Genomic DNA, 55,885 nt, shown 5'->3' with positions numbered 1-55,885 from the left:
AGAAACCAAGAGCCGAGTTGCAAGTCTAAAGGTCGAAACTGGCGAAAACGGGGGCGTGGTCGCTTGGTTTTTCCCACCCGCGCGCATCGCGCAGGACACGGCTGGAATGCCCCGCGTTCGAGATATCCGGCGTGGCCCAAACGTGATCCAGTCGCCGGCCCTTGTCAGCTGCGTCCCAATCGCGCGCCCGGTAGGACCACCAACTATAAAGCTGCCCTTCAGGGATGTCCTGCCGGGTGATATCGATCCAACCGCCCGCATCTTGTGTTTCAGCCAATGCCTCAACCTCAATCGGCGTGTGCGAGACGACCTTGAGCAGTTGTTTGTGCGACCACACATCGTCCTTGCGCGGGGCGATGTTCAGATCACCAACCAGAATGGATTTTTCAGGCTTTTCCGCATGGAACCAGTCGCGCATATCGGTTAGGTAGTCGAGCTTTTGCCCGAACTTCTCGTTCACCTCTCGATCCGGCACATCCCCGCCTGCAGGGACATAGAAGTTTTGGATGGTGACGCCATTTTCCAAGCGGGCCGCGATGTGACGAGCATGGCCAAGACCGGCGAAATCTTTGTCGCCGACCTCTTCCATCGGGATGCGCGACAGAATGGCGACACCGTTGTATCCCTTCTGCCCACGGGCCACCATGTGAGTATAACCCAGCTCAGCAAACCCTTCGGTCGGAATCTTTTCAACCGGAGACTTGCATTCCTGCAAACACAGCACATCCGGAGCCTCTTCCTGCAGCAATTTCAGCACGATAGGCTCGCGCAGGCGGACCGAGTTGATGTTCCAGGTGGCAAGGGTGAAGGGCATAATAGGGGAATCCTTTGTCGAAGCCGGGCTTGGCGTGGCACGGCGTTGGGCGCCACGAGAACAGGCCATAAACGGCTAGGGTTCGTCAATGACTGCTATGCGGACTGAGCTTTTGATGCGCTCAGTCCGCGTCGCCGAAATAGACGAAACTCATTTTGTTGCCATCAAGGTCTCGGACGTAAGCTCCATAGAAGTCAGGGCCATATTGCGGGCGTGGTCCCGGCTCCCCTTCGTTGGTTCCGCCAGCAGAGAGAGCCGCCGCATGGGCTGCCTGCACTTCTTCTTCGCTTTCGCACAGCAAACCGACCATATTCCCATTGCCTGGCGTTGCTGCTTCCTTGTTGTACGGCGGAGCGACCCAAATCCGCCCACCACCGCGCAGACCATAGCAAAACCCATGGGGCATGAATTCCATAACCACCGTTCCACCAATCAGGGGCAAGACGGCATCGAAGTAATCCCTCGCCTTTGCTACATCGTTTGAACCGATCATCACGTAATTTAGGGACATAGTATACCTCGCGAAATATATGGAACATATCGGGAACAAATGACATTCCGTCGACCGTAGTGCAACCCCTGAATTGCGGAGGTCGCAAAAGGACCCATACCTCAGACACTGGTTCAACTGACGCATCTTGCCGATTGAACAAACATTTTCTGAGCGGGTAGTGATAGGCAGCCCAACGCCGGGGCATGAGCGATTGTGGACACGCTCAACGAAAAAAAGCCGGGCCATCTGGCCCGGCAGTCCAACAGGGAGGTACATGTCATTACCCGGACATGCACGGGTTGGGAGTAACCTAATTATGACTTCAGCGTATCACTTTGATCCAAATCAATCCACCTCGGATCAAGATACCAGTCGATATCCACCTGACTCTGTGACCAAAAGGCGAGCATTTGACGGATCAGGCTCGATTTTCTGACGCAGGCGGTAGATATGCGTCTCGAGCGTGTGGGTCGTCACACCCGCGTTATAGCCCCAGACCTCATGTAGCAGGACGTCGCGCGCCACCACACCATCGGTCGAGCGGTAGAGGAACTTGAGGATGTTGGTTTCCTTCTCGGTCAGACGGATTTTCCGGTCTTCCTCGGTGATCAGCATCTTCATTGCAGGCTTGAACGTGTAGGGGCCAAGTACGAATACGGCATCTTCGGACTGTTCATGCTGACGCAACTGCGCGCGGATGCGGGCCAGCAAAACCGGGAATTTGAAGGGCTTGGGGACATAGTCATTGGCACCGGCATCCAGACCCAGGATCGTGTCCGCGTCACTGTCATGGCCGGTCAGCATCAGGATCGGGCTTTTGACACCCTGCTTACGCATCAGGCGGCACAGCTCTCGACCGTCCGTGTCGGGAAGACCCACATCCAGAATCACGAGGTCATAGATCGCTTCACGCGCACGCTCCATTGCGGACGCTCCGTCAGAGGCTTCGAACACGTCGAAATCCTCGGTCATCACGAGTTGCTCGCTGAGCGCCTCGCGCAGGTCCTCGTCATCATCCACCAACAGGATTTTCTTGAGCTGAGCCATTCTTGGGTCCTCCAAAGCCTTTCCCATCACTTGCGTGTGGAATATGCAATCAACAAGATTTACTGCAACCGTCTCACGCCTTCGTGTCAGACGCAGCGGAAATGTTTCACAATTCCAGCCGAAAGCGCTAGGAAAAGGGTCGAACGTTATAGGGTAACATAGATGAGTCTCATCCCCGATATCACCGAATTGCTGGCGCGCGCGCGGGCTGACCTGCGGATGGGCGTGCCAATCGCGCTGGTGGATGACAATGGCGGCAGCGTTCTGGCCATCTCGGCCGAAACCATCACGCCCCAGAGACTGGCCGATCTGCGCAGTTTGGGTGGGGCACCTGTTGTGGCCATCACCGGGCGACGGGCGGAAACGCTGAAAGCGCGCGCTTACGATGGCGATCTGGCGCGGGTGTTGATCCCTGCAGATGCAGACATGGCATGGGTTCAGGCCGTGGCGGACCCATCGGACGATCTGAATGCGCCGATGAAAGGCCCCCTGATGACCGAGAGGCAAGGCAATGCCAATCTGCACCGCATTGCTATCGCGCTGGCCAAATCCGCCCGATTGCTGCCTGCCGCCGTGGTGCTGCCGGTCGAAGACGGTCGTAATTTCGTGGCAACCCACGGTTTGACTTGCATAGATCACTCCCGGGCCGCGCCGCATCTGGCAGATCGCAGCGCCCTGCACCCGGTTGTCGCCGCGCGCTTGCCGATGGAGGTGTCCGAGGCCGGTCGGTTGCACGTTTTCCGCCCTGAAGACGGCGGGGAAGAGCACTACGCGGTCGAGGTCGGGCGACCGGATCGCAGCAAGCCCGTCTTGGCTCGGCTTCATTCGGCGTGTTTTACAGGCGACATCATGGGCAGTCTGAAATGCGACTGCGGCCCTCAGCTGCGCGGCGCGCTAGCTCAGATGGGTGCCGAGGGAGCCGGAGTGTTGCTCTATCTGAACCAGGAAGGGCGCGGAATCGGGCTGGCCAACAAGATGCGCGCTTATTTCCTGCAAGATCAGGGCTTTGACACGGTCGAAGCCAACCACCGCCTTGGGTTTGAAGACGATGAGCGCGATTTCCGCCTCGGGTCGGATATTCTGAAATCGCTGGGCTTCAGCTCGGTCCGGTTGCTGACCAACAATCCCGCGAAGATCGCCATGATGGAGCGCACGGGGATCGCCGTCGCCGAGCGGGTTCCGCTGAAAGTCGGGGAAACCGCCCATAACCGCGGATATCTTGAGACCAAGGCTGCGAAATCCGGGCATTTGCTGTGACACCCGCAGATTTGGTGCTGACCCCCCGGGGTATTCGGTTCCGGGGGCGGTCCTTTCCCTGCTCAATCGGGAAAGGTGGGCGGAGCACCGCCAAACGCGAAGGCGATGGCGCCACGCCGGTCGGCGTCCATCGCATTGTCGGCATGCTCTACCGCGCGGATCGGATCTCGGCGCCTGCGTCATGGGCCATTCCGATCGGCCCGCAAGACCTGTGGTCGGACGATTCGAAAGACAGTCGTTACAACCAACTGGTCACTGCCCCCTATCCGTTCAGCCACGAACGGTTGCGCCGCGCGGACCCTCTCTATGATCTGGTGCTGCTGACCGATTGGAATTGGCCGAATGCGGTGCCGGGCAAAGGCTCTGCCATCTTCCTGCACCAATGGCGGAGACCGGGTTATCCGACCGAGGGCTGTGTCGCCTTCCGTCGCGACCACCTGCGCTGGATAGCCGAGCGGATCACGCCCGGCACCCGCCTGATCATTCCTGAGGTCTGACCCGTTCGCCAAAGATGGCCGAGCCGACGCGCACATGGGTGGCCCCCAGCGCTATCGCCTGTTCGAAATCGCCGCTCATACCCATCGAAAGACCCTCGAGGTCATTGCGGGCAGCAATCTTCGCCAGCAAGGCAAAATGCAGCGCGGGTTCTTCCTCGACCGGCGGGATGCACATCAGACCGCGTATGGGCAGGTCCAGCGCCCGGCATTCTGCAATGAACCCATCCGCAACTGCAGGAAGGATACCGGCCTTCTGTTCCTCTTCCCCCGTATTGACCTGAATGAAGAGGTCCGGACAGGACCCAAGCTCCTGCGCCAACCGTGCCAGAGTTTTCGCCAACTTCGGGCGATCGACCGAGTGGATAGCGTCGCAAAGCTCCATCGCCTGACGGGCTTTGTTGGTTTGCAGCGGGCCGATGAGGTGAAGATCAACGCCTTCGAATTGCTCCTTGAACGCGGGCCATTTGCCGGCCGCTTCCTGCACGCGGTTCTCTCCAAAGCACCGGTGGCCTTGCTCCAGCACATCCTGCACACGCTCATTTGGCTGCACTTTGGATACGGCAATCAGCTTCACCGACCCAGCAGCCCGCCCGGCCTTGGCTTCGGCTTTAGCGATACGGGCGGAAATCTCTGACAGCGACATGGTGATCCTCAAATCTGATTTGCAGCGAGACAAACACCAAGTCGGCGCAAAAGAAAAGGGCGGGTCCGAAGACCCGCCCTAGAACCGTGTGGTTCAGATCAACTTAGAAGTTGAACTGGGCACCAAAGTCGGCGCGGACAAAGCTGTCTGCTTCGCCTTCTTTGATTTGGCCGATACCACCGCGCAGCGATACACCGCCACCCAGGTCGTAGTGAGCGCCGATACCAACGTTGCGGGTATCGCCATCAGCCGAACCGTCACCGTAGACGAACTGGATGGTGGTCGCAGCGCCAACGTTGTAGGCAACCGACAGACCGTATGCAGTGCCGTCGGTGGCATCTACTTCGGTGTTATCGTCTGCAACAAACAGAGTACCTGCGAAGTCGCCGAACTCAGCACCCAAGGTGAAAACGAGCAGGCTTGGGTCGTCACCCGAGCCACCGTCGGTCTGACCGTAGGCCAGAGCGGCAGTGATGTTGTCGAAGGTGTAGGTTGCGCTGATGTCCCAACGGTCTCCATCTTCTTCAACCAGGTCAAGTGTACCGACAGTTGCTGGCGCAACCGGAGCAGTCGGGTTGCTTGCAGTGATGGTTGCAGCTTGGTCGTACGACGCGCCGAATGCGAAGTCACCAACAGCGTACTGGAAGAATACGCCGTTTACGCCTGCGCCCGACGAGCTGTAGGTTGCGAAGCTATAGTCAACACCCGAGTACTGACCCAGGAATGTTTCCAGACCAACTTCGTAGCCGTAGTAGTTTGCAAGGTTGTCGAACGAACCGGCGATGTTGCCGGCGTCAACACGCAGACCACCGAAGATAACCGAGTAACGTGCGCCGTTCAGCTGAGCTGTACCAGCTTCGCCTTGGCCATCGTCGTCAGCCTGTACACGAATACGACCTTCGAAGCGAACACCGCCATCGGTTTCTGCGATGCCGTCAATGTTCAGACGGAAACGCGAAACCAGGATCACGTCGTCAGATTCAGTCGTACCTGCATAGGAGACGTCATCGGAAGTACCCGGCACGCCGTCGGCGCCAGCATCGGTAAGGGTGGTGGTTCGCGTACGGTCTTCCTGGTAACCCAGACCGAACCGGCCGTAACCGCTGAAGTTAACTTCAGCTGCTGCAACGCCTGCGGTCGCTACCAGCGCCGTCGTTGCGAAGAGAACTTTTTTCATCTTGTTTCCCTCGGTTTCAAAAAGTTTATCTACTCGACACATGCAAAGCATATGTCTCAGCACGGACATCGTTTCGCTCTTTTCCCCCCCTTTGTGCAAGGTTGGCCTAAATACCGGGGCCGCATTGAAGTTGGATTGGTGCAAGGATGCCACAGTCCTGATCACCGCCCTGTCACGCGGATATAGTGGGATTTGATAAGAATAGGCTTGTTGCGCAAAGGGTCCTTGGCTAGGAGTAGCTTCCAATGACCGCAAATATAGCGAAACAGGACCGACCGACGATGCGCTTGCCAACGACTTTGGGTTTGATCTTTCTGACTGCCACTCTTGCAGCATGCGGACAGAATCGCAGCGCCGTCACCAACCCGGACCTGCTTACCTCGAACAGCACTCGCACAGATGAGCGCGAGCTGAATGATCCAGAACGCACGTCGATCTGGGATATCTTCGGCCCCAACAATGCCGAGCAGACTACCAACGTGAACCGCTACCTATGGGCGGCGTCGCTGGATGTTCTGAATTTCCTGCCCGTGCAAGAGGTTGATCCCTTTACCGGTGTAATCGTAACGGGTTACGGCACCCCTCCGGGCGGCGGGCGGCAGTATCGCGCCACCGTGCATATTAGCGACCCGGCGCTTGCCGCACGTTCCCTTTCGGTTGCGCTGCAGTCCAGCGGGGGCTCTCCGGTCAGCGCCGCAACCACCCGCGCGGTCGAGGATGCAATCCTCTCGCGCGCAAGACAGCTACGGATTGCAGACAACAAGTTCTAGCAACCCGATCAAAATCGCTCTAAAGACCACGCCGGGTTCCTACCCGGCGTTTTCAGTTACGAAGGACCGCATGATGTCGCGCTACTCGGCCAGTGAAATCGAAGCAAAATGGCAAGAGGCCTGGGACAAGGCCGGAATCTTCACCGCCGACCACAAGGCGGACAAGCCGAAATACTACGTGCTTGAGATGTTCCCCTACCCGTCTGGCCGAATCCATATGGGTCACGTGCGCAACTACACGATGGGCGACGTGATCGCGCGGCACAAGCTGGCGACCGGCCACAACGTCTTGCACCCGATGGGATGGGACGCGTTCGGGATGCCGGCAGAAAACGCTGCGATGGCGATTGGCGGCCACCCAAAAGACTGGACCTATGGCAACATCGCCGACATGCGCGGGCAGATGAAGCCTTTGGGTCTGTCGATCGACTGGTCGCGCGAATTCGCCACCTGTGACCCGGAATATTATGGCCAGCAACAAGCACTGTTCCTCGATATGCTCGAAGCCGGTCTGGTCTACCGCAAGAACGCCGTCGTGAACTGGGACCCGGTCGATATGACCGTTCTGGCCAACGAGCAGGTCGAAAACGGACGCGGCTGGCGCTCGGGCGCTTTGGTGGAAAGGCGCGAGCTGACGCAATGGTTCTTCAAGATCTCGGACTATTCCGAGGAGCTGCTGGACGCCCTGGACACGCTTGAGAACTGGCCCGCCAAAGTCCGACTGATGCAGGAGAACTGGATCGGCAAGTCGCGTGGCCTGCAATTTGGCTTTGAACGCATCGATGGAGGTGAGCCGATCACCGTATACACGACTCGCCCCGACACCCTGCTAGGCGCGTCTTTTGTCGGCATCTCGCCAGATCACCCGATTGCCAAACAGCTTGAGGCTGAAAACCCAGAAGTCGCTGAATTCGTTTCTGAATGCCGCAAAGGTGGCACCACAGAAGAAGCGATCGAGACTGCCGAGAAGCTGGGCTATGACACTGGCATCAAGGTCAAGCACCCTCTGGACCCGAACTGGGAACTGCCGGTCTGGATCGCAAACTTCATCCTGATGGATTACGGCACCGGCGCGATTTTCGCCTGCCCGGCCCATGACCAGCGCGATCTGGATTTCTGCCGCAAATACGGCCTGCCCGTGGTCGATACGTTCTTTGCGCTGGACGATGAGTCTCCGGTCGACAAGCTCGCATTCGTTCCGCCAAAAACCGAGAAAGTCCGCTGGGTCAACCATTTTGCGGGCCTGACTGAGGCAACCGGCGAAGAGGCCATCAACGCCACCGTCGATTTTGCCGAAAAGGCCGGTTGGGGCGAAGGTGTCACCAAATTCCGCCTGCGCGACTGGGGTCTTAGCCGCCAGCGCTACTGGGGCTGCCCGATTCCCGTGGTTCACTGCGAAAAATGCGGCACGGTCCCCGAGAAGAAAGAGAACCTGCCGATCGAGCTGCCCTATGATGACGGCAACGGCAAAGCCATCGACTTCTCGATCCCCGGCAATCCGCTGGACCGTCACCCCAGCTGGAGGGATACGCCCTGCCCATCCTGTGGCGCACCGGCCAAGCGTGAAACAGACACGATGGACACGTTCGTCGATTCGTCCTGGTACTACGCCCGCTTCACCGCTCCGCGCGCGGAAACCCCGACCGATCTGGCTGAGGCCGAGTACTGGATGAATGTGGACCAGTATATCGGCGGTATTGAGCATGCGATTCTGCACCTGCTCTATTCCCGGTTTTTCGCCCGCGCCATGCAGATCACCGGCCATCTTCCGAAAAAGGCCATCGAGCCGTTCAATGCACTGTTTACCCAGGGCATGGTCACGCATGAGATCTACCAGACGCGCGACGCCAATGGCCGCCCTGTCTATCACCTGCCCGAGGACGTGACCGACGGCAAATTGGCCGATGGCACCAAGGTTGAAATCATCCCTTCGGCGAAAATGTCGAAATCCAAGAAAAACGTCGTGGACCCGGTCAGCATCATCTCGGCCTTCGGCGCAGATACTGCCCGTTGGTTCGTCCTGTCCGATTCGCCGCCCGAGCGGGACGTGGAATGGACAGCCTCCGGTGCCGAGGCTGCATTCAAGCACCTCAGCCGAGTACATCGCATCGCCTCCGAGATCGCCGAGTCGGACGTTCCGGGCAATGGAGAAGACGAAACCCTGCTGCGCGAGATGCACAAAGCGATCCATGATGTGTCGGGGGGTGTCGAATCCTTTGGCTTCAACGCCTCGATTGCCAAGCTTTATGCCTTTACCAATACTCTGGCGAAGTCGAAAGCAGGGACCGTGGCCAAGCGCGAAGCCGCTCAGACGTTGGCACAGTTGATGTCGCCGATGACGCCGCACCTGTCCGAGGAACTCTGGCAGCTGCTGGGTGGTGAGGGTCTTGTGGCAACCGCTGTTTGGCCGGTAGCGGATGAGGCGATGCTGGTCGATGACACCATCACCCTGCCGATCCAGATCAACGGCAAACGCCGCGCGGAAATCAGCGTTCCCAAGGATATGCCCAAGGATGAGGTTGAAAAAATCGCGCTCAGCACCGAAGCTGTGCAAAAGGCGTTGGAGGGAGCCGCGCCGAAGAAGGTGATTGTTGTCCCGGGCCGGATCGTGAATGTCGTCGTTTAACCGCAGAAGTTTTTTGTTTGCCCCGCTGGCTGCCTGTTTTCTTGGGGCCGCCTGCGGGTTTGAGCCGATCTATGCGCCCGGAGGGGCGGGCTCAGAACTGTTTGGCAAGGTAGAGGTATCGGCCCCGAACACGGTCGAGAGTTACCTGCTGGTTCAGAACCTCGAACAAAAGCTCGGGCGCAGCGCGACCTCAGGCAATGCCTACCGTCTGGATGTCCGTGTTGAGACCGCCGTCCAGGCTGCTGCGATCACGTCCACCAACGAAATCAACCGTTTGTCCATCGACGGGCGCGCCGAATACACGCTGAAATCGAATGAAACCGGGCAGATTCTGGCCTCGGGCGCAGTGACGGATTTCGTAGGCTATTCGGCGGCAGGTTCCAGCGTTTCGACCCTTGCGGATGAGCGCGACGCCCGAGAGCGCCTGATGATGATTCTGTCCGACCAGATCGTCAATCGCCTCTATGCGACGCCGGGCCTGACCTCATGAAGTTGAGCCCGCGCGAGGCTGACGGGTATTTTGCCAGACCGGACGCGGACAAAACCGGGCTTCTGATCTACGGCGCCGACACCATGCGCGTGGCTTTGAAGCGCCAGCAGGTGCTGACCGCGCTGCTTGGGGCAAATGCCGAAGAAGAGATGCGTCTGACCCGAATGCCAGGCAGCGATCTGCGCGGCGACCCGGCGCTATTGCTGGATGCGGTCAAAGCGGTTGGATTTTTCCCGGGCCCGCGCGCGGTGTTCGTGGAAGAGGCAACCGATACCGCCGCGCCCGCGATCCTTGCTGCGCTTGAGGATTGGACGCCCGGAGATGCTCAGATCATCGTGACTGCGGGGCAATTGAAAGCCAGCTCGAAAATCCGCAAGGCCTTCGAATCGCATCCGGCAGCTTATGCGGTGGGCATCTATGACGATCCGCCCTCTCGGGCCGAGGTCGAACGGATTCTGACTCAGGCCGGACTACAAAACATCCCGCGCGACGCGATGTCGGCGCTGGGAGAGTTGGCGGTCAGCCTCAGCCCCGGTGATTTTACCCAAACGGTCGAGAAGCTGTCGCTTTATAAACGCGGCGACGAGAGCGAACTCAGCCTTGAAGACATCGAAGCCTGCGCGCCCCGCTCGACCGAGGCCGCGCTGGATGATGTATTGAACGTGGTCGCCGAAGGCCGCGCCGGAGAAATAGGCCCGCTGATCCGTCGCCTGCAGGCGCAGGGCACCAACGGGGTGACGCTGTGCATCGGCGCGACCAGGCATTTCCGCACGCTTTACGCCTGTGCCTCCGACCCCGGTGGGGCGGCGCAAGGGATCGGCAAATTGCGCCCGCCCGTCTATGGCAAAAGACGCGACCGTATTTTGCGGCAGGCTCAAGGGTGGGGTGCGCCCAAGCTGCAGACAGCGCTGACAGTGCTGACAGATACCGACCTGTCGCTGCGCTCGGCGGGGCAAACGGCTCCTGCGATGGCCTTGGTCGAACGCGCGATGATCCGGCTGGCGATGCTGGCCCGGTCGCGTTAGCGGTTCAACCAGTCCGCCGCAACCCGTCCAGCCCAGCGCCCGGTCGCCAGACAGGCCGTGAGAAGGTAGCCGCCAGTGGGTGCCTCCCAATCCAACATCTCACCGGCACAGAACACTCCGGGCATCGCGCTCAGCATCAATCCGTCGGTCATGGCAGCGCGTGTGATCCCTCCAGCGGTTGAGATCGCCTCATCCATCGGGCGCAATCCTGCGTGGCGTACCGGCAGGGCTTTGATCAGTGCGGCGACGTCGTCGGGTGCGTTTGGAAGGGGACGGGCGAACTCCATCAGCAAGGCAGTTCGCACCGGCCCCAGTTTCAGAGCTTTGCGCAGGTGATTGGACAAGCTCGCCTTGCCGCGCGGTTTTGCCATTCGTGCCGCCACTTCTGAGACAGGCAGGTCAGGCATCAAATCGATCGACAGGGGCGCACCCTCTCGCACGGGCTTGCAGATAGAGTAGATACCCCCGCCTTCCAAGCCGCGGGCCGATACCACTGCCTCGCCGCGTGTGCGCTGGGTTCCGGCTTGTAGCGCGACACCTTTGATGGGCGCCCCAAAATGCGCGGTCATGTGATCCGACCAGTCGACCAATAACCCAGCATTTGCCGGTGCAAAGGGCGCAAGCTGCACACCTTTATCTGCCAGCCATGGCGCCCAAGCTCCATCCGAGCCCAACCGCGCCCAGCTGGCCCCGCCCATGGCAAGCACAGTTGCGTCGGGCTGCAGCCGTTGCGGACCATCCTGGGTATCAAAAACCAGCGCTTGCCCCTCCCACCCTGTCCATCGCCAGCGGGTTCGGATCTCGACACCGCGATCAGCCAGACGCGCGAGCCATGCGCGCAGCAAGGGTGAGGCTTTCATAACGGTTGGAAAAACACGGCCTGTTGAGCCGGTGAAAAGCTCTTGCCCCAAGTCGCGCGCCCAGTCCTGTACAGCCTGCGCGTCGAACTCAGCCAGCATCGGGCGCAGCCAGCCTGCGGCTTCATCAAAAGATTGAATAAGTGTCTCAAGGGACTCATCTTTGGTTAGGTTGAGACCCGACTTGCCCGCCATGAGGAACTTGCGCGCGACCGAGGGCTTGGCCTCGGCCACCAGAACCGAGTGACCGGCAAGGGCAAGCTGCTCGGCCGCCATCAACCCGGCCGGTCCTGCCCCGATCACCACTGCCTGCGCCATTCTCGCCCTCTTGCCTTCGCCGCCCGCAGGCGCATCATTCCCAACCATGACGAACAGCGATCCGATCTGCCCGCTTTGCGACCGCCCCATTCCCGATGGCGGCGGCAGCCTGCATCATCTGATCCCAAAACTCAAAGGAGGCAAGGGCGGGCCGACCGTTCTACTGCACCAGATCTGCCACAAAGAGGTCCACGCCACCCTGTCCGAGGCCGAGCTGGCGCGCAGCTTCAACACGGTCGAGGCCCTGCGCGCCCATCCAAGGCTTGAGAAATTCCTGAACTGGGTGCGCAAGCGTCCGCCCGGTTTCCGGTCGAAAGTTCCGGGCAAACGGCGCGGGCGCTGATCAGATCGCTTTGCGTTTGATTTGAATCGAAATACGTTGCCTCTCTCTGCGGTCGAACGCGCATTTCGATGATCTCACCTAAAGTAAAACGCAAAACGCTTTAGCCAGGCAGAACCGGATCGCCAAACGCATCCGAAAGTGCGGCGGGCAGATCCTCGACCTCGATCCCCTGATAGTCGGGAACAGGCGCAAATTGGGCTCCTTGCGCATGCTGGAACTCAAGAGTTGTGTAGGGGCGTTTCCAGAGCCACTCGCGATTCTCGACCGCCCAAAGGTCAGGATCGGGCGGAGACTCATGCGTGAAGGCATAGAAATGCAGGTCAAACCCATGGGCCGCCACATCCTGCATCGACAGCAGTTTCATACCCTGAGCACGACAAAACGCATCCTCGGCGGCGATATCCCCTGTGCGCAAGGTGATCTGACCCACTCGCGCCCCGGCGAACGGGGCCGCAGGGTCGGCAGCATTTTCCAGCCGGTTGCCTTCAAAATCATGTTGCAAAAGCTCGATCACAAAGCCTTCGGGGTCGCTGAGATGCGCCATATACCCGATATCGAGGAACTGACGCGGCTCGCTGACTGTATAACCTTTGGCCCGCAGCGCCTCGGCGGCCAGATCGACATCGGGCAGAGTGATCCCGATCTTCCAATAGCGATGCCCCTGATCGTGGGAATACCCCGTACCCCCCGGTAGCAGCAGCAGATCAGCATCTTCGCCGGCGTATCCCACACGCCAGGATTCGCCGATTTCCTGCACCGACATACCCAAAGCATCTCGATAGAACCCGGCCAGACGAGCCGGATCAGCGACGCGCAGCCTGACTGCGGACAATCTCAGCGACACAGCTCTGCAATCCCTGCCGCGATCTCTGGTTTGGCAGCCAGACTGTCGGCCACCATCTCGCGCGCCGTCGACAAAAGATCGTCCGACGAGACGATGCGATCCACCAGACCGAACACATACGCCTCGTCAGCCGAGATCTTCTGGCCCGACATCAGAATCAGTTTGGTACGCGCCGGACCAATCAATGCGGCCATGCGCTTGGGATCGGAAGGTTGCGGTAGAAAACCAAGCTTCATCACCGGATAGAAGAACTTGGCCGAAGGCACCGCGATTCGAAGGTCGCAGGCCAAGGCCATGCCGTTCGCGCCACCCGCAAGCGTTCCGTTCAGGGCCGCAACGGTCAGGCATGGCAGTGCCGCGATTGCACCCGACAACCGCTCCCAGACGACCGAGGTGGCAAGACCCGCGCGGGCTTCGTCCAGATCAGCACCGGCGCTGAAGACCTTGCCCGCGCCGGTCAGGATCAGGGCGCGCGCCTCGGTTGCGGCCTCGGCGATTTCGGCCAGTTCGGTCAGCATCGCGCCTGTCAGTGCATTGGCCTTGCCCGGATTGTTGATCGTGACGGTCCATAACCCGTCTTCCTTGGTCAGTTCAATCACGTCAGGCCGATCCTTTGGCGAATGTCGTCCTGGCGCAGCGAAATCTCAGCCCCCAGGTATTCGTCGGCGTCCGAAGAACACATCCACAGCAATGCCCGTGCGGGCCAATCCGCCGGGATGTGAACATCCCAGTCCAGCTGGCTGACAGGGTTGATGCCGCTGGCCTTGATGACACGCTGCATGTCAGTTGCCACTGTGCCCGGTGACAGGCCCATGGCGCGGATGCCGTTATGGCCCTCTTCCAGATGCAGGCATTCCGTCAGCATTTTCGCACCTGCTTTGGAACTGCAATAATGGCTCCATGCTTCAACCGGGTTCGAGGCAGCGCCGGAGGAAACGGTCAGAACCGTCCCTCCGCCCGCCGCCCGCATCACCGGCAGAGCGGCCCGCATTCCGTAGAAAACACCTTTGAGGTTGATATCAATGGCCTGGCTCCAGGCGCTGACATCGGCGTTCGACAGGTGAAAGATCGGCTCGATTACACCGGCATTGCCGATCAGAACGTCCAAACCGCCGAAACGCGCGACGCAATCCGCCACCGCTTGTTCGACCTGCGCGAAATCGCTGACGTCGCAGGCCAGTGCCATCGCATTGTCGCCCAAAGCGGCCGCAAGCGCGTCAATCTGATCATGACTACGGGCCACCAGCGCGACATTCGCCCCTGCTGCGGCAAACACGCGCGCGGCCTCGGCACCGATTCCGCGGCTGGCCCCTGTTATGAGTACTGTTTTTCCCTGCATTTAACGCTCCTCACGTCTTGGGCTGACCTTTGGCTACAGGCGTAACGCGGAAACGGGGAAAGGGTCCAGCCCTTGCCCCCTTGACGATGCCTGCCACAACCCCGACCATGCGCGCAAATTGATCAAGAAGGGTTACCTTATGTCTGTTTTCATCCGCCGCAGCTGTGGCGCCGTTTTGGCCTATGCCGTCGCAACTCAAGGTGCATACGCCGACCTTACCGCAAATGACGTCTGGAACGACTGGCAAGAGTATTTCCGGTCCGTAGGTTACACGGTCGAGGGCGAACCCAGCGCCGCTGGCGATGTCATGACCATCAACGATATGACCCTGTCCATGGACTTCCCCGAAGAGGACGGACAGTTCCAAATGACCATGCCCGAGGTCACGTTGACCGAAAACGGCGATGGCACCGTCAACGTCGGCTTCCCCGGTAGCTTTCCGATGGTCATTTCGGGCGGCGTCGAAGATGAACAGTTCACAGCAAACCTGACCTACAGCCAGACAGATTTGGAAATGGTTGTGTCAGGTGATCCGTCCGACATGACCTATGACTACTCGGCGGCAGCCCTCGGGATTGTGTTGGATTCGATCGAAGGCGGCGACGAGCCAATTCCCGAAGATGCGCTGGAAGGTGGTATCGAGTTTACGGGTATGGAAGGCACATCGCGCATGCTGATCGGCGAAAATCGCGAGATCACGCAGACACTCGACGCCGACCAAATGGCCTATAAGTTCAGTTTCAAAGACCCCGAGACTGGGGAATCGGGGTTGATTGACGGGGTTCTGAGCGACTTGACATCCAGCGGCGACAGTGTCCTGCCCTCTGGGTTCGATCTGGCCGATCCGCAGGCATTGTATGACGCAGGCTTCGCCTTTTCCGGCATGGTCGCCTATGGCTCGGGCAAGACAGACATCAGCGGCGTCAGCGAAGGTGAGCAATTCACCATGGCAAGCTCGTCCCAAGGTGGCCGACTTGAGGCCAGCGTAGATGGCAAACGTGTGGCCTACGACCTTGAACAGAATGACGCGAAACTGGCAGTAACTACGGGCGACCTGCCCTTTCCGATCGAAATCGCAATGGCGAAGGCGGGTCTGAACCTGAACATCCCGGTGCAGGAATCGGAGGAGGCCGCACCCTTCGCCTTCGGCCTGAACCTGACCGATTTCACCATGTCAGATGTCCTCTGGAGCATTTTCGACCCGGCAGGCAACCTGCCGCGCGATCCGGCCACCATTGCGCTGGACACGACCGGCACGGCGAAAGTTCTGTTGAACATCTTCGATCCTGAGCAGGCTGCAGCCCTTGAAGAAGAAGCAGAAGTCCCAGCCGAGCTGCATTCGCTGAAAATCAACGAATTGCTGGTCTCGATGGTTGGCGCGCGCTTGACCGGGGACGGTGATTTCACGTTGGACAACGAGAACCTCGACGAATTCGGCATGCCCATTCCGACTGGCGTTGCGAACCTGCAATTGGTTGGGGCCAACGCACTGATCGACAAACTGATCGGCATGGGCCTGATGTCCGACAACGACGCCTTGGGTGCGCGTATGATGATGGGCATGATGGCTGTTCCGGGTGATGAACCCGACACGCTGAATTCGACAATCGAATTCACTGAAGACGGTCAGATTAAGGCCAATGGTCAGCGCATTAAGTAATGATATCAGAGAGGGCCGCTAGTGATCGGCCCTCCCACACAATACCGTCAGGGTCTTGCGAGAGGCGCGGTGCAAGGCTAGGTCCTTGGCAACACATCCGGAGGCCGCATGACCCGCACACCAGAAGAAATCAGCCAGCAATTGCTTGACGCCGCACGCCTCGCCGGGGCCGAGGCGGCAGATGCCATCGTGATCGACGGATCATCCGTTTCGGTCGAAGTACGTGGCGGCGCTCTGGAACATGCGGAACGCTCAGAAGGCACCGATCTGGGGCTGCGGGTGTTTCTGGGTAAGCAACAGGCCATTGTTTCAAGCTCTGACAGCCGTCCCGAAACGCTGACGGCCATGGCCGAACGGGCTGTTGCCATGGCGCGCGAAGCGCCCGAGGACCCTTTCACAGGTCTGGCGGCCAGCGAGGAATTGACCAACGGCTGGGATCTCGACGCGCTTGAGCTGTTTGATCCCTCCCCGGAACCCTCTGCCGAAGCGCTGATGCAAGATGCCCTGGCGGCCGAGGCCGCTGCTCTGGCCGTGCAAGGCGTATCGCAAGTCTCGGACGCGGCGGCGGGCTATGGCACGCACCGGGTGCATCTGGCGGCCACCAACGGGTTTTCGGGCGGGTATGCGCGCAGCAGCCGGTCAACATCCTGCGTTGCGATCTCGGGCGAAGGCACCGGGATGGAGCGGGACTATGACGGCGACAGCCGCACCTTCCAAGCCGACTTGCGGGACGCCAAGGAGATCGGGCGGAAGGCCGGGGAACGCGCGGTCGAACAGGTTGGCGCGCGCCAGCCCGCAACGGGCAGTTTTCCGGTACTGTTTGACGAGCGCATTTCATCCTCACTGATCGGGCACTTACTGGCCGCCAGTAACGGCGCAGCGATCGCGCGAGGGGCGTCGTGGCTGCAGGATTGTCTGAGCGAACAGGTATTGCCCGAGCATCTGTCGCTGATCGAAGACCCGCACCGCCCACGTATCTCAGGCTCACGCCCGTTTGACGCCGAAGGGCTGGCAACGCGCCGCCGGGCAATTGTCGAGAACGGAGTGCTGACCGGATGGACGCTGGATCTGGCCAGCGCCCGCAAGCTTGGCATGACCTCAACAGGCAATGCAGCGCGCGGTGTCTCGGGGCCGCCCTCGCCAAGCAACTGGAACCTCAGCTTGACCCAAGGCACCCAAAGCCGCGCCGACCTGCTGCGCGATATGGGAACAGGGCTGCTGGTCACCTCTATGATCGGATCGACGATCAACCCCAATACGGGGGACTACTCGCGCGGGGCCTCGGGGTTTTGGGTCGAGAATGGCGAGATCACGCATCCGGTCAATGAATGCACCATCGCGGGCAACCTGCGCGACATGCTGAAACGGATCATCCCGGCCAATGACGCGCGCACTTATCTGTCGCGCGTTGTGCCCTCGGTGCTGATCGAAGGGATGACCCTTGCCGGCAACTGACCTGCCACTGCTGATTGACGCCGCACGCAAGGCCGGAGAGATCGCGACCCGTTTCTCGGGGGCGCAGGCGCAGCGTTGGGACAAGCCCGACGGTGCCGGGCCGGTTACCGAGGCCGATCTGGCCGTGAACGAAATGCTGGAACAGATGCTGCCCGCGGCGCGGCCCGACTATGGCTGGCTCAGCGAAGAGACCGAGGATACCGAGGACCGCCTGTCGCGGGACCGCGCCTTCATTGTCGACCCGATTGACGGCACCCGCAGTTTTGCCGAAGGCTCGCGCACCTGGGCACATTCGTTGGCCGTCACTGAGCACGGAGAAGTCACCGCAGCTGTGATCTACCTGCCCCTGCGCGACCTATTCTATGCGGCGGCGAAAGGTCAGGGGGCCACTCTGAACGGTGCGCCAATCCGCGCCTCGGAGGCTTCGACGCTTGGGGCTGCCACAATTCTTGCCGCCAAGCCCAACATGAACAGCCACCATTGGCGCGGTGGCGAGGTGCCGGAGTTTGACCGTGCCTATCGCCCGTCGCTGGCCTATCGCATGGCCCTGGTCGGTGAAGGGCGTTTTGACGGCATGTTGACCCTGCGACCCAGTTGGGAATGGGATATTGCGGCGGGCGACCTGATCATTCGCGAAGCCGGAGGGGTCTGCACTGATCGCGCGGGCCAGCCCCTTCGGTTCAACAACGCGCAGCCTCGGCTAAACGGCGTTCTGGCCGCGGCGCAGGACATCCACAACCAGCTTTCGTCCCGGCTTGATCCGAACGGCCCTGGCATCGCCGCATGAGCAAACCGCGATCTCTGAGTCTTGCGGCCTACCGTGTCCTGTCCTGGGGGGGGGCACAGCAAAGCATCCGACCGGATCAACCCCGCCCAGACGGAGAGCTTGTGTGGGTTCACATCGCAACCCGCGACCGCCTGCGTGCGATCAGTGACTTTTGCCTTAGACTGCAACAGGCCCGACCCGGCCTGTCGATCCTGCTGAGCGCCCCGCCCGAGATCGACCTGAGCCGCTGGACCGGAAGCCCCTTTCCCATGGTCAACCTACCCGCCGAACAAACCGGCGCGGCGCGGGCTTTTCTGGACCATTGGCACCCCGATCTGGGTCTTTGGGTCGGAGGGGGATTGATGCCCAGCATCATTACCCGCGCGGAAGAGCGCAAAGTCCCGATGCTTCTGATCGAGGCGCAGTTGGACGTCGTCTTGTCCCGCAATGCGCGGTGGCTGCCGGATATCAGCAGATATACGTTCGATTGCTTCGAACATATCCTCACCACCACTGACGAAACGGCCCGCCAGATCCGGCGGATGGGGGTTGCCTCCTCGAAAGTGCGCAAGGCGCCCCCACTGCAGTTCAGTCCGAACCCGCACCCCTGGCCCGAGGACGAATTGATCGAGACCAACCACGCCCTCGCCGGACGTCCGGTCTGGCTGGCGGCGCGGGTTCAGGCGAAAGAGTTCATCTCGGTCCTCAGTGCCCATCGGCAAGCGCTGCGCATTCTGCCGCGATTGGCGCTGATCTTGCACGTGGCGGATCGGGCCGAGGCCGCGCCGCTGCAGCGACGGCTTGAAACCATGGACTTGCGCTGTTCCAATTGGGATGACGGCGGCCCTATCGAGGACACGACGCAGGTGATTGTCAGCTCTGAGCCCGAAGATCTTGGCCTTTGGCAGCGTGTGTCACCTGTGTCCTTCATGGCCAGCTCGCTGGAACGCGGCGCGGGCGGGCAGGACCCGCTGGATGCTGTCGCGTTGGGATCGGCGGTTATCTATGGCCCTCATGTCGATATCTATCAGACGGTTTATGCCCGCCTTGCCGAGGCCGGTGCCGCCCATCCGGTCAAAACCGCGACCGAGCTTGGAGATGCGGTCGTCGCCCTTCTGGCCCCGGATCGCGCGGCGGGGATGGCGCTGGCAGGTTGGCAGGCGATCACCGAAGGGGCACCTCAGGCCGAGCGGCTAGTCGACATGCTGCAGGACCTTTTGGACCAGCGGAGTAACCACGATGCGCGCCCCTGACTTTTGGAACTCGGACCCCGCACGCCCGGCGCTGCGTGCCCGACTACTCAGCCCATTGGGGCGGCTATATGCGGCGGCGACGGCTCGCCGGGTCAGCTCTCATCCCGGGTTGAAACCGGGTGTGCCGGTAATCTGCATCGGCAACCTGAACGCAGGCGGAACCGGCAAGACCCCCACGGTGATCTGGGTGCTGGAACAGCTGCGCAACGCCTGGCACGAGCCGCATGTTGTCACGCGCGGCCATGGCGGTTCGCTGGAAGGCCCGGTTCGGGTTGACCCCACCAAACACAGCGCCGCGCAGGTCGGGGATGAGCCGCTTCTGCTGGCCATGTTCGCCGAGGTCTGGGTCGCCAAGGACCGTGCCGCAGGTGCGCGCGCCGCGGCCGAAGCGGGCGCAAGCGTGATCGTTCTGGATGATGGCTTCCAAAATCCCGCAGTCGCCAAAGACTTCTCGATCATTGTAGTGGATGCCCAGCGCGGATTCGGCAACGGGTTGTGCCTGCCAGCCGGTCCCCTGCGCGAACCCGTAGAGGTCGGCTTGAAACGCGCCGATCTGGTACTGTCATTGGGCGATACGCAAGCGCAAGAAGTCTTCGCCGCACAATGGGACCGCAAGCTAACGGTGCCTCATGCAACGGGCGTTGTCGCGCCGTTGCAAACCGGCATGGACTGGGCTGGATCGCGGGTTCTCGCTTTTGCCGGGATCGGTCACCCCGAGAAGTTCTTCCAGACCCTGCGCCAACAAGGGGCTGAGCTTTTGCGCACTGAGGCTCTCGACGATCATCAACCCCTGACCCCTGCGCTGATGACCCGGCTTGAAAATGAGGCACGTCTGCTTGGCGCTCAGATGGTGACTACAGAAAAAGACGCAGTGCGCCTGCCGCAAACCTTCCGCAACAAGGTCGTTACCCTACCCGTCCGGCTGCAAGTGAACGACCCAGAGCAGGTCAGAGAGATGATCCTGAAGGCGGCCCCATCCCCCAAGTGACCGAATTGGTCGGCCCGAGAACAGGCCGACCAAAGAGCAATTAGCTGCCCAACTCGTCTTCGATCAGCTTCTTGAAGTCCTCATAGGACTGGTTCGAAACCTTCTTGCCGTTCACAACAAAGGACGGGGTGCCCGTCACATCATCGCGTTCAGCGTTTTCCTGATACCAGGCCACCAGAGTCTGGGCGCGTGTGCCGTCCTGCAGGCAGGCCTCAAGCTGGTCATTGTCGATACCCGCCAGACGGCCGATCTTGCGCAGCTCATCCACGATCTCTGTTGGACCACCGGCGCGGGTCCATTCGGACTGGCCCTGATAGATCAGATCGGTGATGCCAAAAAACTTCTCAGGCCCTGCGCAGCGCGCAACCATCGACGCCCACAGGCCATAGCGGTCAAAGTAGACCTCACGATAGATGAACTTGACCTTGCCGGTGTCGATGAAGTCCTTCTTCAGCTGCTTATACGCCCCCTGATGGAAGGTGGCGCAATGCGGACAGGTATAGGAGGCATATTCGATGATCTCGACCGGCGCATCCTCGGCCCCCTGCACCATCTCGATGATTGTAGAGGTGTCGAGATTGGCCTCTTGCGCGATGGCGCTGCCGACCAGAGGATTGACGGAAGACGTGTTCGAAGCTGTCATCCAATAGCCACCAGCGGCTACGGCGACAGCCGCACAGATTACGGTTGCAATACGGCTCATTCTCAGCCCTTTCTCAGCGTTTCTGTTTGGATAAAACGTTGCGGCCCAGACGTTCAAGGGCCGCACGCAAATCTTCATCATGGACATCCTGCGAGACCCTTCCCGCTTCGGCCATGATTTCAGGTTTGATCTCTGGTTTCGCTTGTTTCGGCTTATGCTCGAAACTGGCTTGCCCCTCGGCAAATCCGGTCGGAGCGGTCTGGGTGATGCGCACACGGCTGATCGCGTTGTAGCCGTAAACGGCGTTCACCTTTCCGCGCAGTTGTTCTTTCTGCATTTCCAGCATGGGGGCCTGCGGCCCGGTTGTCAGCACGGTCAGGGTGGCCCCCATCCCGTTCCGGCCATAGCCCACATTCACGGGTCTTGCGATGGCGGCAGTGTCCTGGCCCACGATCTCGGCCCAGTGGGTCAGAAGGCGCGAAACCGCAAAGCCCCGGCTTTCGCCGGCGCGCCTGATCTGATCGTTCAGCAATGTCGCGGTGCGTTTGAACCCGCGGGTCGAAGAACGTCTGCGCTGCATCTGGTTTCCAACTCCTGCACGGCTATTGTAATAGGCAGGCCAGCAGGCGCCAGCGAAACTCGACAGTGAGATAGATAAAACTTGCGTGACAGCCCCGAATTTAACCCGAGCGCTGAATTGCTCAATTGGTATGACCGCCACGCGCGCGAGATGCCATGGCGTGTTGGCCCCGCCGATCGTGCCGCAGGCATGGTGCCGGACCCTTACCGAGTCTGGTTGTCCGAGGTCATGCTGCAACAGACGACCGTCGCTGCCGTACGGGACTATTTCACCCGCTTTACAACGCGCTGGCCCACAGTGCAGGCGCTGGCCGCAGCCCCCGATGATCAGGTCATGGGGGAATGGGCGGGCCTCGGATACTACGCCCGCGCCCGCAATCTGCTTAAGTGCGCCCGTGTTGTCGCGGAGAAGCACGACGGACAGTTCCCCGACACCCATGACGCGTTGTTGGAGCTGCCGGGGATCGGCCCCTACACCGCCGCGGCGATCTCGGCCATTGCGTTTGACCGGCCCGAAACCGTCTTGGATGGCAATGTCGAGCGGGTGATGGCACGGCTTTTCGATATTCACGACCCGTTGCCCGGATCAAAACCTGTTCTGAAAGAGAAAGCAGCTGCGCTGACACCGCAGCTGCGCCCCGGAGACTACGCCCAGGCCGTGATGGATCTGGGAGCCACAATCTGCACACCCAAATCCCCAGCCTGCGGAATCTGCCCCGTGCAAACCCCCTGCCTTGCCCGCGCTGCAGGCACACAGCCAGAGCTTCCGAAGAAAACGCCCAAAAAGCCCAAACCCACGCGATTCGGCCACGTTTACATCGCGCAACACCCAAACGGAACATTCCTGCTGGAACGCCGCCCTGACAGGGGTCTGCTGGGTGGCATGTTGGGCTGGCCCGGCTCGGACTGGTCCGAGGCCCCGCCCGAGGCCCCTCCGTTTTCGGCAGAGTGGCGCGTTCTGAACGGCGAGGTGCGCCATACATTCACGCATTTCCATCTGGTGCTGCGAATCTGGACCGCACCACTGCCCGAGGGCACCGAACCCGACGGGCTGACCCTATTGCCCAAGCATGACTTCAAGCCTAGCGACCTGCCGACAGTGATGCGCAAAGCCTACGACCTGTGGCGGGGTTAATAAGCCCGCTGGGCAAGCCCGAGCCGTCCGGCTAGGGTGCATCTGCCTATTCGGAGCATTATGGATGATCGCGACTCAAACCCTTTCGCGCTGGCAAGCCGCTCTGCCCTATTGGGTGTCCTTCCTGTTGATCCCGCTGATCTGGGCAACGGCCTTTGCGGGGGGTTGGTGGGTTTTGCTGATCCCCCTCTCCACATGGTGGGCCTTTGCGGTTCTGGACCGCTTGACCGGCCTAAACCTGCAAAACGCCGACCCTGAAACCCCCGATGATGCGCTGCATTGGTACATCCTGCTGACCAAGCTCTGGGTGCCTGTCCAATTCGTCACGCTGTTTGGCCTGATCTGGTACGCAACCCATAGCGATCACTTGTCGAGCTGGTCGAAGATCGGGCTGTTCTTCGGCATGGGCGTCATCTCAGGCACGATCGGCATCAACTACAGTCACGAGCTGATGCACCAGAAATCGCGGTCCGAACGTTGGCTAAGCGATCTCCTTCTCGCGATGGTCCTCTATTCTCATTTCCGGTCCGAGCATTTGCTGGTCCATCACCGCCACGTCGGCACCCCGCGCGACCCTGTAACTGCGCGCTACAATGAAGGCTTCCACCGCTTCTACCCTCGCGTGTTGCGGCAATGCTTGATCTCGGCCTTCCAAACCGAGCGCGACAAGCTGGCCCGCAAGGATCGCCCCTGGACTGACCGCTCTAACCCGTTCTGGCGCTACTGGGCACTGCAAACCGGCATGCTGATCCTCGCCGCCCTGATCGGAGGTTGGCCCGGCCTCGCCCTGTTCCTACTGCAAGCGGGCGTCGCGATCTGGCAGTTAGAGCTGGTCAACTACGTGGAACATTACGGGCTGACCCGAAAACATTTGGGCGAGGGCAAATACGAACACGTTCTGCCCCGGCATTCATGGAACGCCTCACAAAAAGCGTCGAACTGGCTGCTGATCAACCTGCAGCGCCACTCGGACCACCACTACAAACCCAATCGTCGCTTCCCGCTGCTGCAGAACCACGCGCAAGAGGACGCGCCGCAATTGCCCTACGGCTACCCGGTGATGACCATCGCCGCGATGATCCCACCGCTGTGGCGCCGCGTCATGAACCCGCGCGTCCGCGCTTGGCGGCGGCACTACTACCCCGAGATCACGGACTGGCACCCCTATAACAAAGCACTGAACCCCGGCCCAAGGGCGTGACCGCAGCGCGTACCGCGCACTGCCCGGCCCAACTGGAGGGGCTGCATCTCTGATGCTGCCCAAACAGGCGGGAGCCGTTCACAAAACCCAGATATCCATGGGGTTTTCAACTCCGCGAACGGTCTGACCCGTGCGTTTCTGGAACCCATCCATCAGCGATCCACTATTCGGATTCTCGCGCAATGCCTGCTCTTGCAACGCATCACTGACCACGATCCGGGCGTTAAAATCACGGGTCATCGCCTCCAGCTTAGCGGAGACATTCACCGCATCTCCAATCACAGCAAATTCCAGCCGGTTAGCCCCGATATCCCCCAGAACGACCGAACCAAAATGCACACCGATCCCAACATGGATATCATGCTCTCCCGCACGAAGCCGCTCTTGGTTCCAATCGTCGATGACACCAACCATTGCTCGCGCGCAGCCCAGCGCATTGCTGGCGTCCAAAGGTGTTGCGACCGGCGTGCCAAAAGTCGCCATCAGCCCGTCACCCAGATATTTGTCCAAAGTGCCATGATGGCGAAACACCTCAGCCTCCATCCGAGCATGAAACCCGCGCAAAACCTCGATCACCTCGTAGGGGTCCCGTCCGGCTGCAAATTTCGTAAAGCCCACAATGTCGATAAACAGCACCGCGATATCCGCCTTGCGCACCTGCTTTAGCGGCTCGTCATTCTGGCTGAGTTCATCGACCACATTGGGCGAGAAGTAACGCGACAGGTTGGCCCGCTCCCGCTCCAGCCCTGCATTGCTCATCAACAAGCGATTTAGCCGTCGCATCGACACGCCAAGCGTCACCGCGACCATGACGAACACGATCACCTGCTGAATGCGCTGCGGGATATCGAAACTGTTGGGATCCAACAGTTCTGCGACGTCCGGATAGCCCTGCAGAGCCGCGGCCACCTTCTGGCTGATCCCCGGTATCGGCGTGGCCACCCACCAGGCAATGATCCAACCCGCCGTCCAGATCAGTGCTGTCCAGGAGCCGATTGCCACAACCGTGCGCCACGAATAGGCCAACGTGCCTGCGGCCAGAATAATGAAGAAATACTGAAAATTGTCGAACCGGTACTGCATGGCCAAAGGCCGCACATCATCGCTGAACGGGTTCGGCACAATCATCCCAAGCGTCATGATCAGAAGATCGACAAAGATCAGCAAAAGCTCGGTCCGCGATTGCCCAACCCGCCCTGCGCGCCGGATCAACCAGCCATTGGCGCAGATGAGAAGCAGGATGAAATGATACCAAAGAACCTCCCATTGCGGGTTCAGAAAGATCAACAAAACCCCGGTCAAAGCCATGGCGATCCACCGGGCGCGGACGGCCAGTTCCAGACCCTCCTGCTTGTGCCGTTGCATTGCGGCTTCGGTGTATTTGTTGTCCAGATCCACAACATCCGGCTGGGTAACGGCGAACCGTTCCAGTCTGGATGGGCTGGCAGTTGTCTCGCTCATGACAGGAACCTCTGAGGCAGTACTGGCGACGCGCCCATGCAATCACCTCTGACTGGAAAACAAAAGACCCCGCCGAGAACGGCGGGGCAAGGCGTAGTGCCTTGTGTCAGGCCACAGGCACCGGCGGTTTTCGTGATATCAGTTGTGCATCTCGGCCCGGATCTGCTGGCGCAGCACATCGATCGGCACCGTTTTGCCATCGCGCTTGAAGCACCAATAGGTCCAGCCGTTGCAGGAGGGGGCGTTCTCAAGATGCGCACCAACCTGATGGATCGAGCCTTTGACGTTGCCGCCTACCAGCGTGCCATCCGCGCGAACCTTCGCCTTGTGACGCTGGTTCATCGAATACAGCTCTTCGCCCGGGCGCAGCATCCCACGTTCAATCAACTGGCCGAACGGTACACGCGGCTCGGCGCGTTTGCTGGCGCTGACCTCAAGCGCCTCGCGGTCGAATTTGCGCACCTTCGATATCCGCTTCTCGGCCACTCTACGATAGCTTTCCTCGCGCTCGATGCCGATGAACTCACGGCCCAACATCTTGGCGACAGCCCCAGTCGTACCTGTGCCAAAGAACGGGTCCAAAATCACGTCACCCGGATTGGTCGAGCCAATCAGAACGCGGTGCAGCAGAGACTCGGGCTTCTGTGTCGGATGCGCCTTGTCGCCATTTTCATCCTTCAGGCGCTCATGCCCGGTGCAGATCGGCAGAACCCAGTCACTGCGCATCTGCACGCCTTCGTTCAGCGCCTTCAGAGCTTCGTAGTTGAACGTGTATTTCGCGCCTTCGCGCTTCGAGGCCCAGATCATCGTCTCATGCGCGTTGGTGAAACGCTTGCCGCGGAAATTCGGCATCGGGTTCGACTTGCGCCATACGACGTCGTTCAAAATCCAGTATCCCGCGTCCTGCAGGGCTGAGCCTACGCGGAAGATGTTGTGGTACGAGCCGATCACCCAGATCGCGCCGTTCGGCTTGAGCAACCGGTGCGCCGCTTTGAGCCAATCGCGGGTGAATTGGTCATAGGCCCCAAAGCTTGAGAATTGATCCCAGTGATCGTCAACCGCATCCACCTGGCTGTTGTCGGGGCGATGCAACTGGCCTTTCAGCTGCAAATTATAGGGCGGATCCGCAAAGATCAGATCAACCGACGCCTCGGGCAGACTGTTCATCACATCGATGCAGTCGCCAGATAGAATCGTGTTTAAAGGGAGCGCTTTTGCGCCCTTTTTGGTGGTCGTTGTCATATCACTGCCTCAAGTATCCACGGCGCTTTTGCGCTCATTTGGTTGAGACAAGGATGAGTCAAAGACGATTCGCCGTCAATTTCTTTTTTGAATCAGAGACTTACGATTTACTCTTGATACAAGATATTGTGTACCGTCTTGAACGAACGCCTATGATGTGGGGTCACGCCAAGATTTTGCAGCGCCTCGCGGTGCTGTTTTGTCGGATATCCGGCGTTTGCCTCCCAGCCGTAGCCGGGATGCTGTTGCGCTAAATCCACCATCAGCTGATCGCGCCAGTTTTTCGCGATGATCGAAGCCGCCGCAATCGACACGGATTTGCCATCCCCCTTGATCACAGCCTCGGACGGGATCTGCAGCCCGTTTGGAATCATGTTCCCGTCGATTAGAAGGTAATCGGGTGCCGGATCCAGTGCCTGCACCGCGCGCACCATGGCCAGATGCGAAGCGCGCAGGATATTGAGCTCATCAATCTCGGCGACCGAGGCCTCGGCCACGGCGATCTCGGCCCGGTCCCGCAACTCTGCCTCCAACGCTGTGCGTCGCTTGAGCGAGAGCTTCTTGGAATCGTTCAGCCCCTCGGGAATATCGTCTGGATTCAGGATCACGGCGGCGGCAACCACAGGTCCAGCCAACGGGCCGCGCCCGACCTCATCCACGCCTGCAACCCGGACATAGCCCCGCGCGTGCAGCCCCTGTTCAAGTTCAAAAGTCGGTTTTGTCATCCCTTCGGAAAACCGCGTTTTCACAGCCGCCGCAACAAAAAAAGAGAGGGCAGCTTGCGCCACCCTCTCTCAGCGCGGTGCTGTTTCGCACCGCTCCTGCTCGACCGTGTTACTTGTAAACGACGCGGTATCCGTGATGGCGCAGGCATGCAGGTTCATATGCCCGCTTTACCTTGTTGCCATTCCAGAACCCGACCTTGCACTCTTGCGGCAGGCTGTTGGTATGTTTGTAGTGTTTGTTGAGGCAATTTGTTCCCAGCAGCGGACGCTGCCCGTAATTGTCATGCTGGCGCAGGCAGCGTTGTGGCAGGTCATAGCGTGCCACGTGTCTGGGCAAAGGCTTTACCTTGGGATGCTTGACCTGAGGCGCAGTTTGCACGTGGTTGTATTGCCGCGCGGCTTTCTCACGATCCTTGCGCTTTTCCTTGTTATAGTAATGCACCCCCGCGCCAATGATCGCGATCGCAGCCAGCCCCCCGAGGATATCCCCCGTATCCGCAGCACGCGCCTTTGAGGCCGACACGCCGGTAATCGCCATAGCCGTCGCGATGATCAGAGCGATGAATTTGTTATGCATGGTGCCTGTCCTTTCCGAGATTTTGGCGACCCCGTGATGGACCGCGTCTTTGATGCCTCAACACTGGGTCCACCCCCCTCAGACAAGCAATATCGGCCCCGTGTTATTGGATATCAGGCGCCGCAAACCCCTTTGGTCATTGAATATCAGCCCAAGCCATGCGCAGGATGCAGCTTATGAAACAGATCTTCTCTTCTCTGGTCGCAGCTGCGCTGATATCGGTGGCCCCGGTGGCGTTGGCCGCGGAATGCTATGCCGACTACAAGGCCAAACAGGACAACCCGCTGCGTCTACACTACGGCGTGATGCAGGTTTCGTCCTGCGACAAGGGACAGGCTACAAGTGAAGTCGCCCAGCGCCTCAGCGGTTCGGGGTGGACCCTGCTGAATGTCCAGTCCGTTTTCGGGCCGGAAGGGTTGGATCAAAGGAAGGCCAATGCCGGACAATTCTATCTCCGTTTCTGAGGCGCGACGCTCGGGCGTGCGCCTTGTCGGTCTGGGCATTGCCGCCATCGTCGTGATCCTGATCACCGCCGCGCTGTTCCTGTTCTGGACACTGCCCGATGCCAACGCATTCAACGCCCGCGTCGAAAGGTTGTTTGTCGAGGCAGATCTGACCTCACAAACCGAAATCCGGTTGCTTGAGATTCTGGCCCAATCGGGTACGGCCTTTGCCGATACGCTGTCCAGCTACCGCATGGTGATTTACGTGCTGCTGGTTTTTGCATGCGCAATGATGATCTCGGCCCTCGTGTTTCTGGTGATGCTTGCACTGCTGAACCGGCGCATGGCACAGATTGAACGCACCGGCATTCAGGTGACATCCCTGCTGATCAGTCGCGAGGAGAACACCGTCTACCTGAACAACATGGATTTCAAACTGACCCCAGCGGCGATGGAGACCCTCTCGGTGCTGGCGGAATCCCGATTGGATGATGAGGTCCTGTCAGGCGCGCAGATCGAGGCGACGATCTCGGGTCGCGATGCTGCCGATTGTGACGAGGCCGCAGGCGCTACCCGTATCAAACGGCTGCGCGACGCATTGGGCAATCAGATGGTCAGTGAGTTGCTGGTCAAGAATATCGCCAAGAAGGGCTATATGCTGTCGATCGAAAAAGACGTCATCCAGATGGTTTAGAATCCGCGCCCCTCTTGGAATGCCCGACCAAAACGCCCATTCTATAGGGACCCCGGGCAAGGGAGGGATGGCGATGAACGTCCACACCACACCAAAATCCAATGGTTATGACATCTCGGTCGAACATCTGTCCGACAGGATCGCGATTTTTCGCGATGGCCTCCTGTTGGCCGAAAGCCGGAACGCCAAGGTGATGTATGAAACCCGGCTGCCGCCGACGATCTACGTCCCACGCGCGGATGTGTGCGTCGACCTGAGCGGTGAAACCGGCCTGCAAACCTTTTGCCCCTTCAAAGGAACCGCGACCTACCACGATATCAATCTGCCCGGAGATCGCCTGGCCAATTCGGTATGGGCCTATGACGACGCCCTGCCAGAGAGTGCTGCAATTCAAGGGCATATTGGGTTCATGCCCAGTGCCTATACGGATATCGACCTCGGCAAGAACCAACTGCGCGACACCGAAGACACCAATATCAGCGGTCCGCTGATCGATTGGCTGATGCGTGGGGCGTCGCTGTCGGATACGCCCGAAGCATTCACCAAAGCGCTGGCCGAAAAGATGCTGGAACACGGTATCGCGATCCAGCGCCTCAGCATTCTTGCTTGGTCCCTACACCCCTTGATTGCGGGCAAACACTTCATCTGGGAAAAGGGTGAGGATGAAATCCTGACCCGTGCGCCCACCTATGAAATCTACGACCACCCCGCGTTCATCAACAGCCCGTTGCGCCATGTCTCGAACGGGTTGGGCGGCGTGCGTCAAAGGGTGAACGACGAGAACCCGCATAACAGCTTTCCCATCATTGAAGATCTGCGCGCCAAAGGGGCCACGGACTATGTCGCCATGCCGCTGCCCTTCTCGGACGGTCGAACAAACGTACTAACGCTTAGCTGCGATCACCCCGATGGGTTCACGACGGAGAACCTAGGGCTGGTATTCGAATGCTCGGCCGTGATCGCCCGCTTTTATGAGGTGTTCATGCAGCGCGAAAATGCGCAGGTTCTTCTGGAAACCTATGTTGGCAAACGCTCAGGCGCGCGCGTGCTGGGCGGAGAGATCCGACGCGGCGACGGAGATGAGATTGATGCGGCCATCATGTTCTGCGATTTGCGCAACTCGACCAGCCTGGAAGAAAGTCTTAGCCGGGACGCCTATATCAATCTGCTGAATGAGTTCTTTGAGACGGTCTCGGGTATCGTGGACGAAAACGGGGGCGAGGTTCTGAAATTCATAGGCGACGCCGTTCTGGCCGTTTTCCCAGCGGGTGCGGAACCCGCGCAGGCCCGCGCGAATGCCCAACAGGCGGCAACAGAAATCGTCGAAAAACTCACCGAACTGCGTTCAGCGGATCCTGATATCCACTGCGACTGCTCAATCGGCGTGTCCTATGGCCGGGTGACCTATGGCAATGTCGGCTCGCGCGAACGGTTGGATTTCACCGTTATCGGACAAGCCGCCAACGTCGCTGCACGTCTGGGTGAGCATAGTAAATCGACCGGGTACCGCATTGTCGTCTCGCAAGACATTGAGCCCGCATGCTGCAATGCAATCCCGCTCGGCGATATCAAACTGCGCAACGTGTCCCAGCCAGTCACGTGTTTTGCCCTGCGAACGGCGGCTGATGTTGAGGTCGGTGATCCAGCTTGACCTTGGCGGTTTGTCAAACTCGCTGTGTTTGATCTGGTTCGACAAAATGATGCGCAAAGTAGACTGGGACCCGTCTCGCCGCCCTGACGATTGGTGTAAAATGCACCAGCTCTAGCCCGCACCCAACAAGATCAAAGCGGTCTGGGCCGGTGATATTGTGCTTTGCATTTGCGCGATCTGACTGCGGGCCAGATACGTATCGGTCAGTTTCTGAATGGCTTCAGGCTCGGTGAATTGGGCCAGATCATCCGATCCGGTTAAGCCTGACAAACGGTCCTTGAACACCTCAAGCTGCCTGTCCAGATCGAGCTGCGAAAACGAGGATGGCAGGCCAAGTGCAGTCTCCATCATGCTGCGCAAGGGTGGCAAGCCCATCAAATCGAACCATTTCGTATCCGCGCTGCTGTCACCGGCAGCCAGTTCACCAAGCGCATGTTGCGCGTAGAGGGAAATCCGCATTGTCTCATTCGTCTCACCCACGGAAACTTCGAAACGGGACACCAGATTGTCTTCGGCGATCTGCTCCATATTCGTGATCAGTCCGGTCTTGCGCACCTCTCCGGGGCCAAAACCGAAGGCTTGAGAAAACTCGCGATACCGCTTGTCGGACAATCGGTTGGACAGGGTATCATCGGCTCTGGTTCCATCCTCCAATATCTTTTGGATAAAGAACCGATTGTCGATGTCCTCTTCCAACCCGAAGGCGCCCAAGGCCACCTGTAGCAACCGGCGATCCGACACCAGATCTTCGGCGGATTGAACCTTGCTTATGTTTTCTAGAAAATACCGCCTGTCCCTCTGGTTGACGCTGGAGTTCGTAAAGCTCTCCAGCTGCGCCTCATAGGTCCGCTGCAAAAAACGCCAGCCGACAATACCTCCAGAGGGTATGACAGGCTGGAACGTCATTGCTGGTACGCCATCAGCCGCTCTTCCCGTGGCAGCAAAGAGCGGAGAGATTTGAGACATTTATAGTATTGCTCGGCCACCAGCGCTTCAGTCGCTTCGCTCAGGACACGCCGACTGTCTGAATCCGTGAACACCTGGCTCAGTTCCTCGACCCTTCGCAGCAATTGCTGGCGCGCCTGATCGGGCTCCATATCACCGGATAGTACCAACTGCGCGGCATAGCAAACGCGGCGAACAGGTGTTGTGACTTCGTCTGGGTGGATCGCATCTCGCAGACGCAAAACGTTGGCTTGCGGTGTCATGATCGAAAACCGGCTGCGGCGGTCGCCATTCTCAATCACCACACCATTGATCAACACCCGCTCTTTCGGGGCAAGTTTCAGAACCAGGCCACTCATCCGGCGGCCCTCATGTGTCGTAGACCCCGCAGAACGGCCATGTTGATCTCGAGCAAAGGTTCTACCGTCGCGGTGTTCCCCAAAACCTGTGCGCTGTGCTGCTCCGTAAATTCGGCCAGGTAGAAAATCCGCGCGCGCAAATCCTTCGGCAGCGAGTTATCCGAGTCAGCCACGCCGGTTGCCAGCACGGTCCACAACCGCCGATTTTCATGCAATGCCTGAACAAATCCGGAAAAATCCGTCGCCTTCCGGGCTGCTGCTGCTTTGAGCCGATGCGTGATTTTCGAGATCGCCTCATACTCCGTATCCCGCGGCGTGCGGGTCGGAGCGGCAGATTGCGCATAGGCGCGTTGAGCGTAGCTTTGCGGTGTCACTTGAAATCCTTCCAATAGGCCGTCTTCAGGCAGTCAGGTCCGGGGCGCGGTGTTCACGCCCCGGCCAGGTTCCGGATTTAACGGAACAGAGACAGGATCGACTGCGGTGCCTGGTTGGCAATCGACAGCGACTGGGTGGCCAGCTGCTGTTGCACCTGCAGCGCCTGCAACCGGGCCGAGGTTTCTTCCATATTGGCGTCCACCAGAGAGCCGATACCCGATTTGAACGAGTCCGACAGGTTCGAGATGAACTCTTTCTGTGTCTCGATCCGACCCTGCGCCGAGCCGAAGGAGGCCGAGGCGTCGATCGCTGTGTCGATTAGACCCTCAATGGTACCCAAAGCAGCCAATGCTCCAGCGTCAGTCGAAACGTCGATCGAATCCAGAGCACCAAGCCCCCCCGCGCCTGCATTTGTGAATTGGGCCGCGATGGTCACGTCACGGTCGGCATCAGCACCAGCCGTTGCAGTACCGGTCACAAAACTGAGGGTTCCCGGGCTGCCGGAATCATAGTCAATCGCGACACCCGTGATCCCCAAAGAGTCGATCTTGTTCTTCAGACCCACGGCGACGATCGCATCCGTGTAGGCTGCATCATAGGTGCCCGAGGGATCGAGATCAGAGTCTTGAACGGTATAGGTCGCAACCTGTTCACCCACCGCAATCGAAATCTTGTCGCCCGCTTCGAAGTTGTCGGTCGAGCTGTCGATCACGATGTCACCGCTGCCACCAGTCTTGTCCATGGTGAAACCAGCAGTGTCGTTGTCAGTTGTCACGTTGTCCGAACCTGCCAGAACACCCTTGGCGGTGTAGCCACCAACCGAAAGATCCTGAGCAGCGACGCTGATCGAAGACGCGGTCACGTCACCCGCCGCATCACGATCCAGAGACGCCAGGATCGACGCCGGACCCGAGGACCCGTTCACCAGGTTCAGACCGTTGAACTGCGCCGCACCAACAACAGATTCGATCTGATCCTTCAGCGCACTCACGTCAGCGTTGATCTTGGCGCGATCCACGTTGTCTTCCTGCGCCCCAACGATCTTTTCCTTCATCTGGGTCAGAAGGTCGGTGACAGTTTCAGACGCGTTCCGCGCAACGGCGACCGTCGATTCACCCAGCGAGAGGCTGTCTTTGATCGCGTTGAAGCCTTTGACGTCCGATTCCATAACTTTGGAAATCGCCCAGACGGCCGAGTTGTCTTTTGCTGTTGCGACATCCTTGCCGGTCGAGATCGCGTTTTGGGTCATCTCGAGGTTTTTGTTGACCGATTTCAGGGTCTGAAGCGCAACCATCGCGCCGTTATTTGTCAGAATACTGGACATAGTTCCATCCTTTTGCGTTAGGGCTTCAGCGCCCAAGATCACCCCGCTAGACCAGCGGGCTTTGGTGTCTTTCTGACCTGTGCGATGCGCCGTCCGGCCCTTCGCGCCACCCGCTGTTTCAGGTGCAGCACCACCTTTGACCTCGATCCCCTAACGGAGTGCTAAAGCGGCCCAACTCGAAATTTCAGATTTGAATCAACTCTGGTCCTATGCGCGTTTTTCCAGCTTTGCCTGACCTCGCACGGTGAATCCGTTGCGTTGCCCGTCGGCCCCATAGGTGCTGAATTCCTGCCGCACGCGGCGCAGCTCCGCCATACGGTTGGCCACCGCGCGAATCCCCTCGGCCGCGCTGTTCAGCAGCGCCTGATTGCGCTCCACCTTTTGATGGACGCGAAGCAGATCATCGCTGCTCAGCACCTGAAGATCGTTAATCGCACCGATCAGTTTCTCTTTTTCAGGGACCATATGATTGAGACGCTCTAGATCACCGTCCACAAGCGCGGCGCGCTCAAGGTCAAGGACCTCCTCCAGTGATTTGATCAGAAGGTTAGGCTGATGTGTCATCGGAATTCTCCATCAAGGATTGAAACAGAAGTTCAGACATGCCAACACCTCCGGATTGCGCCATTTGCCGGGCCTGTTGCTGAACAAGAAAGGACGAGAACTGGTCCTCACCGGCACCGCCACCAAACGAATCGCGTGCTTTTCCCAAGCCTGCGGATTTCAGCATTTCGGCCAGAAACGCCGCCTCGAGCTCGACTGCGGCGGCTTGCAGGCGGTCATGGGTTGAGGGCGGCGGCGGCATCGACTGGAGGGGAGGGATTTTCATCGGCTTCTCCGAAAATTGCATCGAACTTTCTTGATCAAAGACGAAAGCGGTTAAAAAAAACGTAACCTCCTTTGGGCAGTTTGACCGTCAACCACGACGGAGCCGGAGCAAAATGCCTAACCCTCTTACGCTGATGACACCCACGCAAAACACGGCCACGAAACCGGGGACGCGCGAAACCACATCGGAGACGTCCACGCGCTTTCAGGATGTTCTTGAGGAAGAAACGCCGCAGCCTGAAGTCGAGGTAGCAGCCGAGGATGAAACCGCCATTGCACGGGACATTGTGCCGGAGGATTCTGTCCTAGAAGAGGTTCTTGCAGACCCTCTGCCAACCCAGCCTGACGCTCCTGAGGAACACGTGTTTGGGGACTTGGCCGCACTGCCAGTGCCGAGCGAGACGCAGGTAACGCAAGGGTCTGAAACTGTACCTATTCCATCGAAACTCGAGGGTGCAGAAGCACCTAAGACCGACTCTGGCGCAATGCATAAGGTTTCAGTTGCTTCACCGCAGCGGCTTGAGGTCGAAAACAAGCACAATTCACCTGTTCAGCCACAACCCAACACCGTCCAAACGGTCTCAACCAAAGCCTCAGACGGTCACGTCCTGTCTGCGAAGCCGATTGCGGGGCAGCCTGTTCCAACTGAGAGGGCACAAACCTTGGCTGCGATGCAACCTACTGAACCGGCCGCTGCCCCCCAGAACAATGCAGTGACAACTGCGCCTCAGCCCTCCAAACCCACACCAACTCTCGCGCAGATGCAGGTGATGGCGTCTGTGCGGAACGCAGATTCCGAAACTGCCACAGAGATCCGCGAAACTGACGGCGTGATTGCCACGCGCGAAGAGCCCTTGTTTCAGAACGTCCGCGACACGGCTTCGGTTGCGCATCCAGCCACACAGGCTGCCAAGGCTGAAATCACCCGAACCATCGCCGGGCAGATGGCGGCAGCGATTCAGGTTCGCGCGGGTTCCGGTACGATCGAGATTGCACTTAGCCCCGAGGAACTGGGGCGGGTCTCCATTACGCTCAACGGTCGCGAGGATGGGATGGTTCTGACCATAGCCACAGAGCGCCCCGAAACACTGGATCTGATGCGCCGCCATCTCGCCGTTTTGGAGGCTGAACTCCTAAGCCTTGGATATGGCGACATCTCGTTTGATCTAAGCACATCGGACGATGCGCAGGAAGATACCGCAAACCCGAAGGCAAGCGACTATGGCCCGTCCCATTCGACGCAACTGGACGCGCCAAACGCCCCGCTCATTCCCCGAAATCTCTCGGGTCGTGGCATTGATATGAGGCTTTGACCAATGATCACTCCGACAAGTCCCACTCAGACTGCAGCACAGACCCCGACCTCGGCCGCATCGCAGGCGTCCAAGCTGACCTCGGATTTTGAAACCTTTCTGCTGATGCTCACCGCACAAGCGCGAAACCAGGACCCGTTGGAGCCTATGGATTCCTCGGAATACGCGTCTCAGCTGGCCCAGTTCTCGATGGTTGAACAGCAGGTTCAGACCAATGACCTGATGTCGTCCCTAAGCACGGCCCTGGGTGGGCAAAAGCTGAATGAGCTGTCCAATTGGGTAGGCGTTGATGTTCGATCCGCTTCAGCCTTTCGATTCGAAGGCCAACCGGTCACTCTGTATGCTCAGGCCGATGCAACAAGTGATGAGGCCATCATGGTGATCCGCAATTCAACCGGTACCGTAATCGACCGCATTCCGGTCAACCACACAGACACTGAATTCCTCTGGGCCGGAACCGACGCTTCGGGCAACCCGCTGGGGCAAGGCACGTATTCCGCCACGTTGGAGAGCTACAGGGATGACGAACTGTTATCGCAGCGATTGGCCGCTAGCTACAACCGCGTGGTTGAGGCGCAAATCGCTGATGGAACGGTGCATCTGTCCTTGCAAAGTGGGGCCACTGTCCGCTCGGACGAGGTGACAGCGATCCGAACAGGCGCTTGATCTGATCGGGCTGGCAGTCCAAACCTTGGCAAATCACGATTCCCTTGCTGAGCGGTACATCCCCTGCCCCATGTCAACGCGCCTCTACCAGACCTGATTGACCAGCTGCGCACGCGCGGGCTGATCAAGGGGTCCGTGCAATTCGAACCTTTGTTTGGGGGTCGGACAAATATGGTGTGGAAGGTTCTGGGCGAGAGTGGCGACACGGTATTGAAGCTTTACCGTACCAAACTGCGCAACCCCATGTTCCGCAATGACGCCCACCTCGAAGCGCTGTGTCTGCGCGCGTTTGAGCAGGACGGGTTCGTACCCCGGTTGCGGGCAACGGGGCAACATCAGGGCGACGCCTGGGTTCTGTACGATCACGCGCCGGGTCGCCCGTGGGAAAGTGACACGGCTCAGGTCGCCTCTTTGCTGCGCAGATTGCATGGCGCAACGGTCGATTTGCCGCTACCTACAGGACGGAACGGCAGCGCTGATCTGGCTCGCCACGGGGCTGAGCTCTTGGCGTTGTGTTCCTCTGGATTTAAAGATCGCGTCACCGCGATGCGGCCCGAGGACCCTGTGCCTCCAACAAAAAGAACGTGTCTGATCCACGGCGACCCTGTGGCCGGGAACATTCTGGTGGACGGGTCAAGCCTAACCCTGATCGATTGGCAATGCCCGACAATTGGCGATCCCTGCGAGGATCTGGCCCTGTTCCTATCGTCTGCCATGCAGCATCTGTATCGCGGCGCTCCGCTTAACCCAGATGAACACGCGCAGTTCCTGGCCAAGTATAACTGCCCCAAAACAGTTGCCCGCTACGAAGCACTACGTCCGTGGTATGCGTGGCGAATGGCAGCCTATTGCCTGTGGCGATTTGAGAACGGATCAACAGACTATGAAAAAGGCCTGCAGCTTGAGCTAAAGGCCCTTGAGGATCGCGCTATTTCTGAATGACGGCGTCTTCCCAGGCCGTCAGGAATTTCCTGCGTTTGAGCGTGTCGAGATAGGTCAACAAAGCAGGTTCCAACGTAATTACCGCGCTCTCCTGCGCCTGCTGTGACGTGAGCAAGGGCAAAGGTGCCAGCTCAGGCCCTGCAACGATCAGATGGCGGACAAACGCCTCGGCGACAGCAGGATATTGCGTGTTTTTCACCACCATTGCTGTTCGCATCATGGTTGTCTGAAAATCGCTGGGCAGAATGACCTCGAGCGCTTCTTTGCCTTCAACCCGTGCCGTTGCGTAGCTGCCAAGCACGTTATAAGCGACCGCGATCGAGCCGCTTGTCAGATCGTCAATCATGTCGCCCGAGCAGCAATACAGACGCAGGTCCAGCCCGCCCATAACCTCCATCAGACGCCAAAAGGTCTCAGAGGCGCGGGCATCTTGCGTGGCGAACAAATAACCCAAGCCAGATTGGCGGATATCATAGGTTCCGACCTTCCCACGGAAGGCTTCGGGGCGTGCGCGCAGGGCCTCGATCAGTTCCTGCCGGGTTTGCGGAACGGGATACCCAGCGAAGGCCGCACGGTTGATGACGATGGCCGCCGGTTCCTGGGTAAAAGCAAACAGGCTGTCGTGCCACTGGGCCCAGTCCGAACCGGGCATATTCTCCAGCGGCATTGCAAACCCATCATTCGCAAGCTTCAGCTGCAGATCCATCGCGCTGGAAATGACAACATCAAACGCCTCAGGCGCAGCCCGCACACGCGCATTCAGATCGGCGGTTCCCGTCACCAGATACTCGACGGAGACATCTGGATTTTGCGTCAGGAACCCCTCGATCAACGGCGCGAAAAGCGCGGTGTCGGTGCTGGAGATGATGCGCAAACGCGGACCATCAGCGGCAGCGTTGAACACCCGCTGGTCTTCCCACTCCTCGGCCGCGCAGACTGAGGCCAGAAGTGTGAGGATCAAAGCAATAAGGTAACGCATGCGCCTTTGCCTTTTCGGTTGGTCAGGATCAGATCGCCGCCATGGGCCTTCGCGACATCCTGAACGATGGTCAGACCAAGCCCCGAGCCAATGGTCCCGGCCGCATTCTTACCGCGCTCGAACCGCCGGGTGAGCGTGTCAATTTCACTTGGTGGAAAGCCCGGCCCCTGATCACGTACGCTTATCTGAGCTTGCGCCCCTTGCGAGACCTCGATCTCGACTACGCTTTCTGCAGGGGCATATTTTAGCGCGTTGTCGACCATGTTGCGCACCGCATTCTGGATCAGGATCGGATCGCCCGAATAGGTCACAACAGGGTCCCCGACCAAGGTCAGGGAAAGGTCCTTCATCTCGGCAATGGGCGTGAGGCGTTGAACCAGATCGCGGACGAGAGCGACTAGATCAATCTCTTCCCGCTCCAGATGATCGGCGCGAAAGGTGATCATCGCGTGATCCAGCAATTGCCCCGCCGCCCGAGAACTTTCGTCAATCGCCCGTACCATCGAGCGCAAAGCCTCTCGATTCTCTTCCTTTTCAACGCGTTGCAACGTCGCGTCCGCATAAGACCGAACCGTTGCCAATGGCGTCCGAACCCGGTGCGCCGCCTCGGCTATAAAATCCTCGGACTGGCTGAGCGACTGATCCAAACGCCCCATCAAAGAGTTCAGCGACGACACGAGCGGGGCCATTTCCCGCGGCACCGGTTTTCTGAATGGGCTGAGATCCTGTGGGCCCCGACGTGTCACCGACGTCGTCAGCTTGTTCAACTGCCCGATGGTGGCAGACGTTGCCCAGAACGATAACCCGGCGACCAGCGTGAAGAAACCTATCCCCAAATACGCCGCGTTTCGTGAAATCTGCCTGAGGGTTTCGGCTAATGCGTCTTGCGTTTGACCAAGGGCCACTTCGACTTCGGTCCGGGTTCCCAAACCCACGAGAGTGCGGCTGGCGCTGACCTGGCGAATGGTCTCTCCGCGCACCTCGCCCGATTGAAAAACCCATTCGCCATTGGGCGTTCCATTCGTGGCTGAAAGATCGTCGTAGCCGGACAACAGTTCTCCGTCCTGAAAGATGGCGTAAAACACCCGATCATCCGACGGCGTACTTAGCATCGAGAAGGCGGCGTAGGGGATGTCGACCTCAAGCTCTCCGTCCCGCAGAGCGACGGCATCGAGGATCGAGGTGACGGAGGCACCAAGAATATTGTCCTGCCCTTGCTGCGCGACGCGAGCGGCATAACTGCGCACTGTAAAGAACAAAAGCAACGCCAGAATGGCCGCGCCGCCAATCAGGGTCAGCACCAGACGATTACGAAGAGATCCTGAAACCGCGGGGCTAGCTGACATGATCCAGCCTGTAGCCCAGGCCACGCAACGTGGTAATTTTCAACTCCGAACGCTCGAGATGTTTGCGCAGGCGGGCGACATACACCTCGATAGCATTGTCCGAGACATCGTCATCGTAGGAAAACAGCCTGTCCGCCAGTTTTTGTTTCGAGAACACCTGACCGGGCGCATTGATGAAGAACTCCAACAGGCGCAGTTCCCGATTGCGCAGCGACAGAGTCTCGCCGCCGACAATCAGGTGACCGGCAACCGGGTCGAAGACGATACCGCCGATCTCGATGGTTGATTTAGCGATCCCAGATTTGCGGCGCAAAACGGCGCGGCAGCGGGCCTCAAGCTCTGCGTGATCAAAGGGCTTGGTGACATAGTCATCGGCCCCCAGATCCAGCGACCCGATTCGATCCGAGACCTGGCTGCGCGCGGTCAAAACGATGACAGGTGTGTCCAGATGACTTGCACGGTGGCGTTTGAGGAAATCGCGCCCATCCCCATCGGGCAGCATGATGTCCAACAGGATCAGGTCATATTCCTCGGCCTCGACGAACGCGGTCGCATCGTCCAAAGTTGCTGCATGATCAACGACATGGCCGTCCAGTCGCATCCGCGAACCGATTGCGTTCGCAAGGTCCATATTGTCTTCGACCAGCAGGAATTTCATGAGGCGTTCGCAGTATTTTCGCGCATGACAGGTTGATGTCAGGTTGATGTGTTTTCTTGATCACAATCTGTGCCGTCAAGCGGCCAGTTGTCAAATGGGAGGACATCATGACAACTTTCAAACTGGGCCGTCGCGCCCTGATTGCGGCTGTGGCCGCTGTTGGTCTTGCGGGACCTGTTTTGGCTGACGGCCACGAGGTCGTGGACAGCATCCACTTCCTGATCCCCGGCGGCGCAGGCGGCGGCTGGGACGGTACCGCCCGCGGCACCGGCGAGGCGCTGACCAAAGCGGGGCTTGTAGGCACCGCGTCTTACGAGAACATGTCAGGCGGTGGCGGCGGTAAGGCCATCGGCTATCTGATCGAAAACGCCGACAGCAACCATGGCACGCTGATGGTGAACTCGACCCCCATCGTGATCCGCTCACTGACGGGTGTGTTCCCACATAACTTCCGTGACCTGACGCTGGTCTCGGGCACAATCGGCGACTACGCGGCCATTGTTGTCGGTAAGGACAGCCCGATCAATTCGATGGCGGACCTGCTGGCCGCCTATGACGCGGACCCGGGTGCAACAGCTATCGGCGGTGGCTCGGTTCCGGGCGGAATGGACCATCTGGTCGCGGCCATGGTGATGGAAGCAGCAGGCAAGGACGCGCTTGGCGTCAAGTACATTCCTTATGATGCAGGCGGCAAAGCCATGGCAGCCTTGCTGTCGGGTGAGATCGCAGCGCTGTCCACCGGCTTCTCGGAAGCGGTTGATCTGGCCAATGCAGGCGAGGTGAAAATCATCGGTGTGACTGCGGATGAGCGTGTAGACGCAGCGCCCGACGCACAGACCATGAAGGAACAGGGCATCGACACCACCTTCGTCAACTGGCGCGGTTTCTTCGCAGCGCCCGGCCTGCCCGAAGACAAGCTGGCCGCCTACCAAGACGCCATCGCCAAGATGTATGACACCCCCGAGTGGGAAGAAGTTCGCGCGCGCAATGGTTGGGTGAACATCCACAACTCGGGCGACGATTTCTCGACTTTCCTCGAGCAGCAAGAGCAGCAGATCAGCGATCTGATGAAAAAACTGGGCTTCCTCTAAGCACCACTCACGGCAGAGCGGCCCGCCCGCTCTGCCACAATCAACAAAAAACACGAGGGAGGGGATGTCATGGCGCTGGATCGCTGGATCGCGCTTGTTTTGCTTGGGGTCTGTCTGGCCTATGGCTACGCCGCATGGTTTACGATGGATGGCAGCCTGCCCCCCTTCATGCAGCGCAACCCAATTTGGCCAAGCACCTTCCCCAAAGTGCTGTCTGTTCTGGGCATCATTGCCTGCACAATCATCCTGCTGGGGTTTGAGAAATCCGAGCCGAAAGCGGCGGATATCGACTACCGCCGTCTGGGCGACTACCACCTTGATCAAGCTTTGATGCTGTTGGCCCTGATGGTGATTTATGCCCTCTGCCTGCGGCCCGTCGGCTTTCTAATCTCAACTTCTGCTTTCCTGATCCTTGGCTCCTTCATTCTGGGCGAGCGCAAGTGGCACATCATGCTGCCGGTTGCGTTCATCGCCACCGGCGCGGTCTGGTATCTGGTTCAGGAAGTCCTGGGCATCTACATGCGCCCCCTGCCGGGCATTTTCGGAGGCTGACATGCTTGAAGGACTTCTGATCGGGCTGCAAACGGCATTCTCAATCCAAAACCTGCTGATGGTCATCGCCGGCTGTCTGATCGGCACCTTCATCGGCATGCTTCCGGGCCTTGGCCCGATGTCGATCATCGCCATTATGATCCCGGTCGCGATTTCGATGGGCGATCCGTCGGCGGCGTTGATCCTGCTAGCTGGCGTCTATTATGGCGCGATTTTCGGCGGATCGACCTCTTCCATTCTGCTGAACGCACCGGGGGTTGCGGGCACAGTGGCCTCTAGTTTCGATGGCTACCCAATGGCGCGGCAAGGCAAGGCCGGTAAGGCACTGACCATTGCGGCCATCGCCAGCTTCGCCGGGGGTACGCTCGGGGCCATCTTGCTGATGGTCTTCGCGCCCGCGCTGTCTTCGGTCGCGCTGCTGTTCCACTCCGCCGAGTACTTTGCCCTTATGGTCGTAGGCTTGTCCGCCATCGCGGCCTTTGCTGGATCAGGTCAGGTCGCCAAAGCCATGATCATGACAATCCTCGGCCTGATCATGGCAACCGTTGGCGAAGGTGCGCTGTTCAACCTGCCCCGCTTCACCATGGGGATCATGGACCTGCAGTCCGGCTTTGGCTTCATCACGCTGGCCATGGCCATGTTCGCCCTGCCTGAGGCGCTGTTCTTAGTGCTGAAGCCCAAAGACCTGAAAGGCGACGACGGAGAGATCAAGGACCTGCGCATCACCAAAGATGAGGCAAAAGCCATCGCGCCCGTGATCGGTCGCCAATCCGTGCAAGGTTTCTTCATCGGCGTCCTACCGGGTGCGGGGGCGACAATTGCCAGTTTCCTCGGCTACGCGGTCGAGCGCAATATTGCACCGAAGCAGGAACAGGAAGAGTTTGGCAAAGGCTCGATCAAGGGTCTGGCCGCGCCGGAGTCCGCCAACAACGCGGCCTGTACCGGGTCATTCGTGCCCCTGCTAACGCTGGGCATCCCGGGGTCGGGCACAACAGCCATTCTGCTGGGCGCTCTGATCGCGCTGAACGTGACACCCGGCCCGCGCCTGATGGTGGATGAGCCTCAGATCTTCTGGGCCGTCATCATGTCGATGTTCATCGGCAACCTGGTGCTGCTGATCCTGAACCTGCCGCTGATCCCCTACATCGCCAAAGTGCTGGCCGTGCCGCGCAATTTCCTGATCCCGTTCATCCTGTTCTTCACCCTGATGGGCGCCTATATCGGCCAGAACAACGCGACCGAGCTGCTGATCCTCGTCGGCTTCGGCATCTGCGCCACGGCGTTGAAATTCGCCGACTACCCCCTCGCCCCGCTTCTGATCGGCTTCATCCTTGGCGGGATGATGGAGGATAACTTTGCCCGCTCGATGCAGCTCTATGACGGTATCGCTTTCATCTGGGAACGCCCGATGACCCTAGGTCTGCTGGTAATCGCCGTCCTTCTGGTTCTGCTGCCAAGCTACCGCGCTCGCCGTGCGCGGGCACGGGCCGCGGGGATTGCGGATGGGGACTGACCCTCTGGCCGGCATCCGCGTTCTAGATCTGACGAACGTGCTTGCCGGCCCCTATTGCTGCTACCAGCTCGCATTGATGGGCGCCGAGGTGATCAAGGTCGAACGCCCCGGCTCGGGCGATCTTGCCCGGGTGTTGGGCGCCGATCCTGAGCGCAATAAGGCGGGCATGGGGATCAGTTTTCTGGCGCAGAATGCCGCGAAGAAATCCGTCACGCTGGACATGAAATCCGACCGGGGCAAGGCGCTGCTGAAACGTCTGGTTCACTCGGCGGATGTATTGGTCGAGAATTTCAGGCCCGGCGTTATGGATCGATTGGGTCTGGGCTATGAAACCCTGAAAGCTGAAAACCCGCGACTAATCTACTGCGCGATCAGTGGCTTTGGGCAGAACGGACCCCGCCGCGATGATCCCGCTTATGACCAGATCGTTCAAGGGGTCAGCGGTGTCATGTCGATCACCGGCGCGCCAGATACGGCGCCCTACCGCGTTGGCTACCCACTGGCGGATACGGTCGGTGGCCTGACCGCAGCATTCGCCATTTCATCCGCCCTGAATACGACCCCGCGTGGCGCGTTTCTGGACGTCGCAATGACCGAGGCGGTGATTTCTACAATGGGTTGGGTCGTCTCGAATCACCTGATCGGGGGCGTCACGCCTGCCGCGCATGGGAACGAGAACACAACCTCGGCCCCCTCGGGCACCTTTGCCACTGCAGACAGCCCGATCAACATTGCCGCCAACCGCGATGAACAATGGCAGGCGCTGGCTCAGCATCTGGGCCGGGACGACCTTCTGGACGATCCAGCCTACACAACACGAGAAGATCGCAAGACCAACCGTCACGCCTTGCGCGCGGAATTGGAGCACACGCTGACCACGCGATCAGCAAAGGATTGGGTGCGAGAGTTGAATGATATTGGAGTGCCCACCGGGCAGGTTCTGACCGTCTCTGATGCGCTCGACGACCCGCAATTATCTGGGCGGGGTTTGATCGGTACGCTGGACATTCACGGTGAAGACCTGCAGCTCGCTGGCAGCCCTATTGTCATGGACGGCGCGCGCAGACATCCTGGGACCGCGCCGCCGGAATTGGGCGCTGATAACTCCGCAATCTGGTCTGACCTCGGGTTGTCGCAGGATGAGATCAACGCCCTGAAAAAGGAGGGCATCATATGAGCGATGTATCCGATTGGTGGCAAACCTCGATCATCGACATGGAGCCTGGCCGGATACACCTGCGCGGAGAGCCAATCCAGGATTTGATCGGCAACCTGAGTTTCGCCGAAATGATCTGGTTCATGCTGCGCGGCGAGAAACCGACCGAAGCACAAGCTCGTTTGTTCGAAGCGGCTTTGGTTGCGGCCGTTGACCACGGCCCGCAAGCGCCCTCAATTGCGGCGGCCCGGATGGCGGTGACCTGCGGCCTGCCGCTGAACAACGCGATGGCCAGCGCGGTTAACATGCTGGGCGATGTGCATGGCGGGGCCGGAGAGCAGGCGGTGCAGCTCTATCACTTTGTTGCAGGGCATTCGGGCGATTTGGGGCAAGCGTTGGACGCATGGATCACCACTCACGGAAAGATCCTGCCGGGCTTTGGCCATCGCTTTCACACCCCGACCGATCCGCGCGCCCCGCGCCTGATGGCGCTGGTCGCCGAAGCCGTCGAACAAGGGGCATGCAGCGGTGATTTCATGCGGATCGGGCAGGCGATTGAGGCCGAGCTGGCCCATCGCAAAGGCAAACCCGTCCCCATGAATATCGATGGCGCGACGGCAGTGATCTATGCCGAGCTAGGCTTTGCCCCACCCTTGGCGCGCGGGTTGTTCTGTCTGTCCCGTTCGGTCGGCATCCTGACTCATGCATGGGAGCAGATGGAGCAAGGTGGCCGCAACAAGGGACCAACCCCGCCCGCCTATCGCTGGACTTATGTGGACCCAACAACCAAGACTTAAACGTCCAGTCCTTCGGTCGACAGATCATCAAGTCGCGGCATCAGGTGCAATAGTTCGTTGGCGTAGTCCGTCTGCGGGTTGGCGAACAGGGCATCGGTCTCTTGGATCTCGACCATCTGCCCTGCCTTCATCACGGCAACGCGGTCGCACATCTGACGCACCACAGGCAGATCGTGGCTGATGAACAGCATCGTCAGGCCCAGATGCTCTTGCAGGTCCTTCAGGATGTTCAGGATCTGCGCCTGGATCGAGACGTCTAGCGCACTGGTCGGCTCATCGCAGATCAGGAACCGAGGCTGCGTCGCCAAGGCGCGCGCGATGGAGATACGCTGACGCTGCCCGCCCGAGAACTCATGCGGGTATTTCAGGCCCGCTTCCGAACCCAGCCCGACCTGATCCAACAGCTCATCCACCCGGCGTTTGACGTCTGAACCGCTCATGAGGCGGTGATGGCGGATCGGTTCTGCCACGATCTCGTCCACGCGCATTCTGGGGTTTAGCGAGGAATAGGGATCCTGAAAGATCATTTGGATGTTCTTGCGATAAGCATCCTGCACAGCTTTGTCGCCCAGATCGCTGACCAACTGCCCGTCAAACGTGATCGAGCCGCCATCGACCGGATACAAGCCAGCAATCATGCGCGCAACGGTGGACTTGCCCGAGCCGGACTCGCCCACCACGCCGAAAACTTCACCCGCACGGATATCAAAGCTCACATCATCGACAGCGGTGAAATAGGTCCGATCCCAAGGCAAAAGTCCGCGCCGTTGCAGGAAGCGTTTGGTCAGGTTGCGAATTTCGAACACGGGCTTGGACGTGTCGTTGTCCACTTTCGGCCAATGGCGCGCCATATCCTCGATCGCAAAGCGCGTCTCACGCCCGCCATAGCTGATCTGAGGGAACCGGTGCAGCTTGAGCGTCGGGCGTGGCACCGCCGCAATCAGCGACCGCGTGTATTCATGTTGCGGCTGCCCCATCACCTGCGCGGTTGTTCCGGTTTCGACAACCTTGCCAGCATACATGACGGTCACGCGGTCGGTCGTATCGGCAATGACGCCCATGTCATGTGTGATCAGAATAACACCGACCTGCCGTTCCCGCGCCAATTCCTTGATCAGGTCCAGAATCTGCGCCTGAACCGACACATCCAGCGCCGTGGTCGGCTCATCCGCGATGATCACATCTGGTTCGGTACAAAGCGCCAAGGCGATCACCACCCGTTGGCGCATCCCGCCCGAAAATTGGTGCGGGTATTGGTCCAGACGCGTATCGGGGTCCGGGATACCCACCCGGTCGATCAGGTCGCGGGCGCGTTGATTGGCCTCAGCGTCGGTGCAGCCCAGATGGGCCAGAATAGTTTCGGTCAACTGCTCTCGGACCGTGAACAAAGGGTTCAGCGAGGTCAGCGGGTCCTGAAAGATCATCGAGATCTTCTGGCCGCGCAGGCCGCGCATCGCCTCGGCATCAAGGCCACTGATCTGCTCACCGCCTAGCTTGATCCGGCCGCTGGCGATCCGTCCAGGGCGTTCCAGCAGCCCCATGACAGCGGCACCGATTGTAGATTTGCCTGCACCGGATTCGCCCACCAAACCGTGGATTTCACCCGGCTCGACGGATAGGTCTGCGTGATCCACTGCAGTGAACAGCTTGCGACGTGTTGGGAATTCGACGGTGAGGTCTTGGATGGTCAGAAGGCTCATGAAATCACCGTAGTTTTGGGTTCAACGCATCGCGCAGCCAGTCGCCCAGAAGATTCACGGACAGGGCGAGGGCCAGAAGGGTGCAGGCGGGGAAGAACAGAATCCACCACTCTCCCGAGAACAGGAACCCCTGCCCGATACGGATCAGCGTTCCCAGCGAAGGTTGGGTCGGAGGCGCGCCGACGCCAAGGAAGCTCAGCGTCGCCTCGGCGATGATGGCCAGCGCCAGCGAGATGGTGGCGATCACCAGAACCGGGCTGAGGACATTGGGCAGGATATGACGGAACATGATCGGGATCGAGCCGCGACCGATCAGTCGCGCCGCCTGCACATATTCCTTGTTCTTCTCGACCAGCGCTGCCCCGCGGACGACCCGCGCAAACTGCACCCAGTCGGACAAAGCGATGGCGATGATCAGCACATAGATCGCCATTTCATCGCGATATTCCGGCGGGGTCACGCCTTTGGCGATGCCAAAGATCAGCATAGCGACCAGAATGGCCGGAAAGGTCAGCTGAACGTCGGCGATCCGCATGATCAGCGTCTCGACCCAGCCGCCAAAATAGGCCGCGACCAGCCCCAGAACGACTCCGATGATCAGAGCCAGCAATACGGCGGCAGCCCCGACGAACAAGGAAATGCGCAGCCCGTAGAGGATGGTCGAGAATACGTCCCGACCCTGGTCATCTGTGCCCAACAGGAAGGTTTCCTGCGTAAATGCATTCGGTGTGCCCGGTGGTGTAAAGCCGTTCATCAGGTTCAGCGTCGCCGGGTCGAACGGATTGTAGGGCGCGATCAGGGGCGCGAAAATGGCACAAAACACAAGGATCAGCACAACGGCCGAGGCGATGACAGCCACGGGCGAATGCCGGAATGACCAAGCGAAATCGCTGTCCCACGCTTTTGCAAAGCGCGACTTAGAGGCGGGTTGCGGGGTTTCGATCGTATCGGTCATGTGGCCCTCGCGTCGACACGCAGGCGCGGGTCAATGGCATAGTAAAGAAGATCGACGATCAGGTTGATCGTCACGAACATGACCGAGATCAGCATCAGATAGGCGGCCATGACGGGAATATCGACGAACTGGATGGCGTTGATGAACAGCAGTCCGACGCCGGGCCATTGGAACACGGTCTCGGTGATAATGGCAAAGGCGATGATCGATCCCAGTTGCAAACCTGTGATTGTAATCACTGGCACCAGCGTGTTTTTCAGTGCGTGGCGGAAGTTGATTACCCTGTCCGACAGCCCTCGGGCGCGGGCGAAACGGACGTAGTCGGCGCGCAGGACCTCGAGCATCTCGGACCGCACCAGACGCATGATCAAGGTCATCTGATACAGGCCCAGCGTAATCGCGGGCAGGATCAGTGCCTTCAGGCCCGAGGTGGTCAGAAACCCGGTTGACCAGCCCCCGATCATGACCGTCTCACCCCTGCCGAAACTCGGTAAGAGGTCAAGTTCGACTGAGAAGATGTAGATCAGCAATATCCCGATCAGGAAGGTGGGCAGAGAGACCCCGATCAGACTGACCGTCATGATGATATTCGCCGCAACCCCTTGTCGTCGGATCGCCGTGAAGACGCCCAGCGCGATGCCCATGGTGATGGCGAGAAAGCCTGACACGAAGGCCAGCTCCAGCGTCGCGGGCGCACGTTCGGCGATGATGGTCGAAACCGGACGGCCCTGACGGTAGGACACGCCGAAATTGCCCTGAACCGCGCCTTGCAGGAACTTGGCGTATTGCACGACAAACGGCTGATCGAGGCCCAGTTCCGTCCTCAGCCGGTCGATATCGGCCTGTGTGCGTTCCTGACCCAGCATGTTGTCGATCGGATCGCCGACAAAACGAAACATCGAGAACGCGACCAGACCCACGACCAGCAAGACGATCACGGATTGGAACATCCTTCGAACAATATATGCGAACATTCAGAATCCCCGGTTGATCGGCCTGTCTAAGCCGCGTCTGACCAAATGGTCAAGATACCGCTAACGAAACAGGGGCCAGAACGATCCGGCCCCTTGAACAGCGTTTTCAGTCTACGGTAACCCACCGCAGGATGAAGAAGTTATCCGGCCGTTGCGTCAGCTCGATATTGCTGCGCGCTCCCCAGACCAGAGGTTGCACATACATCGGAACATAGACCTGCTCATCCTGAATGATGCTGGTGACCTCGTCCAACATGGCCTGACGCGTGCCTTCATCCAGTTCGGATTGAATCTGCGGCAGCAGTTCATCGACACGCGCGTTCGAGAAGCCTCCGAAATTCCAGCTGCCCAGCTTTTTCTCTTCGTTGGGCGTCGCGACCAGAAAGCGCACGGGGTGTTCGGCGTCGAACGTGCCCGGGCTCCAGCCCAGCAGGTACATGTCGTAATTGTCTTCGCGCAGCTCGGGCCAGTAGTTGCGCACCGGCATCGCGTCCAGTTCGGCTGTTAGGCCGATCTGCGCGAGCATGCTGACAATCGCCTGACAGACGGCCTCGTCATTCAAATAGCGGTCATTGGGGCATTTGAGGCCGAACGAAAACCCATCCGCGTACCCAGCCTCGGCCAGCAAGGTCTTTGCGGCCTCGACATCATAAGCGGGGCGCTCTGCATTGGCCGCCGAATAACCGCTCATGGCAGGGCTGACGAGTTGCGAGGCTGCCTCGGCATTGCCGCGCATGATCGTGGCAAGGATGGCATCGACATTCACCGCATGCGCCACCGCCTGACGCACGCGCGCATCCCGGAATGGGTTCGGTTTGCCAGCATCGTCGGTGTATTTCAGAGCCTCGGCCTGATGATCAAAGCCCAGCATGATGACGCGGGCCTCGATCCCCTGAATGACCTCGACCTCATCATTGCCCTGAAGGCGCGCCACGTCCTGAATCGGAACGGGCTCAATCATATCAACATCACCGGACAGCAAGGCCGCGACAGCGGTGGCAGAGTTCTGGATCGGGTTGAATTCGGCGCGGGTAATGTTGTGCTCTGCCTCACCCCACCAACCTTCAAAAGGCTCCAGAACAGTGCGCAGACCGGGCTCGCGCACGGTGATCTGAAACGCACCAGTGCCGTTGGCATTCAGCGTCGCGTAGTTCCCGGTTTCCTTGTCGGGCAAAGCGGCCTCATTGGCCTCAGCCCAGCCCTGATCCATGATCATCCAGTTTGCGATGGAGGACGGGAACAGCGGGTTGGGTGCTGTGGTCATGAAATCGACGGTGTAGTCATCGACCACCCTGACCTCGCTGATCGGTGCAAACCAGCTGCGGGTATCCGAGACCTCATCCGAGGCGCGTTGATAGCTGAACAGAACATCCTGCGCGTCGAAGGTGCTGCCATCGTGGAACGTCACGCCCTCGCGCAGGGTGAACCGCCAGCCTTCGCCGTCTCCGATCGGTTCCCAACTCGTGGCCAAGGCGGGCTCAACACTCATGTCTTTGCCGCGGCGGACCAGCCCTTCGTAGACATTGTTGAGGAAGCCAAGAACAGCGGCCGAGTTGACGGCGTGCGGGTCCATGGTCTGAGGATCGGTGGTCGAGGCCCATTTGAATTCGGCCGCCTGAGCGGCGCTTGCGGCCAAAAAGGCCAAACCGATGGCCGTTGCCTTGAAGGTCATGGCGATACCTCTCTGTTTTGGGTGATCCGTCGTGAAACACCAAATGACAGGGCGCTGGTCTGCGCCCTGCCCTGTCTTAGATCCTGAACCTTAGTTCATGGTGAAGTATTTGATCTTCGGCGAATCTTCCGGCTCAACGATTGTGCCGACATTCGACTTCATTCCCCAGTTCAGCACCTGATGGTGGATCGGGATATACAGCTGATCGTCCTGCACCACTTGCCAGATCTCGGCGATCTGGGCGTCGCGCTTCGGAAGGTCGGTTTCAGAGGCCAGCCCCTGGATTTTGGCATCCAACTCCGGGTTGTTGTAGCGGGTCGCATTCCACGAGCCGTATTTCTCACCCTTGGTGTGAACCAGGAAGTTGAAGATATACTCCGAGTCGTAGGTCGGAACGCCCCAGCCCAGCATGTAGAAGTCGGTCTCGAGGTTCGAGAGCAGCGGGAAATGCTGCGCCTTGGGTTTGGCATCCAGATTCACCGTGACACCAATCTGCGCCAGCATGCCAACGGCAGCCTGACAGATCGCTTCGTCGTTGACATAGCGGTCGTTGGGGCAGTTCAGCGTGATCGAGAACCCATCCGGATATCCAGCCTCGGCCATCAGGGCCTTGGCGCCTTCGATATCGGTCGTGGAGGAGCTGTCCATGCCCTCATCCCAACCGTTCACGAAAGGCGGTGCGATCATGCCAGCAGGGGCCGACTGGCCACGCATAACGACCTGTTTGATGGCATCCCGGTTGATTGCCTTGGACATCGCCTGACGCACGCGTACGTCTGCCAACGGGTTCGTCCCGTCCACATTGTCCGAGCCCAGATCCGCATCACCCATGTTCATGCCGAAGAAGATCACCCGGTTCTGAGGTGCGGTCCGTACGTCCAGACCATCGGTATCCGCAACACGGGCCAGATCCTGAACGGGGACGTCTTGAATGAAGTCGACCTCACCCGATAGCAATGCAGCAACTCGGGTCGCGGCGTTCTGGATCGGGGTATAGATGATCTCGGTCACTTCCAGGGGAAACTCATCCTTGCCCCAGTAGTTCTCGTTCGCGGTCAGAACGGTTTTCACATCGGGTTCACGGCTGACCAGCTTGTACGGGCCAGTACCGTTGGCGTTCTTGGCGGCGAATGTGTCCTCGCCCCCTTCATAGTCCTGCACCTTCACGGCGTTGTTCACCTCGGCCCAGGCCTTGTCCATCATAAACATGTTGGTCAGGTTGTTGGGCATGATCGGGTTCGGACCGTCGGTTTCAATCTCAACCGTGTATTTGTCCGGCGCGCGCACCTCTTTGACCGAGGCCAGCAGCTCTTTGTAGTCCGAATCCGGTGTCATCGCGCGGTTGAGCGAGAAGACAACGTCTTCGCTGTCGAACTCGGCGCCGTCATGGAAGGTCACGCCTTCACGCAGTTTGAACACCCAGACGTTCGGGTTTTCCTCAGACGGGGCCCACTCGGTCGCCAGCGACGGCACTAGCGCCCCGGAATGGTCGCGCATCACCAGCGTTTCCATGATCTGATGCGCCATGGCCGAGGTCGGACCCTCGTTCTGGGCATGCGGGTCCATCGTCAGCGAGTCGCCCGCGCGCGCCCAGCGCAGCGTTTCCGCAGAGGCAGTACCAGCCAAAAGGGCCATGGCACTGGCTGCGACCAGCAAGTGTTTCACTTTCATTGTAATCTCCCCAATTCTTTTTGACCCGCACGGATGGCGGGTGATCGACGAAGCGCGATCAACGTGCCCTTGATAATCCAAATCATTCTGAAACTTGCAATGCCTAATTGGGGTGCTGGACCCTAGGGGAACCTGTCAGATTTTAGCCGTTTGGCCGGATTTCGCTGGTCCTTTGACGATCGAGTTGCATACCCTAACTCTTTCTTCGAGACTCGGTTCGCGGTAAAAAAACGTAGCCGCATCAGGCTGGACATCGTGTCGGGGACATTGATTTGAAACAGACAAACCGCAAACCGCCCAACCCGAGGCGAGAGCTTCAGAGCGTACGCAACCAGAGCGTATCGTTTCTGGGTGTCGCGTTTCTATTCAGCATCTTCGTCAACCTGCTGATGCTGACCGGGCCGCTGTTTATGCTGCAGGTCTATGACCGGGTTCTCAGTTCGCGCTCGGTCGAGACGCTTACGGCGCTGTTTCTGCTGGTCGGTCTGCTCTACGGCCTGATGGCCATGCTGGATTACGCACGCGGCCGGATTGTGGCGCGGTTCGGGGCCAAGTTCCAATCCTCGCTGGACGAGAGGGTTTTTGACGGAACCATTCGGCGGGCACTGTATCCACAGATCCGCTCGGCACCAGCAACGGCCTTACGCGATCTGGAGGCCGTTCGGTCGCTTTGCGCGTCGCCTGTTTTCCTCGCCGTTATGGATATCCCGTGGACGCCCGTCTTCCTGGCCGCGATCTTCCTGTTTCACCCGTTGCTCGGCTGGCTAGCGGTTGCTGGCGGGTCCTTGCTTATCGTCATCGCATTGCTAAATCAGATCCTGACCAAACAGAAAGTCGCCGAGGCGCAGGTTGCCTCAGGACGGGCCAATGCCTTTGCGGAACAAGCGCGGCAAGCCGCCGAAGTTGTGCGGTCGCAAGGCATGCAAGGCGACGTTGCACAGCGCTGGCTATCACAGCGCAGCAACGCCTTGTCGCAGAGCATCTCGGCCAGCGACTGGACCGGTAGTTTCACGTCTTTGACCAAATCGCTGCGCTTGTTCCTGCAATCCGCGATGCTAGCGCTTGGCGCTTGGCTGGTGTTGCGCAACGAGATGACAGCCGGGGCCATGATCGCAGGTTCGATCTTGCTGGGCCGCGCTTTGGCACCCGTGGAAATGGTGGTGGGACAATGGGGGCTGATCGAAAACGCGCGAACCGCGTGGTCTCGTCTTGGCACCTTCCTCGATGAAACTCCGCCCGAGCAGAACAAGACCAAGCTGCCCGTGCCCGAGGCGCGTCTCGTCGCAAAAAGTCTGACGGTCATTCCGCCCGGCGTTCAAAAGCCAACCCTGCGCAATGCCTCGCTGATCTTGGAACCCGGCAAGGCGCTGGGTGTAATCGGCAAAAGTGGCTCGGGCAAGACGACCCTGGCCAAGGCGCTTTTGGGTCTGTTGACCCCCGCAGCGGGCGAGATTCGCTTGGGTGGCGCGACATTGGATCAATATGCAGCAGATGATCTGGGCCACTACATTGGCTATCTGCCGCAGCAGGTCACACTATTCAACGGAACAGTGACAGAGAACATCGCCCGGATGTCGCAACAACCCGATGACGCCGCCGTTGTCGCCGCCGCTAAGAAGGCCAACGCACATGAGCTGATTATGTCTTTGGAGAAGGGTTACGACACCTTTCTAGAAGGCAATGACAGCCAGTTGTCCGGCGGTCAGAAACAACGGATCGCGCTTGCCCGGGCGCTATATGGTGATCCTGTTCTGCTGATCCTGGACGAACCGAACTCGGCCCTGGATGCCGACGGCACTGAAGCGCTGAACCGCGCGGTGCGCAGCCTCAAGAAAAGTGGCAAGGCCGCGATTATCATGACGCACCGCCCGCAAGCGATTTCGGAATGTGATGACCTGATTGTGGTCGAGAAAGGCCAGATCGTCAAAGCAGGCAGCCGGGACGAGGTTCTGGGTTCGATGGTCCAGAATGCCGGTGCGATCAAACGACACCTCAATAAAGTGGGTGAGAAATGAGCAACCCTCCTGCGCGCCGCAGTTGGCGCATAACCTTCCCCGCAACTGTGGGCTTTTTTGCGCTGCTCATCCTTGTTGTGGGCATCGGCATCTGGAGCGTTCGAACCCAACTGGCCGGTGCGATCATCTCACAAGGCGTGATCGAGGTGCAAAGCAACCGTCAGGTGGTAGAGCATCCCGATGGCGGGGTCGTCGGTGAGATTTTTGTGCGCGATGGGGATCTGGTGGAAAGCGGTGAACTTCTGCTGCGTCTGGATGATACGTTTCTGGCTTCGGAAAAGACTGTGGTCGAGACGCAATTGTTCGAACTGCTCAGCCGTCAGGCCCGGCTGGAAGCGGAACGCGATGGCGCCACCTCCGAGGAGTTGGCAGCAAAACTGCGCGAGGTTCAAGATCGGGAATCTATCAGTCCCAACCTCATCGCTGGTCAGCAGCGCTTGTTTGACGCCCGCGCAGAAACTCTGGCGCAGAAAACCGAACAGTTAAATCGGCAAAAGACCCAAATCGAAAGCGAGATTGACGGTACGCAAGCACAACTGACCGCAGCGCGCGCACAGGTTGAGCTAATCAGTGAAGAATTGAAGGATCAGGAAAACCTGCTGGAGCGCGGCCTGACACAAGCCAGCCGTGTTTCTGCCCTGCAACGGGAAGAGGCCAACCTGACCGGCGCCATCGGGCGGCTCGAGGCGACCATCGCCCGGCTTAAAGGACAGATTGCATCGACCGAAATCCAGATATTGGAGCTGAACGCAACCCGCCGCGAAGAAGCGATCACAACGCTGCGTGACGCACAGACGCGCATCGCCGAGCTTGCTGAACGGCGCCTGTCGCTGACCGAGCGCCTCTCGCGTCTGGATATTCGCGCGCCCGTTTCGGGAACCGTTTATGACAGTCAGGTTTTCGCCCTGCAGTCGGTCATCCAGCCGGCTGAACAGATGATGTATGTGGTGCCCCAGGATACGCCCCTTTTGGTGGCGGCCAAAGTGGATGCAATCCATGTGGACCAGCTGTTTCGCGGGCAAGAAGTCGCCCTGCGCTTTC

Annotated in this window: 56 protein-coding genes (1 of these 56 cut by a window edge); 27 read left to right on the top strand and 29 right to left on the bottom strand. The window is 59.4% G+C overall.

Annotated elements, in window-relative coordinates; all coding sequences use genetic code 11:
• Window positions 1–25: 25 nt before the first annotated feature.
• The 3 genes from ACR0J4_RS11825 to ACR0J4_RS11815 form a co-directional block, all read right to left on the bottom strand.
• The gene (locus ACR0J4_RS11825) at window positions 26–814 is read right to left on the bottom strand and encodes an exodeoxyribonuclease III (RefSeq protein WP_170552374.1); all 789 of its coding nucleotides are present in this window, start codon (window positions 812–814) and stop codon (window positions 26–28) included.
• Window positions 815–935: 121 nt separating this feature from the next.
• On the bottom strand, window positions 936–1,325 hold the full coding sequence (locus tag ACR0J4_RS11820; protein ID WP_170471399.1) for a VOC family protein: 390 nt from the start codon (window positions 1,323–1,325) through the stop codon (window positions 936–938).
• Window positions 1,326–1,667: 342 nt separating this feature from the next.
• Complete coding sequence (locus tag ACR0J4_RS11815) at window positions 1,668–2,354, bottom strand: response regulator transcription factor (protein ID WP_170375588.1); 687 nt, start codon at window positions 2,352–2,354, stop codon at window positions 1,668–1,670.
• Window positions 2,355–2,516: 162 nt separating this feature from the next.
• On the opposite strand from ACR0J4_RS11815, the gene ribA reads away from it, so the two are divergent.
• Together ribA and ACR0J4_RS11805 are read left to right on the top strand one after the other, a co-directional pair.
• Window positions 2,517–3,611 carry a GTP cyclohydrolase II gene (gene ribA / locus ACR0J4_RS11810; protein ID WP_170552369.1) on the top strand — a complete coding sequence of 365 codons (1,095 nt, stop codon included), beginning with the start codon at window positions 2,517–2,519 and terminating at the stop codon, window positions 3,609–3,611.
• Complete coding sequence (locus ACR0J4_RS11805; protein ID WP_170642635.1) at window positions 3,608–4,108, top strand: L,D-transpeptidase family protein; 501 nt, start codon at window positions 3,608–3,610, stop codon at window positions 4,106–4,108. Before ribA ends, ACR0J4_RS11805 begins: the two co-directional genes overlap by 4 nt.
• Here the strand turns inward: ACR0J4_RS11805 and ACR0J4_RS11800 are convergent.
• On the bottom strand, window positions 4,092–4,751 hold the full coding sequence (locus ACR0J4_RS11800; RefSeq protein ID WP_170642634.1) for a YggS family pyridoxal phosphate-dependent enzyme: 660 nt from the start codon (window positions 4,749–4,751) through the stop codon (window positions 4,092–4,094). The two genes, ACR0J4_RS11805 and ACR0J4_RS11800, sit on opposite strands and share 17 nt — an antisense overlap.
• 103 nt (window positions 4,752–4,854) lie before the next feature.
• Window positions 4,855–5,928: a porin gene (locus ACR0J4_RS11795; RefSeq protein WP_170638237.1), complete on the bottom strand. Its 1,074-nt coding sequence runs from the start codon at window positions 5,926–5,928 to the stop codon at window positions 4,855–4,857.
• Between the two features lie 281 nt (window positions 5,929–6,209).
• Here ACR0J4_RS11795 and ACR0J4_RS11790 point away from each other — a divergent pair, with 281 nt between their 5' ends.
• The 4 genes from ACR0J4_RS11790 to holA all read left to right on the top strand — a co-directional run bounded on the left by ACR0J4_RS11790 (window position 6,210) and on the right by holA (window position 10,839).
• Window positions 6,210–6,698, top strand: coding sequence for a DUF3576 domain-containing protein (locus ACR0J4_RS11790; protein WP_170638427.1), 489 nt, complete (start codon window positions 6,210–6,212; stop codon window positions 6,696–6,698).
• A 73-nt stretch (window positions 6,699–6,771) separates the two neighbouring features.
• Entirely contained in the window at window positions 6,772–9,324 is a 2,553-nt protein-coding gene (gene leuS / locus ACR0J4_RS11785; RefSeq protein ID WP_170642633.1) for a leucine--tRNA ligase, read from the top strand.
• Window positions 9,311–9,814, top strand: a complete 504-nt coding sequence (lptE, locus tag ACR0J4_RS11780) for an LPS assembly lipoprotein LptE (protein ID WP_170642632.1) — start codon at window positions 9,311–9,313, stop codon at window positions 9,812–9,814. The genes leuS and lptE overlap by 14 nt, the downstream gene beginning before the upstream one ends.
• Window positions 9,811–10,839, top strand: a complete 1,029-nt coding sequence (gene holA / locus ACR0J4_RS11775) for a DNA polymerase III subunit delta (RefSeq protein ID WP_170642631.1) — start codon at window positions 9,811–9,813, stop codon at window positions 10,837–10,839. Before lptE ends, holA begins: the two co-directional genes overlap by 4 nt.
• On the opposite strand, the gene ACR0J4_RS11770 is transcribed toward holA, so the two are convergent.
• Window positions 10,836–12,014, bottom strand: coding sequence for a TIGR03862 family flavoprotein (locus tag ACR0J4_RS11770; RefSeq protein ID WP_170642630.1), 1,179 nt, complete (start codon window positions 12,012–12,014; stop codon window positions 10,836–10,838). The two genes, holA and ACR0J4_RS11770, sit on opposite strands and share 4 nt — an antisense overlap.
• A gap of 46 nt (window positions 12,015–12,060) precedes the next feature.
• Between ACR0J4_RS11770 and ACR0J4_RS11765 the strand changes: the two genes are divergently transcribed.
• Entirely contained in the window at window positions 12,061–12,357 is a 297-nt protein-coding gene (locus ACR0J4_RS11765; protein ID WP_170483195.1) for an HNH endonuclease, read from the top strand.
• Window positions 12,358–12,457: 100 nt separating this feature from the next.
• Here the strand turns inward: ACR0J4_RS11765 and ACR0J4_RS11760 are convergent, their stop codons facing one another.
• Genes ACR0J4_RS11760 through ACR0J4_RS11750 form a run of 3 tightly spaced genes read right to left on the bottom strand, consistent with a single transcriptional unit; the run spans window position 12,458 to window position 14,540 of the window.
• Window positions 12,458–13,201 carry a VOC family protein gene (locus ACR0J4_RS11760; RefSeq protein ID WP_480668608.1) on the bottom strand — a complete coding sequence of 248 codons (744 nt, stop codon included), beginning with the start codon at window positions 13,199–13,201 and terminating at the stop codon, window positions 12,458–12,460.
• Window positions 13,192–13,800, bottom strand: coding sequence for an enoyl-CoA hydratase/isomerase family protein (locus ACR0J4_RS11755; protein WP_170642629.1), 609 nt, complete (start codon window positions 13,798–13,800; stop codon window positions 13,192–13,194). Before ACR0J4_RS11755 ends, ACR0J4_RS11760 begins: the two co-directional genes overlap by 10 nt.
• Window positions 13,797–14,540 (bottom strand): SDR family oxidoreductase, encoded by a 744-nt coding sequence (locus ACR0J4_RS11750; RefSeq protein ID WP_170642628.1) that lies wholly within the window; start codon window positions 14,538–14,540, stop codon window positions 13,797–13,799. Before ACR0J4_RS11750 ends, ACR0J4_RS11755 begins: the two co-directional genes overlap by 4 nt.
• A gap of 139 nt (window positions 14,541–14,679) precedes the next feature.
• On the opposite strand from ACR0J4_RS11750, the gene ACR0J4_RS11745 reads away from it, so the two are divergent.
• The 5 genes from ACR0J4_RS11745 (at window position 14,680) to lpxK (ending at window position 20,662) form a co-directional block, all read left to right on the top strand.
• Window positions 14,680–16,200, top strand: a complete 1,521-nt coding sequence (locus ACR0J4_RS11745) for a DUF2125 domain-containing protein (protein ID WP_170642627.1) — start codon at window positions 14,680–14,682, stop codon at window positions 16,198–16,200.
• A gap of 108 nt (window positions 16,201–16,308) precedes the next feature.
• Window positions 16,309–17,655: a TldD/PmbA family protein gene (locus tag ACR0J4_RS11740; RefSeq protein WP_170642626.1), complete on the top strand. Its 1,347-nt coding sequence runs from the start codon at window positions 16,309–16,311 to the stop codon at window positions 17,653–17,655.
• Window positions 17,642–18,442 carry a 3'(2'),5'-bisphosphate nucleotidase CysQ gene (locus ACR0J4_RS11735; RefSeq protein ID WP_170642625.1) on the top strand — a complete coding sequence of 267 codons (801 nt, stop codon included), beginning with the start codon at window positions 17,642–17,644 and terminating at the stop codon, window positions 18,440–18,442. Before ACR0J4_RS11740 ends, ACR0J4_RS11735 begins: the two co-directional genes overlap by 14 nt.
• Complete coding sequence (locus ACR0J4_RS11730; protein ID WP_170642624.1) at window positions 18,439–19,674, top strand: glycosyltransferase N-terminal domain-containing protein; 1,236 nt, start codon at window positions 18,439–18,441, stop codon at window positions 19,672–19,674. Before ACR0J4_RS11735 ends, ACR0J4_RS11730 begins: the two co-directional genes overlap by 4 nt.
• Complete coding sequence (lpxK, locus tag ACR0J4_RS11725; RefSeq protein ID WP_170642623.1) at window positions 19,661–20,662, top strand: tetraacyldisaccharide 4'-kinase; 1,002 nt, start codon at window positions 19,661–19,663, stop codon at window positions 20,660–20,662. The genes ACR0J4_RS11730 and lpxK overlap by 14 nt, the downstream gene beginning before the upstream one ends.
• Window positions 20,663–20,702: 40 nt before the next feature.
• On the opposite strand, the gene ACR0J4_RS11720 is transcribed toward lpxK, so the two are convergent.
• Together ACR0J4_RS11720 and ACR0J4_RS11715 are read right to left on the bottom strand one after the other, a co-directional pair.
• Window positions 20,703–21,365, bottom strand: a complete 663-nt coding sequence (locus tag ACR0J4_RS11720) for a DsbA family protein (RefSeq protein ID WP_170642622.1) — start codon at window positions 21,363–21,365, stop codon at window positions 20,703–20,705.
• A 13-nt stretch (window positions 21,366–21,378) separates the two neighbouring features.
• Window positions 21,379–21,885, bottom strand: a complete 507-nt coding sequence (locus tag ACR0J4_RS11715) for a DciA family protein (RefSeq protein ID WP_170642621.1) — start codon at window positions 21,883–21,885, stop codon at window positions 21,379–21,381.
• A gap of 81 nt (window positions 21,886–21,966) precedes the next feature.
• Here ACR0J4_RS11715 and mutY point away from each other — a divergent pair, with 81 nt between their 5' ends.
• The gene (gene mutY / locus ACR0J4_RS11710; protein ID WP_170642620.1) at window positions 21,967–23,019 is read left to right on the top strand and encodes an A/G-specific adenine glycosylase; all 1,053 of its coding nucleotides are present in this window, start codon (window positions 21,967–21,969) and stop codon (window positions 23,017–23,019) included.
• 64 nt (window positions 23,020–23,083) lie between these two features.
• Window positions 23,084–24,220, top strand: coding sequence for an alkane 1-monooxygenase (locus ACR0J4_RS11705; RefSeq protein ID WP_170642619.1), 1,137 nt, complete (start codon window positions 23,084–23,086; stop codon window positions 24,218–24,220).
• Window positions 24,221–24,298: 78 nt separating this feature from the next.
• Here ACR0J4_RS11705 and ACR0J4_RS11700 read toward each other — a convergent pair whose 3' ends face one another.
• The 4 genes from ACR0J4_RS11700 to ACR0J4_RS11685 form a co-directional block, all read right to left on the bottom strand.
• Window positions 24,299–25,681 (bottom strand): adenylate/guanylate cyclase domain-containing protein, encoded by a 1,383-nt coding sequence (locus tag ACR0J4_RS11700; protein ID WP_170642618.1) that lies wholly within the window; start codon window positions 25,679–25,681, stop codon window positions 24,299–24,301.
• 138 nt (window positions 25,682–25,819) lie between these two features.
• Window positions 25,820–26,923 (bottom strand): site-specific DNA-methyltransferase, encoded by a 1,104-nt coding sequence (locus ACR0J4_RS11695; protein ID WP_170642617.1) that lies wholly within the window; start codon window positions 26,921–26,923, stop codon window positions 25,820–25,822.
• 107 nt (window positions 26,924–27,030) lie between these two features.
• A complete protein-coding gene (locus tag ACR0J4_RS11690) occupies window positions 27,031–27,648 on the bottom strand; it encodes a ribonuclease HII (RefSeq protein ID WP_170642616.1) in 618 nt (205 codons plus the stop codon).
• Window positions 27,649–27,757: 109 nt separating this feature from the next.
• The gene (locus ACR0J4_RS11685; RefSeq protein WP_170552296.1) at window positions 27,758–28,225 is read right to left on the bottom strand and encodes a hypothetical protein; all 468 of its coding nucleotides are present in this window, start codon (window positions 28,223–28,225) and stop codon (window positions 27,758–27,760) included.
• 176 nt (window positions 28,226–28,401) lie between these two features.
• Here ACR0J4_RS11685 and ACR0J4_RS11680 point away from each other — a divergent pair, with 176 nt between their 5' ends.
• The 3 genes from ACR0J4_RS11680 (at window position 28,402) to ACR0J4_RS11670 (ending at window position 31,013) form a co-directional block, all read left to right on the top strand.
• Window positions 28,402–28,689 (top strand): hypothetical protein, encoded by a 288-nt coding sequence (locus tag ACR0J4_RS11680; RefSeq protein WP_170483167.1) that lies wholly within the window; start codon window positions 28,402–28,404, stop codon window positions 28,687–28,689.
• Window positions 28,661–29,362, top strand: coding sequence for a helix-turn-helix domain-containing protein (locus ACR0J4_RS11675; protein ID WP_170483165.1), 702 nt, complete (start codon window positions 28,661–28,663; stop codon window positions 29,360–29,362). The genes ACR0J4_RS11680 and ACR0J4_RS11675 overlap by 29 nt, the downstream gene beginning before the upstream one ends.
• 73 nt (window positions 29,363–29,435) lie before the next feature.
• The gene (locus tag ACR0J4_RS11670; RefSeq protein ID WP_170642615.1) at window positions 29,436–31,013 is read left to right on the top strand and encodes a DUF427 domain-containing protein; all 1,578 of its coding nucleotides are present in this window, start codon (window positions 29,436–29,438) and stop codon (window positions 31,011–31,013) included.
• Between the two features lie 111 nt (window positions 31,014–31,124).
• Here the strand turns inward: ACR0J4_RS11670 and ACR0J4_RS11665 are convergent, their stop codons facing one another.
• The 6 genes from ACR0J4_RS11665 to ACR0J4_RS11640 all read right to left on the bottom strand — a co-directional run bounded on the left by ACR0J4_RS11665 (window position 31,125) and on the right by ACR0J4_RS11640 (window position 34,845).
• Window positions 31,125–31,919 carry a DUF1217 domain-containing protein gene (locus tag ACR0J4_RS11665; RefSeq protein WP_170642614.1) on the bottom strand — a complete coding sequence of 265 codons (795 nt, stop codon included), beginning with the start codon at window positions 31,917–31,919 and terminating at the stop codon, window positions 31,125–31,127.
• A complete protein-coding gene (gene flbT / locus ACR0J4_RS11660; protein WP_170375637.1) occupies window positions 31,916–32,317 on the bottom strand; it encodes a flagellar biosynthesis repressor FlbT in 402 nt (133 codons plus the stop codon). Before flbT ends, ACR0J4_RS11665 begins: the two co-directional genes overlap by 4 nt.
• Window positions 32,314–32,691 (bottom strand): flagellar biosynthesis regulator FlaF, encoded by a 378-nt coding sequence (flaF, locus tag ACR0J4_RS11655; protein ID WP_170483159.1) that lies wholly within the window; start codon window positions 32,689–32,691, stop codon window positions 32,314–32,316. The genes flbT and flaF overlap by 4 nt, the downstream gene beginning before the upstream one ends.
• 77 nt (window positions 32,692–32,768) lie before the next feature.
• Complete coding sequence (locus tag ACR0J4_RS11650; RefSeq protein ID WP_170552286.1) at window positions 32,769–34,016, bottom strand: flagellin; 1,248 nt, start codon at window positions 34,014–34,016, stop codon at window positions 32,769–32,771.
• A gap of 207 nt (window positions 34,017–34,223) precedes the next feature.
• A complete protein-coding gene (locus ACR0J4_RS11645) occupies window positions 34,224–34,580 on the bottom strand; it encodes a flagellar biosynthesis protein FlgN (protein WP_170552283.1) in 357 nt (118 codons plus the stop codon).
• Window positions 34,564–34,845: a rod-binding protein gene (locus tag ACR0J4_RS11640; protein WP_170552281.1), complete on the bottom strand. Its 282-nt coding sequence runs from the start codon at window positions 34,843–34,845 to the stop codon at window positions 34,564–34,566. Before ACR0J4_RS11640 ends, ACR0J4_RS11645 begins: the two co-directional genes overlap by 17 nt.
• Window positions 34,846–34,957: 112 nt before the next feature.
• On the opposite strand from ACR0J4_RS11640, the gene ACR0J4_RS11635 reads away from it, so the two are divergent.
• The 3 genes from ACR0J4_RS11635 (at window position 34,958) to ACR0J4_RS11625 (ending at window position 37,765) form a co-directional block, all read left to right on the top strand.
• Window positions 34,958–36,157 carry a flagellar hook-length control protein FliK gene (locus ACR0J4_RS11635; RefSeq protein ID WP_170642613.1) on the top strand — a complete coding sequence of 400 codons (1,200 nt, stop codon included), beginning with the start codon at window positions 34,958–34,960 and terminating at the stop codon, window positions 36,155–36,157.
• Window positions 36,158–36,160: 3 nt separating this feature from the next.
• The gene (locus ACR0J4_RS11630; protein WP_170642612.1) at window positions 36,161–36,823 is read left to right on the top strand and encodes a flagellar hook capping FlgD N-terminal domain-containing protein; all 663 of its coding nucleotides are present in this window, start codon (window positions 36,161–36,163) and stop codon (window positions 36,821–36,823) included.
• 135 nt (window positions 36,824–36,958) lie between these two features.
• Window positions 36,959–37,765, top strand: a complete 807-nt coding sequence (locus ACR0J4_RS11625; RefSeq protein WP_480668599.1) for a phosphotransferase family protein — start codon at window positions 36,959–36,961, stop codon at window positions 37,763–37,765.
• Here the strand turns inward: ACR0J4_RS11625 and ACR0J4_RS11620 are convergent.
• The 3 genes from ACR0J4_RS11620 to ACR0J4_RS11610 are packed head-to-tail and all read right to left on the bottom strand — an operon-like array spanning window position 37,752 to window position 40,748.
• Entirely contained in the window at window positions 37,752–38,744 is a 993-nt protein-coding gene (locus ACR0J4_RS11620) for an ABC transporter substrate-binding protein (RefSeq protein ID WP_170642611.1), read from the bottom strand. The genes ACR0J4_RS11625 and ACR0J4_RS11620 overlap by 14 nt on opposite strands.
• Window positions 38,723–40,090 (bottom strand): sensor histidine kinase, encoded by a 1,368-nt coding sequence (locus ACR0J4_RS11615; protein WP_170642610.1) that lies wholly within the window; start codon window positions 40,088–40,090, stop codon window positions 38,723–38,725. The genes ACR0J4_RS11620 and ACR0J4_RS11615 overlap by 22 nt, the downstream gene beginning before the upstream one ends.
• Window positions 40,080–40,748 carry a response regulator transcription factor gene (locus ACR0J4_RS11610; RefSeq protein ID WP_170460004.1) on the bottom strand — a complete coding sequence of 223 codons (669 nt, stop codon included), beginning with the start codon at window positions 40,746–40,748 and terminating at the stop codon, window positions 40,080–40,082. The genes ACR0J4_RS11615 and ACR0J4_RS11610 overlap by 11 nt, the downstream gene beginning before the upstream one ends.
• A gap of 107 nt (window positions 40,749–40,855) precedes the next feature.
• On the opposite strand from ACR0J4_RS11610, the gene ACR0J4_RS11605 reads away from it, so the two are divergent.
• The 5 genes from ACR0J4_RS11605 (at window position 40,856) to ACR0J4_RS11585 (ending at window position 45,857) form a co-directional block, all read left to right on the top strand.
• The gene (locus ACR0J4_RS11605; RefSeq protein WP_170375647.1) at window positions 40,856–41,839 is read left to right on the top strand and encodes a tripartite tricarboxylate transporter substrate binding protein; all 984 of its coding nucleotides are present in this window, start codon (window positions 40,856–40,858) and stop codon (window positions 41,837–41,839) included.
• Window positions 41,840–41,908: 69 nt separating this feature from the next.
• Window positions 41,909–42,391 (top strand): tripartite tricarboxylate transporter TctB family protein, encoded by a 483-nt coding sequence (locus tag ACR0J4_RS11600; protein ID WP_170460001.1) that lies wholly within the window; start codon window positions 41,909–41,911, stop codon window positions 42,389–42,391.
• Window position 42,392: 1 nt separating this feature from the next.
• Window positions 42,393–43,904, top strand: coding sequence for a tripartite tricarboxylate transporter permease (locus ACR0J4_RS11595; RefSeq protein WP_170375649.1), 1,512 nt, complete (start codon window positions 42,393–42,395; stop codon window positions 43,902–43,904).
• The gene (locus tag ACR0J4_RS11590; protein ID WP_170642609.1) at window positions 43,894–45,081 is read left to right on the top strand and encodes a CoA transferase; all 1,188 of its coding nucleotides are present in this window, start codon (window positions 43,894–43,896) and stop codon (window positions 45,079–45,081) included. Before ACR0J4_RS11595 ends, ACR0J4_RS11590 begins: the two co-directional genes overlap by 11 nt.
• Window positions 45,078–45,857: a citryl-CoA lyase gene (locus ACR0J4_RS11585; protein WP_170552260.1), complete on the top strand. Its 780-nt coding sequence runs from the start codon at window positions 45,078–45,080 to the stop codon at window positions 45,855–45,857. Before ACR0J4_RS11590 ends, ACR0J4_RS11585 begins: the two co-directional genes overlap by 4 nt.
• On the opposite strand, the gene ACR0J4_RS11580 is transcribed toward ACR0J4_RS11585, so the two are convergent.
• The 5 genes from ACR0J4_RS11580 to ACR0J4_RS11560 all read right to left on the bottom strand — a co-directional run bounded on the left by ACR0J4_RS11580 (window position 45,854) and on the right by ACR0J4_RS11560 (window position 52,829).
• The gene (locus ACR0J4_RS11580; protein WP_170642607.1) at window positions 45,854–47,557 is read right to left on the bottom strand and encodes an ABC transporter ATP-binding protein; all 1,704 of its coding nucleotides are present in this window, start codon (window positions 47,555–47,557) and stop codon (window positions 45,854–45,856) included. The genes ACR0J4_RS11585 and ACR0J4_RS11580 overlap by 4 nt on opposite strands.
• Window positions 47,558–47,561: 4 nt before the next feature.
• Window positions 47,562–48,512, bottom strand: coding sequence for an ABC transporter permease (locus tag ACR0J4_RS11575; protein WP_170471477.1), 951 nt, complete (start codon window positions 48,510–48,512; stop codon window positions 47,562–47,564).
• Window positions 48,509–49,486 (bottom strand): ABC transporter permease, encoded by a 978-nt coding sequence (locus ACR0J4_RS11570; protein ID WP_170375660.1) that lies wholly within the window; start codon window positions 49,484–49,486, stop codon window positions 48,509–48,511. The genes ACR0J4_RS11575 and ACR0J4_RS11570 overlap by 4 nt, the downstream gene beginning before the upstream one ends.
• A 106-nt stretch (window positions 49,487–49,592) precedes the next feature.
• A complete protein-coding gene (locus ACR0J4_RS11565; RefSeq protein ID WP_170642606.1) occupies window positions 49,593–51,158 on the bottom strand; it encodes an ABC transporter substrate-binding protein in 1,566 nt (521 codons plus the stop codon).
• A gap of 90 nt (window positions 51,159–51,248) precedes the next feature.
• Window positions 51,249–52,829 carry an ABC transporter substrate-binding protein gene (locus ACR0J4_RS11560; protein WP_170642605.1) on the bottom strand — a complete coding sequence of 527 codons (1,581 nt, stop codon included), beginning with the start codon at window positions 52,827–52,829 and terminating at the stop codon, window positions 51,249–51,251.
• Between the two features lie 272 nt (window positions 52,830–53,101).
• Between ACR0J4_RS11560 and ACR0J4_RS11555 the strand changes: the two genes are divergently transcribed.
• The gene (locus tag ACR0J4_RS11555; protein ID WP_170552247.1) at window positions 53,102–54,844 is read left to right on the top strand and encodes a type I secretion system permease/ATPase; all 1,743 of its coding nucleotides are present in this window, start codon (window positions 53,102–53,104) and stop codon (window positions 54,842–54,844) included.
• Window positions 54,841–55,885, top strand: the 5' portion of a protein-coding gene (locus ACR0J4_RS11550; protein WP_170552245.1) for an HlyD family type I secretion periplasmic adaptor subunit. It continues 263 nt past the right edge of the window; 1,045 of the gene's 1,308 nt are visible here — the first part of the coding sequence; it begins with the start codon at window positions 54,841–54,843; the stop codon falls past the right edge of the window. The genes ACR0J4_RS11555 and ACR0J4_RS11550 overlap by 4 nt, the downstream gene beginning before the upstream one ends.

The organism is Ruegeria sp. B10 (genome assembly GCF_056539825.1).
This window is presented reverse-complemented; position numbering and strand designations above follow the sequence as displayed.

Bases quoted from the DNA above. Each gene is read 5' to 3' on its own strand.
- ACR0J4_RS11825 (WP_170552374.1), bottom strand. From the start codon at position 814: ATGCCCTTCACCCTTGCCACCTGGAACATCAACTCGGTCCGCCTGCGC.
- ACR0J4_RS11820 (WP_170471399.1), bottom strand. From the start codon at position 1,325: ATGTCCCTAAATTACGTGATGATCGGTTCAAACGATGTAGCAAAGGCG.
- ACR0J4_RS11815 (WP_170375588.1), bottom strand. From the start codon at position 2,354: ATGGCTCAGCTCAAGAAAATCCTGTTGGTGGATGATGACGAGGACCTG.
- ribA (WP_170552369.1), top strand. From the start codon at position 2,517: ATGAGTCTCATCCCCGATATCACCGAATTGCTGGCGCGCGCGCGGGCT.
- ACR0J4_RS11800 (WP_170642634.1), bottom strand. From the start codon at position 4,751: ATGTCGCTGTCAGAGATTTCCGCCCGTATCGCTAAAGCCGAAGCCAAG.
- ACR0J4_RS11795 (WP_170638237.1), bottom strand. From the start codon at position 5,928: ATGAAAAAAGTTCTCTTCGCAACGACGGCGCTGGTAGCGACCGCAGGC.
- ACR0J4_RS11790 (WP_170638427.1), top strand. From the start codon at position 6,210: ATGCGCTTGCCAACGACTTTGGGTTTGATCTTTCTGACTGCCACTCTT.
- leuS (WP_170642633.1), top strand. From the start codon at position 6,772: ATGTCGCGCTACTCGGCCAGTGAAATCGAAGCAAAATGGCAAGAGGCC.
- lptE (WP_170642632.1), top strand. From the start codon at position 9,311: ATGTCGTCGTTTAACCGCAGAAGTTTTTTGTTTGCCCCGCTGGCTGCC.
- holA (WP_170642631.1), top strand. From the start codon at position 9,811: ATGAAGTTGAGCCCGCGCGAGGCTGACGGGTATTTTGCCAGACCGGAC.
- ACR0J4_RS11770 (WP_170642630.1), bottom strand. From the start codon at position 12,014: ATGGCGCAGGCAGTGGTGATCGGGGCAGGACCGGCCGGGTTGATGGCG.
- ACR0J4_RS11765 (WP_170483195.1), top strand. From the start codon at position 12,061: ATGACGAACAGCGATCCGATCTGCCCGCTTTGCGACCGCCCCATTCCC.
- ACR0J4_RS11750 (WP_170642628.1), bottom strand. From the start codon at position 14,540: ATGCAGGGAAAAACAGTACTCATAACAGGGGCCAGCCGCGGAATCGGT.
- ACR0J4_RS11745 (WP_170642627.1), top strand. From the start codon at position 14,680: ATGTCTGTTTTCATCCGCCGCAGCTGTGGCGCCGTTTTGGCCTATGCC.
- ACR0J4_RS11740 (WP_170642626.1), top strand. From the start codon at position 16,309: ATGACCCGCACACCAGAAGAAATCAGCCAGCAATTGCTTGACGCCGCA.
- ACR0J4_RS11730 (WP_170642624.1), top strand. From the start codon at position 18,439: ATGAGCAAACCGCGATCTCTGAGTCTTGCGGCCTACCGTGTCCTGTCC.
- lpxK (WP_170642623.1), top strand. From the start codon at position 19,661: ATGCGCGCCCCTGACTTTTGGAACTCGGACCCCGCACGCCCGGCGCTG.
- ACR0J4_RS11720 (WP_170642622.1), bottom strand. From the start codon at position 21,365: ATGAGCCGTATTGCAACCGTAATCTGTGCGGCTGTCGCCGTAGCCGCT.
- ACR0J4_RS11715 (WP_170642621.1), bottom strand. From the start codon at position 21,885: ATGCAGCGCAGACGTTCTTCGACCCGCGGGTTCAAACGCACCGCGACA.
- ACR0J4_RS11705 (WP_170642619.1), top strand. From the start codon at position 23,084: ATGATCGCGACTCAAACCCTTTCGCGCTGGCAAGCCGCTCTGCCCTAT.
- ACR0J4_RS11700 (WP_170642618.1), bottom strand. From the start codon at position 25,681: ATGAGCGAGACAACTGCCAGCCCATCCAGACTGGAACGGTTCGCCGTT.
- ACR0J4_RS11695 (WP_170642617.1), bottom strand. From the start codon at position 26,923: ATGACAACGACCACCAAAAAGGGCGCAAAAGCGCTCCCTTTAAACACG.
- ACR0J4_RS11690 (WP_170642616.1), bottom strand. From the start codon at position 27,648: ATGACAAAACCGACTTTTGAACTTGAACAGGGGCTGCACGCGCGGGGC.
- ACR0J4_RS11685 (WP_170552296.1), bottom strand. From the start codon at position 28,225: ATGCATAACAAATTCATCGCTCTGATCATCGCGACGGCTATGGCGATT.
- ACR0J4_RS11680 (WP_170483167.1), top strand. From the start codon at position 28,402: ATGAAACAGATCTTCTCTTCTCTGGTCGCAGCTGCGCTGATATCGGTG.
- ACR0J4_RS11675 (WP_170483165.1), top strand. From the start codon at position 28,661: ATGCCGGACAATTCTATCTCCGTTTCTGAGGCGCGACGCTCGGGCGTG.
- ACR0J4_RS11670 (WP_170642615.1), top strand. From the start codon at position 29,436: ATGAACGTCCACACCACACCAAAATCCAATGGTTATGACATCTCGGTC.
- ACR0J4_RS11665 (WP_170642614.1), bottom strand. From the start codon at position 31,919: ATGACGTTCCAGCCTGTCATACCCTCTGGAGGTATTGTCGGCTGGCGT.
- flbT (WP_170375637.1), bottom strand. From the start codon at position 32,317: ATGAGTGGCCTGGTTCTGAAACTTGCCCCGAAAGAGCGGGTGTTGATC.
- ACR0J4_RS11650 (WP_170552286.1), bottom strand. From the start codon at position 34,016: ATGTCCAGTATTCTGACAAATAACGGCGCGATGGTTGCGCTTCAGACC.
- ACR0J4_RS11645 (WP_170552283.1), bottom strand. From the start codon at position 34,580: ATGACACATCAGCCTAACCTTCTGATCAAATCACTGGAGGAGGTCCTT.
- ACR0J4_RS11640 (WP_170552281.1), bottom strand. From the start codon at position 34,845: ATGAAAATCCCTCCCCTCCAGTCGATGCCGCCGCCGCCCTCAACCCAT.
- ACR0J4_RS11635 (WP_170642613.1), top strand. From the start codon at position 34,958: ATGCCTAACCCTCTTACGCTGATGACACCCACGCAAAACACGGCCACG.
- ACR0J4_RS11630 (WP_170642612.1), top strand. From the start codon at position 36,161: ATGATCACTCCGACAAGTCCCACTCAGACTGCAGCACAGACCCCGACC.
- ACR0J4_RS11620 (WP_170642611.1), bottom strand. From the start codon at position 38,744: ATGCGTTACCTTATTGCTTTGATCCTCACACTTCTGGCCTCAGTCTGC.
- ACR0J4_RS11615 (WP_170642610.1), bottom strand. From the start codon at position 40,090: ATGTCAGCTAGCCCCGCGGTTTCAGGATCTCTTCGTAATCGTCTGGTG.
- ACR0J4_RS11610 (WP_170460004.1), bottom strand. From the start codon at position 40,748: ATGAAATTCCTGCTGGTCGAAGACAATATGGACCTTGCGAACGCAATC.
- ACR0J4_RS11605 (WP_170375647.1), top strand. From the start codon at position 40,856: ATGACAACTTTCAAACTGGGCCGTCGCGCCCTGATTGCGGCTGTGGCC.
- ACR0J4_RS11600 (WP_170460001.1), top strand. From the start codon at position 41,909: ATGGCGCTGGATCGCTGGATCGCGCTTGTTTTGCTTGGGGTCTGTCTG.
- ACR0J4_RS11595 (WP_170375649.1), top strand. From the start codon at position 42,393: ATGCTTGAAGGACTTCTGATCGGGCTGCAAACGGCATTCTCAATCCAA.
- ACR0J4_RS11590 (WP_170642609.1), top strand. From the start codon at position 43,894: ATGGGGACTGACCCTCTGGCCGGCATCCGCGTTCTAGATCTGACGAAC.
- ACR0J4_RS11585 (WP_170552260.1), top strand. From the start codon at position 45,078: ATGAGCGATGTATCCGATTGGTGGCAAACCTCGATCATCGACATGGAG.
- ACR0J4_RS11580 (WP_170642607.1), bottom strand. From the start codon at position 47,557: ATGAGCCTTCTGACCATCCAAGACCTCACCGTCGAATTCCCAACACGT.
- ACR0J4_RS11575 (WP_170471477.1), bottom strand. From the start codon at position 48,512: ATGACCGATACGATCGAAACCCCGCAACCCGCCTCTAAGTCGCGCTTT.
- ACR0J4_RS11570 (WP_170375660.1), bottom strand. From the start codon at position 49,486: ATGTTCGCATATATTGTTCGAAGGATGTTCCAATCCGTGATCGTCTTG.
- ACR0J4_RS11565 (WP_170642606.1), bottom strand. From the start codon at position 51,158: ATGACCTTCAAGGCAACGGCCATCGGTTTGGCCTTTTTGGCCGCAAGC.
- ACR0J4_RS11560 (WP_170642605.1), bottom strand. From the start codon at position 52,829: ATGAAAGTGAAACACTTGCTGGTCGCAGCCAGTGCCATGGCCCTTTTG.